55 protein-coding genes and 2 pseudogenes (1 of these 57 only partly in view) are annotated in these 54,790 nt (G+C 68.0%); 22 read left to right on the top strand and 35 right to left on the bottom strand.

The window, feature by feature from the left end:
* Positions 1-607, top strand: the 3' portion of a protein-coding gene (locus tag HMPREF9336_RS04470; RefSeq protein WP_007469431.1) for a DUF1906 domain-containing protein. Its footprint begins 188 nt before the window's first position; 607 of the gene's 795 nt are visible here — the last part of the coding sequence; its start codon lies off the left edge, out of view; its stop codon occupies positions 605-607.
* A 21-nt stretch (positions 608-628) separates the two neighbouring features.
* On the opposite strand, the gene HMPREF9336_RS04465 is transcribed toward HMPREF9336_RS04470, so the two are convergent.
* The 3 genes from HMPREF9336_RS04465 to HMPREF9336_RS04455 form a co-directional block, all read right to left on the bottom strand.
* Entirely contained in the window at positions 629-1,615 is a 987-nt protein-coding gene (locus HMPREF9336_RS04465) for a Dyp-type peroxidase (protein ID WP_007469429.1), read from the bottom strand.
* The gene (locus HMPREF9336_RS04460; protein ID WP_007469427.1) at positions 1,612-3,939 is read right to left on the bottom strand and encodes an FdhF/YdeP family oxidoreductase; all 2,328 of its coding nucleotides are present in this window, start codon (positions 3,937-3,939) and stop codon (positions 1,612-1,614) included. The genes HMPREF9336_RS04465 and HMPREF9336_RS04460 overlap by 4 nt, the downstream gene beginning before the upstream one ends.
* A gap of 295 nt (positions 3,940-4,234) precedes the next feature.
* The gene (locus HMPREF9336_RS04455; protein WP_007469425.1) at positions 4,235-4,708 is read right to left on the bottom strand and encodes a hypothetical protein; all 474 of its coding nucleotides are present in this window, start codon (positions 4,706-4,708) and stop codon (positions 4,235-4,237) included.
* 206 nt (positions 4,709-4,914) lie between these two features.
* Between HMPREF9336_RS04455 and HMPREF9336_RS04450 the strand changes: the two genes are divergently transcribed.
* The 6 genes and pseudogenes from HMPREF9336_RS04450 to HMPREF9336_RS04425 all read left to right on the top strand — a co-directional run bounded on the left by HMPREF9336_RS04450 (position 4,915) and on the right by HMPREF9336_RS04425 (position 12,542).
* On the top strand, positions 4,915-5,997 hold the full coding sequence (locus HMPREF9336_RS04450) for an acetate/propionate family kinase (protein ID WP_007469423.1): 1,083 nt from the start codon (positions 4,915-4,917) through the stop codon (positions 5,995-5,997).
* A gap of 131 nt (positions 5,998-6,128) precedes the next feature.
* Positions 6,129-6,746 (top strand): CBS domain-containing protein, encoded by a 618-nt coding sequence (locus tag HMPREF9336_RS04445; protein ID WP_007469422.1) that lies wholly within the window; start codon positions 6,129-6,131, stop codon positions 6,744-6,746.
* 37 nt (positions 6,747-6,783) lie between these two features.
* Positions 6,784-7,695, top strand: coding sequence for a universal stress protein (locus tag HMPREF9336_RS04440; RefSeq protein ID WP_021030096.1), 912 nt, complete (start codon positions 6,784-6,786; stop codon positions 7,693-7,695).
* Positions 7,695-10,142 (top strand): annotated as a pseudogene (locus HMPREF9336_RS04435) (phosphoketolase family protein). Before HMPREF9336_RS04440 ends, HMPREF9336_RS04435 begins: the two are co-directional and overlap by 1 nt.
* On the top strand, positions 10,139-10,795 hold the full coding sequence (locus HMPREF9336_RS04430; protein WP_007469416.1) for a response regulator transcription factor: 657 nt from the start codon (positions 10,139-10,141) through the stop codon (positions 10,793-10,795). Before HMPREF9336_RS04435 ends, HMPREF9336_RS04430 begins: the two are co-directional and overlap by 4 nt.
* Positions 10,796-10,832: 37 nt before the next feature.
* Positions 10,833-12,542 carry a sensor histidine kinase gene (locus HMPREF9336_RS04425; RefSeq protein WP_007469414.1) on the top strand — a complete coding sequence of 570 codons (1,710 nt, stop codon included), beginning with the start codon at positions 10,833-10,835 and terminating at the stop codon, positions 12,540-12,542.
* Positions 12,543-12,612: 70 nt separating this feature from the next.
* Here the strand turns inward: HMPREF9336_RS04425 and HMPREF9336_RS04420 are convergent, their stop codons facing one another.
* Positions 12,613-14,055: a bifunctional aminoglycoside phosphotransferase/ATP-binding protein gene (locus tag HMPREF9336_RS04420; RefSeq protein WP_040585027.1), complete on the bottom strand. Its 1,443-nt coding sequence runs from the start codon at positions 14,053-14,055 to the stop codon at positions 12,613-12,615.
* Positions 14,056-14,295: 240 nt separating this feature from the next.
* On the opposite strand from HMPREF9336_RS04420, the gene HMPREF9336_RS04415 reads away from it, so the two are divergent.
* Together HMPREF9336_RS04415 and HMPREF9336_RS04410 are read left to right on the top strand one after the other, a co-directional pair.
* Positions 14,296-15,324: an Acg family FMN-binding oxidoreductase gene (locus HMPREF9336_RS04415; protein WP_007469410.1), complete on the top strand. Its 1,029-nt coding sequence runs from the start codon at positions 14,296-14,298 to the stop codon at positions 15,322-15,324.
* A gap of 218 nt (positions 15,325-15,542) precedes the next feature.
* Positions 15,543-16,346, top strand: coding sequence for an ABC transporter ATP-binding protein (locus HMPREF9336_RS04410; RefSeq protein WP_007469408.1), 804 nt, complete (start codon positions 15,543-15,545; stop codon positions 16,344-16,346).
* A gap of 240 nt (positions 16,347-16,586) precedes the next feature.
* On the opposite strand, the gene HMPREF9336_RS18310 is transcribed toward HMPREF9336_RS04410, so the two are convergent.
* The 4 genes from HMPREF9336_RS18310 to HMPREF9336_RS04395 form a co-directional block, all read right to left on the bottom strand.
* Positions 16,587-17,333 (bottom strand): hypothetical protein, encoded by a 747-nt coding sequence (locus HMPREF9336_RS18310; protein WP_156920288.1) that lies wholly within the window; start codon positions 17,331-17,333, stop codon positions 16,587-16,589.
* Positions 17,334-17,779: 446 nt separating this feature from the next.
* Positions 17,780-19,252 (bottom strand): lysozyme family protein, encoded by a 1,473-nt coding sequence (locus HMPREF9336_RS04405; RefSeq protein WP_021030091.1) that lies wholly within the window; start codon positions 19,250-19,252, stop codon positions 17,780-17,782.
* Positions 19,252-19,542: a hypothetical protein gene (locus HMPREF9336_RS04400; protein ID WP_084206614.1), complete on the bottom strand. Its 291-nt coding sequence runs from the start codon at positions 19,540-19,542 to the stop codon at positions 19,252-19,254. The genes HMPREF9336_RS04405 and HMPREF9336_RS04400 overlap by 1 nt, the downstream gene beginning before the upstream one ends.
* Positions 19,539-19,799 (bottom strand): hypothetical protein, encoded by a 261-nt coding sequence (locus tag HMPREF9336_RS04395; RefSeq protein ID WP_040584623.1) that lies wholly within the window; start codon positions 19,797-19,799, stop codon positions 19,539-19,541. The genes HMPREF9336_RS04400 and HMPREF9336_RS04395 overlap by 4 nt, the downstream gene beginning before the upstream one ends.
* 497 nt (positions 19,800-20,296) lie before the next feature.
* On the opposite strand from HMPREF9336_RS04395, the gene HMPREF9336_RS04390 reads away from it, so the two are divergent.
* Both HMPREF9336_RS04390 and HMPREF9336_RS04385 read left to right on the top strand, forming a co-directional pair.
* On the top strand, positions 20,297-21,796 hold the full coding sequence (locus tag HMPREF9336_RS04390; RefSeq protein ID WP_021030088.1) for a SulP family inorganic anion transporter: 1,500 nt from the start codon (positions 20,297-20,299) through the stop codon (positions 21,794-21,796).
* Positions 21,793-22,212, top strand: a complete 420-nt coding sequence (locus HMPREF9336_RS04385) for a VOC family protein (RefSeq protein WP_007469395.1) — start codon at positions 21,793-21,795, stop codon at positions 22,210-22,212. Before HMPREF9336_RS04390 ends, HMPREF9336_RS04385 begins: the two co-directional genes overlap by 4 nt.
* 254 nt (positions 22,213-22,466) lie before the next feature.
* Here HMPREF9336_RS04385 and HMPREF9336_RS04380 read toward each other — a convergent pair whose 3' ends face one another.
* The 3 genes from HMPREF9336_RS04380 to HMPREF9336_RS04370 are packed head-to-tail and all read right to left on the bottom strand — an operon-like array spanning position 22,467 to position 24,850.
* Complete coding sequence (locus HMPREF9336_RS04380) at positions 22,467-23,234, bottom strand: hypothetical protein (protein WP_021030087.1); 768 nt, start codon at positions 23,232-23,234, stop codon at positions 22,467-22,469.
* A gap of 3 nt (positions 23,235-23,237) precedes the next feature.
* A complete protein-coding gene (locus tag HMPREF9336_RS04375; RefSeq protein ID WP_007469391.1) occupies positions 23,238-23,948 on the bottom strand; it encodes a fluoroquinolone export ABC transporter permease subunit in 711 nt (236 codons plus the stop codon).
* A complete protein-coding gene (locus HMPREF9336_RS04370; protein WP_007469389.1) occupies positions 23,945-24,850 on the bottom strand; it encodes an ABC transporter ATP-binding protein in 906 nt (301 codons plus the stop codon). Before HMPREF9336_RS04370 ends, HMPREF9336_RS04375 begins: the two co-directional genes overlap by 4 nt.
* A 174-nt stretch (positions 24,851-25,024) precedes the next feature.
* Here HMPREF9336_RS04370 and HMPREF9336_RS04365 point away from each other — a divergent pair, with 174 nt between their 5' ends.
* Both HMPREF9336_RS04365 and HMPREF9336_RS17800 read left to right on the top strand, forming a co-directional pair.
* Positions 25,025-26,602 (top strand): sodium bicarbonate transporter family protein, encoded by a 1,578-nt coding sequence (locus HMPREF9336_RS04365; protein ID WP_007469388.1) that lies wholly within the window; start codon positions 25,025-25,027, stop codon positions 26,600-26,602.
* Positions 26,603-26,731: 129 nt separating this feature from the next.
* Positions 26,732-26,893, top strand: a complete 162-nt coding sequence (locus HMPREF9336_RS17800) for a transposase (RefSeq protein WP_007469386.1) — start codon at positions 26,732-26,734, stop codon at positions 26,891-26,893.
* A 24-nt stretch (positions 26,894-26,917) separates the two neighbouring features.
* Here HMPREF9336_RS17800 and dnaB read toward each other — a convergent pair whose 3' ends face one another.
* A complete protein-coding gene (gene dnaB, locus HMPREF9336_RS04360) occupies positions 26,918-28,315 on the bottom strand; it encodes a replicative DNA helicase (RefSeq protein WP_007469384.1) in 1,398 nt (465 codons plus the stop codon).
* A 491-nt stretch (positions 28,316-28,806) separates the two neighbouring features.
* On the opposite strand from dnaB, the gene HMPREF9336_RS04355 reads away from it, so the two are divergent.
* The gene (locus HMPREF9336_RS04355; protein ID WP_169727297.1) at positions 28,807-29,664 is read left to right on the top strand and encodes a GNAT family N-acetyltransferase; all 858 of its coding nucleotides are present in this window, start codon (positions 28,807-28,809) and stop codon (positions 29,662-29,664) included.
* Positions 29,665-29,878: 214 nt separating this feature from the next.
* Positions 29,879-30,280: a hypothetical protein gene (locus HMPREF9336_RS04350; protein WP_040584621.1), complete on the top strand. Its 402-nt coding sequence runs from the start codon at positions 29,879-29,881 to the stop codon at positions 30,278-30,280.
* Between the two features lie 8 nt (positions 30,281-30,288).
* Here the strand turns inward: HMPREF9336_RS04350 and rplI are convergent, their stop codons facing one another.
* The 9 genes from rplI to HMPREF9336_RS04305 all read right to left on the bottom strand — a co-directional run bounded on the left by rplI (position 30,289) and on the right by HMPREF9336_RS04305 (position 35,729).
* Positions 30,289-30,744, bottom strand: a complete 456-nt coding sequence (gene rplI, locus HMPREF9336_RS04345; RefSeq protein WP_007469378.1) for a 50S ribosomal protein L9 — start codon at positions 30,742-30,744, stop codon at positions 30,289-30,291.
* Positions 30,745-30,828: 84 nt separating this feature from the next.
* Complete coding sequence (locus HMPREF9336_RS04340) at positions 30,829-31,326, bottom strand: single-stranded DNA-binding protein (protein ID WP_007469376.1); 498 nt, start codon at positions 31,324-31,326, stop codon at positions 30,829-30,831.
* A gap of 17 nt (positions 31,327-31,343) precedes the next feature.
* Complete coding sequence (gene rpsF / locus HMPREF9336_RS04335) at positions 31,344-31,631, bottom strand: 30S ribosomal protein S6 (protein WP_007469374.1); 288 nt, start codon at positions 31,629-31,631, stop codon at positions 31,344-31,346.
* Positions 31,632-31,730: 99 nt separating this feature from the next.
* The gene (locus tag HMPREF9336_RS04330; protein WP_007469371.1) at positions 31,731-33,227 is read right to left on the bottom strand and encodes a glycosyltransferase family 87 protein; all 1,497 of its coding nucleotides are present in this window, start codon (positions 33,225-33,227) and stop codon (positions 31,731-31,733) included.
* Between the two features lie 22 nt (positions 33,228-33,249).
* On the bottom strand, positions 33,250-33,582 hold the full coding sequence (locus HMPREF9336_RS04325; protein WP_007469369.1) for an Mtp family mycobacterial-type pilin: 333 nt from the start codon (positions 33,580-33,582) through the stop codon (positions 33,250-33,252).
* Between the two features lie 166 nt (positions 33,583-33,748).
* The gene (locus HMPREF9336_RS17375) at positions 33,749-34,084 is read right to left on the bottom strand and encodes an Mtp family mycobacterial-type pilin (RefSeq protein ID WP_007469367.1); all 336 of its coding nucleotides are present in this window, start codon (positions 34,082-34,084) and stop codon (positions 33,749-33,751) included.
* A gap of 89 nt (positions 34,085-34,173) precedes the next feature.
* Positions 34,174-34,584: a DUF5318 family protein gene (locus HMPREF9336_RS04315; RefSeq protein WP_007469365.1), complete on the bottom strand. Its 411-nt coding sequence runs from the start codon at positions 34,582-34,584 to the stop codon at positions 34,174-34,176.
* A gap of 82 nt (positions 34,585-34,666) precedes the next feature.
* Entirely contained in the window at positions 34,667-35,212 is a 546-nt protein-coding gene (locus HMPREF9336_RS04310; RefSeq protein ID WP_007469363.1) for a CD225/dispanin family protein, read from the bottom strand.
* A 142-nt stretch (positions 35,213-35,354) separates the two neighbouring features.
* The gene (locus tag HMPREF9336_RS04305; RefSeq protein ID WP_007469361.1) at positions 35,355-35,729 is read right to left on the bottom strand and encodes an Mtp family mycobacterial-type pilin; all 375 of its coding nucleotides are present in this window, start codon (positions 35,727-35,729) and stop codon (positions 35,355-35,357) included.
* A 221-nt stretch (positions 35,730-35,950) separates the two neighbouring features.
* Here HMPREF9336_RS04305 and HMPREF9336_RS04300 point away from each other — a divergent pair, with 221 nt between their 5' ends.
* Together HMPREF9336_RS04300 and HMPREF9336_RS04295 are read left to right on the top strand one after the other, a co-directional pair.
* Positions 35,951-36,523, top strand: a complete 573-nt coding sequence (locus tag HMPREF9336_RS04300; protein ID WP_007469359.1) for a PadR family transcriptional regulator — start codon at positions 35,951-35,953, stop codon at positions 36,521-36,523.
* Complete coding sequence (locus HMPREF9336_RS04295) at positions 36,520-37,614, top strand: inositol-3-phosphate synthase (protein ID WP_007469357.1); 1,095 nt, start codon at positions 36,520-36,522, stop codon at positions 37,612-37,614. Before HMPREF9336_RS04300 ends, HMPREF9336_RS04295 begins: the two co-directional genes overlap by 4 nt.
* Positions 37,615-37,856: 242 nt before the next feature.
* Here HMPREF9336_RS04295 and HMPREF9336_RS04290 read toward each other — a convergent pair whose 3' ends face one another.
* The 3 genes from HMPREF9336_RS04290 to HMPREF9336_RS04280 form a co-directional block, all read right to left on the bottom strand.
* Entirely contained in the window at positions 37,857-38,501 is a 645-nt protein-coding gene (locus HMPREF9336_RS04290) for an alpha-ketoglutarate-dependent dioxygenase AlkB family protein (RefSeq protein WP_040585020.1), read from the bottom strand.
* Positions 38,502-38,590: 89 nt separating this feature from the next.
* Positions 38,591-39,343, bottom strand: a complete 753-nt coding sequence (locus tag HMPREF9336_RS04285) for an SDR family oxidoreductase (protein ID WP_007469354.1) — start codon at positions 39,341-39,343, stop codon at positions 38,591-38,593.
* Between the two features lie 454 nt (positions 39,344-39,797).
* Positions 39,798-40,118, bottom strand: coding sequence for an Mtp family mycobacterial-type pilin (locus tag HMPREF9336_RS04280; RefSeq protein WP_007469352.1), 321 nt, complete (start codon positions 40,116-40,118; stop codon positions 39,798-39,800).
* Between the two features lie 164 nt (positions 40,119-40,282).
* Here HMPREF9336_RS04280 and HMPREF9336_RS04275 point away from each other — a divergent pair, with 164 nt between their 5' ends.
* Positions 40,283-40,810 (top strand): hypothetical protein, encoded by a 528-nt coding sequence (locus tag HMPREF9336_RS04275; protein ID WP_007469350.1) that lies wholly within the window; start codon positions 40,283-40,285, stop codon positions 40,808-40,810.
* A 59-nt stretch (positions 40,811-40,869) separates the two neighbouring features.
* On the opposite strand, the gene gad is transcribed toward HMPREF9336_RS04275, so the two are convergent.
* The 3 genes from gad to HMPREF9336_RS04260 are packed head-to-tail and all read right to left on the bottom strand — an operon-like array spanning position 40,870 to position 43,924.
* Entirely contained in the window at positions 40,870-42,219 is a 1,350-nt protein-coding gene (gene gad, locus HMPREF9336_RS04270; protein WP_007469348.1) for a glutamate decarboxylase, read from the bottom strand.
* A gap of 40 nt (positions 42,220-42,259) precedes the next feature.
* A complete protein-coding gene (locus HMPREF9336_RS04265; protein WP_007469346.1) occupies positions 42,260-42,901 on the bottom strand; it encodes an MBL fold metallo-hydrolase in 642 nt (213 codons plus the stop codon).
* Positions 42,902-42,910: 9 nt separating this feature from the next.
* Positions 42,911-43,924, bottom strand: coding sequence for an alpha/beta fold hydrolase (locus tag HMPREF9336_RS04260; RefSeq protein WP_007469344.1), 1,014 nt, complete (start codon positions 43,922-43,924; stop codon positions 42,911-42,913).
* 290 nt (positions 43,925-44,214) lie between these two features.
* Between HMPREF9336_RS04260 and HMPREF9336_RS04255 the strand changes: the two genes are divergently transcribed.
* The 4 genes from HMPREF9336_RS04255 to HMPREF9336_RS04240 are packed head-to-tail and all read left to right on the top strand — an operon-like array spanning position 44,215 to position 47,390.
* Positions 44,215-45,210 carry a permease gene (locus HMPREF9336_RS04255; protein WP_007469342.1) on the top strand — a complete coding sequence of 332 codons (996 nt, stop codon included), beginning with the start codon at positions 44,215-44,217 and terminating at the stop codon, positions 45,208-45,210.
* Positions 45,207-45,896 carry a TIGR03943 family putative permease subunit gene (locus HMPREF9336_RS04250; protein WP_007469340.1) on the top strand — a complete coding sequence of 230 codons (690 nt, stop codon included), beginning with the start codon at positions 45,207-45,209 and terminating at the stop codon, positions 45,894-45,896. Before HMPREF9336_RS04255 ends, HMPREF9336_RS04250 begins: the two co-directional genes overlap by 4 nt.
* Before the next feature lie 55 nt (positions 45,897-45,951).
* On the top strand, positions 45,952-46,644 hold the full coding sequence (locus HMPREF9336_RS04245; RefSeq protein WP_021030079.1) for a hypothetical protein: 693 nt from the start codon (positions 45,952-45,954) through the stop codon (positions 46,642-46,644).
* A 5-nt stretch (positions 46,645-46,649) separates the two neighbouring features.
* On the top strand, positions 46,650-47,390 hold the full coding sequence (locus tag HMPREF9336_RS04240; RefSeq protein WP_007469336.1) for an RsiV family protein: 741 nt from the start codon (positions 46,650-46,652) through the stop codon (positions 47,388-47,390).
* 3 nt (positions 47,391-47,393) lie between these two features.
* Here HMPREF9336_RS04240 and HMPREF9336_RS04235 read toward each other — a convergent pair whose 3' ends face one another.
* The 8 genes and pseudogenes from HMPREF9336_RS04235 to HMPREF9336_RS04200 form a co-directional block, all read right to left on the bottom strand.
* Positions 47,394-48,080, bottom strand: a complete 687-nt coding sequence (locus HMPREF9336_RS04235; RefSeq protein ID WP_007469334.1) for a class I SAM-dependent methyltransferase — start codon at positions 48,078-48,080, stop codon at positions 47,394-47,396.
* A 110-nt stretch (positions 48,081-48,190) separates the two neighbouring features.
* Entirely contained in the window at positions 48,191-49,708 is a 1,518-nt protein-coding gene (locus HMPREF9336_RS04230) for an alpha/beta hydrolase (protein ID WP_021030078.1), read from the bottom strand.
* Positions 49,705-50,634, bottom strand: coding sequence for an ABC transporter ATP-binding protein (locus HMPREF9336_RS04225; protein WP_021030077.1), 930 nt, complete (start codon positions 50,632-50,634; stop codon positions 49,705-49,707). Before HMPREF9336_RS04225 ends, HMPREF9336_RS04230 begins: the two co-directional genes overlap by 4 nt.
* A complete protein-coding gene (gene modB / locus HMPREF9336_RS04220; RefSeq protein WP_040584617.1) occupies positions 50,631-51,440 on the bottom strand; it encodes a molybdate ABC transporter permease subunit in 810 nt (269 codons plus the stop codon). The genes HMPREF9336_RS04225 and modB overlap by 4 nt, the downstream gene beginning before the upstream one ends.
* A pseudogene (gene modA / locus HMPREF9336_RS04215) lies at positions 51,427-52,187 on the bottom strand (molybdate ABC transporter substrate-binding protein). Before modA ends, modB begins: the two are co-directional and overlap by 14 nt.
* Before the next feature lie 129 nt (positions 52,188-52,316).
* Positions 52,317-53,327 carry a TPR repeat domain-containing protein gene (locus HMPREF9336_RS04210; RefSeq protein ID WP_021030075.1) on the bottom strand — a complete coding sequence of 337 codons (1,011 nt, stop codon included), beginning with the start codon at positions 53,325-53,327 and terminating at the stop codon, positions 52,317-52,319.
* Positions 53,328-53,897: 570 nt separating this feature from the next.
* Positions 53,898-54,368, bottom strand: a complete 471-nt coding sequence (locus HMPREF9336_RS04205; protein WP_021030074.1) for a hypothetical protein — start codon at positions 54,366-54,368, stop codon at positions 53,898-53,900.
* 19 nt (positions 54,369-54,387) lie between these two features.
* On the bottom strand, positions 54,388-54,790 hold a 403-nt coding region (locus tag HMPREF9336_RS04200), incomplete at its 5' end, for a hypothetical protein (protein WP_021030073.1).

Raw genomic sequence — 54,790 nt, 5'->3', positions numbered from 1 at the left:
GGCGGGCTACCAAGGCGCGCTCGTCTACGTGTCCGAGCTTCGACCGACCGCGAACTTCGACTTCAAACCCGTCACCCGCGAGTACGCGGACGCGCTGCGCGCGGCGGGGCTGCATGTCGTCAGCTGCTACCAGTACGGCAAACCCGCAGAGCCCACCCCATCGGACTTCACCCGAGGCTACGACGGCGGCGTCGCCGACGCGCAGACCGCGCTGCGGCTGCACAAAGCCGCAGGCGGGCCGGATACCGCGCCGATCTTCTTCGCCGTGGACGAGGACATCGACCAGCACACTTGGAAAACCGTCGCGGTCCACTGGTTCCAAGGCATAGGCTCGGTGCTCGGCTTCGACCGCACCGGTGTCTACGGCCACGCGCGGACCTGCGGCTGGGCGATCGCCGACAACGTCGTCGGGCACTCGACGACCGAGGGCCACAGGTGGGCTTGGCAGACCCGAGCGTGGTCCGGCGGGGCGCGCGAGCCCGCCGCGGTGCTGTATCAGAGCGCGGTCAACACCGCGTCGAGCCCTGGGCCCCTCGTCGACGGCGTGCACGTGGACGTGGACGACGTGCTCGCCGCCGACTTCGGGCAGTGGGATCTGCGGCGGTAGCAGAGGCGGGCGCGCGCTGGATCAGCGCCCGAGGCTCGCGCGGGCCCCCGCCGGGGCCTTGGGCGGATCCTCGAGGAAGCTCTGGGTGGGGACGAAGAACAAGGAGCCGGTCACCGCAGTGGAGAAATCGAGCACGTGGTCGTAGTTCCCCGGCGGGGAGCCGACGAACATGTTCGCGAGCATCGTCTCGATGACGCCGGGGTCGTTCGTGTAGCCGATGAAATAGGTGCCGAACTCCCCGCTCTGGAAGCTGCCGAACGGCATGTTGACCCGCACGATCTTCTGCTCGACTCCGCGCTCGTCCGTCACCGAGTTGAGGACGATGTGCGCGTTCGACCGCTTGCGCTCGTCCGGTATCTCGATGTCGTCCAGCTTGCCCCGGCCGATGATCTGCTCCTGCTCCTCGACAGGGACGCGGCCCCAGGCTTCCAGATCGTGCAGGTACTTCTGGACGACGACATAGCTCGCGCCCGCGAAGTCCGGATCCTGCTCGGCGGTGACGCTGATCGCGGCGGTCGCCGCCGTGCCGCTCGGGTTCTCGGTGCCCTCGACGAAGCCGAGCAGATCCCGCTCCTCGAAGGAGCGGAACGCGCGCACCTCGTCCACCACCCGCACCGCGCCGCCCAACTGTTTGAGCGTCTGCGCCGCCATCTCGAAGGACAAGAACGTCCGCTGAGCGCGAATGTGCAGCAGCAGATCGCCGGGAGTGGACACCGACGCGTGCCTTGCCCCGGCGAACTCCGGGAGCACGTGCAGCTTCGCGGGCTTCGGCCCCGAGTACAAACGGTCCCAGGCGAGCGAGCCGATGCCCGCCACGCACGACAGCCCGCCGTCCGGGCGGCGCGCCCGCACCGCGCGTTGGATGTTCGCCAACCGGGACAGCACGTCGCGCACGACCTCCTCGCCGCCGTCCTCGACCGAGAGGACCAGGAAGATCGCGGACTCCTCCGCAAGGGTCTGCACCGGCTGCGCCGCCGCGGCCTCGGAAGCCGCGCCGTCCGGACTCACCCGGCCGCCGGGGCCGAGGACTTGGTGACTCGGACCGCGACATGCTTCATCAACGGCTGGTCGCTCTGCCCGCTCTGCTCCGCCAAACCGCACAGGACGTTCAGCTCCGGCATGTAGCCGATCACGTTGCCGCGCGGAATCTTGTAGGCCACGGCCTGGTAGCCGGTCACCTTCCGCGTCCTGCCATCGCGGGAGAAGCTCTCGATGTCGATGCGGGCGAACTCCTCGAAGCCGCGCTCGGCCATGTCCTCGGCGTTCATAAACAGGACCGTGCGCGAATTCTTGACGCCACGGTACCGGTCGTTGTTCGAGTAGATCGTGGTGTTCCACTGGTCGTGGGAGCGCTGCGTCGCCAGCATCAGCTGCCCTGTGGGGAGTTCGATGTCCGGCAGGGCCGCAGCGTGGAACTCGGCCTTCCCGGTCTTGGTCCGAAAGACCCGGTCCCGCGCGGGCTGCGCGATGCGGAACCCCAACGGCTCGCGCACGCGCCGGTTGAAGCCGTCGAACCCCTCGATCGCCTCCGCCATCACGTCGCGGATGCGGTCGTAGTCCTCCGCGAACCACGCCCACGGGGTCTTCGACTCCGGCAGCGTGGCGCTCGCCATGCCCGCGAGGATCGCGACTTCGGAGCGCAGGTGCGGGCTCGCGGGTTTGCGCTTGCCCTGCGAGAGGTTGACGTAGCTCATAGCGTCTTCCGCAGTCACCTGCTGGTTGCCGTTGATCCCAAGATCCTGCTCCGTCCTGCCGAAACAGGGCAGGATGAGCGCCGCGCGGCCGTGGACGAGATGGCTCCGGTTGAGCTTCGTGCTCACCTGCACCGTGAGCTCGGCTCTCCGCAGGGCGCGGAACGCCAGCTCGGTGTCCGGGACGGCGAGCACGAAGTTGCCGCCCAACGCGACGAACACTTTGACCGTCCCGTCGAGCAGCCCTTTGAGCGTGTCCACCGTGTCCAAACCCCGCTCACGAGGCGAGACGACGCCCGCGACCGCGTCGAACCGGGCGAGCCATTCTTCGGCGGGCCGGTTGTCGATGCCGCAGGTGCGGTTGCCCTGCACATTGCTGTGCCCTCGGACCGGGGACGGCCCCGAGCCGAGCTTGCCGATATGGCCCCGCAACATCAGGACGTTCACGATCTCGCGGATCGTGTCCACCGAATTCTCATGCTGCGTGACGCCGAGGCACCACGAGACGATGGCGCGCTCGGCGCGCAGATACCGGTCCGCCAGCTCGCGCAGCGTCTCCTCCGCGACGCCCGACCCCCGAACCAGCTCCGCCCAGCTGGTCCGCGCCACAGCCGCGCGGTACTCCTCGAACCCAGCGGTGTGCTCCGCGATGAAGTCCCGGTCGAGCACGTCGGGGTCGGCCTCCGCGCGCTCGAACGCGACCTTGGCGATCGAGCGCAGCACCGCCATGTCGCCGCCGATCCGGACCTGGACGTCCAGATCGCCGATCTTCGTGGCCCGCAGGAGCGCCATGTCGAGGAAGTCGTGCGGGACGATCGTGTCGCGCGCGGCGGCTTCGATCATCGGATTGATATGGATGATCTGCGCGCCGCGTTTGGAAGCCTCCCCGAGGGAGGTGAGCATGCGCGGCGCGTTCGAGGCCGCGTTCACGCCTATGATGAGGAACAGGTCGGCGTGCTCCCAGTCCGGGAGGTCGCACAGGCCTTTGCCCGTCCCAAGGGCGGCTTCGAGCGCGCGCCCGGAGGCCTCGTGGCACATGTTCGAACAGTCGGGGAGGTTGTTCGTCCCGAACTCCCGCGCCCACCACTGATAGAGAAAAGTGGCCTCGTTGCTCAACCGGCCCGACGTGTAAAAACTCGCCTGGTGCGGGCTGTCCAGACCCCGGAGAGCGTCGCCCACCAGGCGGAACGCCTCGTCCCATGAGATCGGAACATACTTATCCGACCCCTCGTCGTAGACGAGAGGCTCGGTGAGCCTGCCCGCCTCCTCCAGCTCGTAGTCGGTCCACGCAGACAACTCGGCGACCGTGTGCCTTTCGAAGAACGAGGCGTCCACGCGCTTCGGCGTCATCTCCCACGTCGTGTGCTTGACCCCGTTCTCGCACAGATCCAGCATCAGCCCGTGGCGGTCGTCCGGCCAGGCGCAGCCCGGACAATCGAAGCCCTTCCCCTCATGATTCATCCGCAGCATCCCGGCGGTTCCCGCGACCGGCCTCCGGTTCTTGATCAGCACGCCCCCCACGCTGAACGCGGCGCCCCAGCCCGCGGCCGGATGCGTGTAATCGCGTTGAGAGAGCTCGCCGTCCTGCCGAGGACCTCGGCCATTGTTGAAATCGTCTGCTATCTCGCTGCCCTGGGCCATAGAGCACCTCTCATCGCGCGGATTAAGAACCCGACGCACACGCCCGATCGCAGAAGCTGCGAGAGCGGGGAGCGTCTGGCCAGGGACCACTCTACCTCGCGCGGCGCTGCGCCGCCCGCCGACGAAAGGCGGCCCGAGCGCCCGTTCCTCAGATCGGCTGGAGCGCTCAGCTCCGTGGACGGGATCTGTCGTTGCAGTTCGCCCATGGAAGCCGGATCGCTGACGCGCGCGCCAACCCCGGTTTTCGACATCGGCCGCCTCCGCCGACGATCTCCGCCTCGGACCGCCGAGCACGTCACGCCGCGTGGGAGACATGGGACGGCCTGCCCCTGTCGTTCTCTGCGCGCTCGGCCTGGTCGCGCCTGCGCGGAGCCCAGCCGACATACACCAGGTACAGTCCGGCGAGCTCGGCGGCGGCCAAGCCCGCGAACCAAGCCGGCCCCCCGATGACGGTCTTGGCGAACGCCAGATAGCTCGTGGGGAAGACCATCAGGGCCAGTCCTTTCAGCGCGGTCAGCGCGCCCAGCGCCGACACCATCACAGCCGCCGCACCGCGCCAATACGGATGCAATGCGAGGACGATGACACCGCAGAGCAAGACGAACGCGCCGGTCACCCACGCCCACCATAGGCTTTGGCCGGGACTGGCCAACAGCCCCCGCAAATCCGAGGCGCGCGACCCCGCTGCGGCCATGACGATGACAAGGTACGGGCCGAGCACGCGGGCAAACGCGCGCGTCGTGGTCTCGAGCTGCTGTGAAACGATCATCAGAGTGCCTCCATTCGACGGATGTTATGGACGGCGGCGGCCCTGCCGCCGTCGCCAGAGCCTTTACGAGGCTCCCGCTGCTCATCGAACGCCTGGCGACCGCGCCGGGACAGGGCCGAAAGACCCCTGTGCGCGGGACTTCGGTCGGCGCGCGTCGCGCGCGGTCGGCCCTTGCCGAGAGGCGCTCGGGGGCGGAGCCTGGTGCTATGCGCGTGCTCGTCGTCAATCCCGGCTCCTCCAGCGTGAAATTGTCCGTCGTCGAGAACGGGGAGCAGCTCGCCGAAGCCGCGTTGCGCGGCGAGGCGGTCGGCCAGGCGCGGGACCGGATGCTCGAACTCGCGGACACATGGGGTCCGGAGCTGGTCGGGGTCCGCTTCGTGCACGGCGGCGAACAGCACGAGCCGGCCGTCTACAACGAAAGGACGCGAGACCGACTGGCGGCGCTGACCTGGCTGGCCCCGCTGCACCAGCCGCTCTCGCTCCAGCTCGCCGATTTCGCCGCGCGGCGGCTGGCCGCGCCGGTCGTGGCGTGCTTCGACACCGCGTTCCACGCCCAGATGCCTGAGGCCGCCGCGCGCTACGCCCTTCCTCGCGAGTGGACGGCGGCGTTTGGGCTGCGCCGCTACGGGTTCCATGGCCTGTCCTGCGCGCACGCGCTGCGCAGAGCGGCGGAGCTGCTCGGCGCGCAGCAGGAGGATCTAGGGCTGGTGTGCTGCCATATCGGCGCGGGGGTCTCCGCGACGGCTGTCGAGGGCGGCCGAGGCGTCGACACGTCCATGGGCCTCACGCCGTTGGAGGGCGCGGTCATGGCCACCCGATCCGGCAGCGTCGACCCCGGATTGCTGCTGCGGCTGCTCGACACGAAGGCGGTGGACGTGCGGGAGATGGGCGAGGTGCTTGAGCGCGGCAGCGGCCTCGCGGGGATGACCGGCACGAGCGGGGACATCCGCGAGGTGCTCGCGCTGCGAACGGCGGGCGATCCGGACGCGACGCTGGCGGTGGACGTGTACCTGCACCGGCTGCGCCGCGAGATCGCGGCCCAGTCCGCCGCGCTGCGGCGGCTCGACGCGGTCGTGCTCACGGGCGGGGTGGCCGAGCACCAGCCCGCCCTGATGGGAGAGCTTGTCGGCGGTTTGGGAGCGCTCGGCCTCCGCGCCGACCCCGAGCTGCTGCGCGGGAGCGGCGATCGGACCGTCAGTCCCCCCGGAGCCTCTCCGCGAGTGCTGATGCTCGCCGCGCGCGAGGAGCTGGAAATCGCCAGGGAGGCGGAGCAGGCCGTTCCTCGGTGAGCGCCGGGAGCCGCCGATGCCCCAAGTCCCCGCAGGAAAGGACTTTCGGCCATATCCCGACAGGCACGGCGAGCAATAGCGTCAGAGGCATCAGGAAAAGCCGCCCAACCACGAACCGCCGGGAGAGCGCCATGCGAGCACAAGACATCATGACCACGCCGGTCGTCACCGTCACGCAGGACACGTCGATCCATGCGGCGACGGCCCTCCTCGCGCGGCGGGGATTCACAAGCGTGCCCGTGCTCGACAAGGACGAGCGTCTGGTCGGCATGGTCGGCGAGCGCGAGCTGATGCGCGCGCAAGCGTCGTTGAGCACAAGCCCGGTCGTCTCGACCGTGGAGTCGGCGATGCGCCGCCAATCCACCGGCCTGAGCCCGTGGAGCCCGCCCGCCGAAATGGCGGCCATGATGGCCGACGACGGCGCGCGGAGCGTCCCCGTCCTGCAAGACGCGCATGTCGTCGGCATCGTCACCCGCCGCGACCTGCTCAAAGCACTTGCCCGCGACGAGCAGGAGATCCTCGGCGACATCCGCGACCGGCTCGCCTGCTACGCCCAAGCCGAGCGCTGGGTCGTCGAGGTGCGCGACGGGAAAGTGTCGGTCGAAGGCGACATCAGCGATGTCGAGGACCCGGTCGTCGTCGCCGGGCTCATCGACTCGGTGCCCGGCGTGACCGGCGTGAGCCTGGTCAACACCGTGAGCGGCAGCCTTGAGAACACGAAAACCGGCGGCGGCCTGCCGCTGGACTGAACCCCAGCCCGGCCAATCCAAGAAGGAGAACAAGACCATGAACACCACGCACGAAGAGCCCATGATCCACGTCGGAGTCGACGGCTCCGTCGCGTCGGTCTGCGCCGTCCGCTGGGCAGCGCAGGAGGCCCGGCGGCGCAACGTGCCGCTGCGCCTGGTCCACTCGGTGGACTACACCGGCATCGCGTTCGGCTACAACCTCGGCTTCTCCCAAAGCTTCTTCGACGCCATGGAGAACGACACCAAAGCGTTCCTGGCCGAGGCCGGGCGGGAGGCCCGCGCGGTCTACCCGAACATCGAGATCCACGTGAAACAGTTGACCGGGCCCCCGGCCTCGGCGCTGATCGAGGCGTCGAAGCACGCGCTGCTCACCGTCGTCGGGGCGAGGGGGACCGGCGGCTTCGCCGAACTCCTCGCAGGCTCGGTGGCCATCGACCTCGCCGCGCGGGCGCACAGCCCGGTGGCCGTCGTGCGCGCGGGGGACGGCGCGGCCCGCTCGGCGGGCCCGGTGGTCGTGGGCGTCGACGGCTCGCCGACGAGCGAAGAAGCCGTGGCGTGGGCCTTCGAGGAGGCCTCGTTCCGCCATGCCGACCTCGTCGCGATGCACGCCTGGGCGGAGCTGCCTTCCCCGACCATCTACACCTACGGGACCGAGTATCTCGCAGACTGGGACGACGCCAAGAACCGGCATGAGGAAATCCTCGCCGAGCGGCTCGCGGGCTGGCAGGAGAAGTATCCAGACGTGCGGGTGCACCGGGAGGTCGTCAGCTGGTCCCCGAAAGAGACCCTCGTCCGGCATTCGCAGAAGGCGCAGCTGATCGTCGTCGGCGGCAGAGGGAGGGGCGAGTTCGTCGGCGCGCTCCTCGGCTCGACCGGGCGCGCGCTCGTCCACCACGCGGCCTGCCCCGTCCTCATCGTCCGCCCGCGCACCGCCCAGAAGGAGCAGTGATGACCGCCGTCGCCAGCGGCCCGTCCGAGACGCACGGCTCCGCGCCGGAGCCGCTCGCCGACGAGCGGCTCCGGCAGGTGGACGCGCACTGGCGCGCCGCCAACTATCTGACCGTCGGCCAGATCTACCTCATGGACAACCCGCTCCTACGCGAGCCGCTCACGCCCGCGCAGATCAAACCGCGCCTTTTAGGCCACTGGGGCACCTCGCCGGGGCTCAACTTCGTCTACACGCACTTGAACAGGGCGATCTGCGACCACGGCACGAACCTCATGTACGTGATCGGCCCCGGCCACGGCGGTCCCGCGCTCTTCGCCAACGCCTGGCTGGAGGGCAGCTACAGCGAGGTGCGCCCGGATGTCCCCAGGGACGCGGCTGGGATGCGCACGCTGTTCCGCGAGTTCTCCTTCCCCGGCGGGACGCCGAGCCACGTGGCCCCCCGAGGTGCCAGGCTCCATCCACGAGGGCGGGGAACTCGGCTACTCCCTCGCCCACGCGTACGGGGCCGCGCTCGACAACCCCGACCTCGTCGTCGCCTGCGTGGTCGGCGACGGCGAGGCCGAGACCGGGCCGCTCGCGGCGAGCTGGCACGCGAACAAGTTCCTCGACCCCGGACACGACGGCGCGGTCCTGCCGATCCTGCACCTGAACGGCTACAAGATCGCGAACCCGACGGTGCTCTCGCGGATCCGCCCCAGAGAGCTCGAAGCCCTGCTGCGCGGCTACGGCCACGACCCGATCCACGTGGAGGGGAGCGATCCGGCCTCGATGCACCAGCAGATGGCCGCCGCAGTGGACGAGGCGCTGCGCAAGATCCAGACCATCCAGTTCCTCGCGCGGTTCGGCAAGCTGCCCACGCGCGGCGGCGACCGCCCCGCCTGGCCGATGATCGTGCTGCGCACCCCGAAGGGCTGGACCGGCCCCGCCGAAGTGGACGGCCTCCCTGTGGAGGGCACGTGGCGCGCGCACCAAGTGCCCCTCGCCCGCGTGCGGGAAGACGCCGGGCATCGGCGGCAGCTCGAAGCGTGGCTGCGCTCGTACCGCCCCGAGGAGCTCTTCGACGAGCACGGCCGCCCCGCCGCCGAAGTGACCGCGCTCATCCCCTCCGGGCGGAGCAGCGCATGGGGGCGAACCGGCACGCCAACGGCGGGCGGCTCCTGCGCCCGCTGGACCTCCCCGCGCCCGAGGAGTTCTCCGTCGAAATCGACCGCCCTGGCGCGACTGCCGCCGAGCCGACCCGCCAGCTCGGAAAATACCTCCGGGCAGTGATCGAGCGCAACGCGCACGCGCGCAATTTCCGGCTGTTCGGGCCGGACGAGACCGCCTCCAACCGCCTCGACGACGTGTACGCCGTCACCGACAAACAGTGGGAGGCGGCGATCCTGCCGACAGACGAGCACCTCGACCGCGACGGCAGGGTGCTCGAAATCCTCTCCGAGCATCTGTGCCAAGGATGGTTGGAGGGCTACCTGCTCACCGGGCGGCACGGGCTCTTCTCCTGCTACGAGGCATTCGCGCACATCGTGGACTCGATGGCGAACCAGCACGCCAAGTGGCTGAAGACGGCCAAGGAGCTGCCCTGGCGGGCCCCGATCGCCTCGCTCAACTACCTGATCACCTCGCATGTGTGGCGCCAGGACCACAACGGGTTCTCCCACCAGGACCCCGGCTTCATCGACCACGTTGCGAACAAACGCGCCGACGTGGCCCGGATCTACCTCCCGCCGGACGCGAACACGCTGTTGTCGGTGGCGGCGCACTGCCTGGCCAGCCGCGACTACATCAACGTGATCGTCGCGGGCAAGAACAACTCGCCGGTGTGGCTCACCGCCGAGGAGGCCGCCGCGCACTGCGCGCGCGGGGCCGGGGTCTTCGAATGGGCCTCGAACGAGGCCGACGGCGAGCTTGACGCGGTGCTCGCCTGCGCGGGCGACGTCCCCACCGTCGAAGTGCTCGCCGCCGCCGCGATCCTGCGCGACTGGCTGCCGTCCCTGAAGGTCCGCGTGGTGAACGTGGTGGACCTGTTCCGGCTGCAATCCCCGGACCAGCACCCGCACGGCATGTCCGACGCGGAGTACGACGCGCTCTTCCCGGTCGGCAAGCCCGTCGTCTTCGCCTACCACGGCTACCCCTCGCTCATCCACCGCCTCGCGTATCGGCGATCCGGGCACCGCGACCTGCATGTGCGCGGCTATCTCGAAGAAGGCGCCACAACCACGCCCTTCGACATGCTGGTGCGCAACAAGATGGACCGCTTCCAGCTGGTCGTCGACATCGTGGACCGCGTGGACCGGTTGCAGGAGCCGCATTTCGAGGGGATCGCCGCCGAGCTGCGCCAGAGCATGCTCGACGAGCAGCAGCGCCACCGGAAATGGATCCTCGCGTACGGCGAAGACCTGCCCGAAGTGCGAAACTGGACGTGGACGCTGAAAGGAGACGGCACATGATCACCGTGTTCCTCGTGGACGACCACGAGGTGGTGCGCCGGGGAGTCGCCGAGATGCTGGAGGAGGACGACGGGCTGACCGTGGTCGGCCAAGCCGCCACCGTCGCCGAGGCGCTGGCCCGGATCCCCGCCGCGCGCCCGGACGTGGCGGTGCTCGACATGCGCCTGCCCGACGGCAACGGCATCGAGCTCTGCCGCGAGCTGCGCTCCAAACTGCCGGGGCTGCACTGCCTCATGCTCACCTCCTACACCGACGAGCACGCCATGTTGGACGCCATTCTTGCCGGGGCTGGCGGATACGTCATCAAGGACATCAAAGGCATGGAGCTAGTCGCCGCCGTGCGGGCTGTGGGCTCGGGCAAGTCGCTGCTCGACAACCGGGCTGCGGCCGCGCTCATGCACCGGCTGCGGACGAAGGCGCAAGGGCATTCGCCGCTCGACGCGCTCAGCGCGCAAGAGCGCACGCTGCTCGACCTGATCGGCGAAGGGCTGACCAACCGGCAGATCGCAGGGCGAATGTTCCTCGCGGAGAAAACCGTCAAGAACTACGTGTCGCGGCTCTTGGCCAAGCTCGACGTCGAGCGGCGCACCCAAGCCGCCGTCTTGGTCACGAGCCTGCACGCGAGGGAGGGCCGCAGCCCCTCGGCGGGATAGCCGCGCGCTGCGGCCGGAGCCCGCCCATAATGATGACGTGACCGAACGCCGGGCGGGCGAAGGACTCGCCCAAACGCAACTGCGCGAACTGCTCGTCGAGATCCAAGAGCGGATCGAAGAGATCGTCGCAGACTCGCAGACCCGCATGGCCGGGCTTCTCGACGCGGTGGTCGCGGTGAGCTCCGGGCTCGAACTCGACGTGACGCTGCACAAGATCGTGCGAGCCGCGATCGACCTCGTCAACGCGCGCTACGGCGCCCTCGGGGTGCTCGGTCGGGACGGGACGCTCTCCCAGTTCGTGCACGTGGGGATCGACGAAGCCACAAGGGAGCTGATCGGGCCGCTGCCCACCGGGCGCGGGGTGCTCGGCGTGGTGATCGACGAGGCCAAACCGCTGCGCCTGGCGGACATCAGCGAGCACCCCGCGTCCATCGGGTTCCCGCCGAACCACCCGCCGATGCGCACTTTCCTCGGGGTTCCGGTGGAAGTGCGCGGGCAAGTGTTCGGCCGACTGTACCTCGCCGAGAAGCACGGCGGACACCAGTTCACCGAGGACGACGAAGTCGTGGTGCGCACGTTGGCGAGCGCGGCGGGCATCGCGATCGAGAACGCCCGCCTCTACGCGCAAGCGCGCAAGCGCCAACAGTGGCTGCAGGCGACCGCCGAGATCACAGCGGAGCTGCTGCGCGGAACCGACCTGCCCCAGGCACTGCGCTTGATCGCGGTGCGGTCCGCGAGCCTGGTGGGAGCCGATTACGCCCTGATCGCCCTCCCCGACGACCTCCTCGCGGGACCCGAGGAGGTCCAAGAGCTCAGGTTCGTCGCCTGTTCGGGGTTGGACGAGCGGACCATGATCGGTATGACGGTCCCCGTCGAAGGGTCCACCTCTGGGACGGTGTTCCAAAACCGCGCGCCGCGCAGCGTGTCGGCGCTCGCCCTCGATCTGAGCGAGCAGACGGGGATCGCGTTCGGGCCGGCTTTGGTGCTGCCGTTGCGCAGCGCCGAGTCGGTCACAGGCGTGCTGCTTTTGATCCGCTCGGCGGGGGCCGCGCCGTTCGGCGAGGACCAGCTGGACGCCGTCGCCTCGTTCGCCGACCAGGCCGCCCTCGCGCTGGAGCAGGCGGAGATCCGTTCGGCCAAACACGAGCTGGATGTGCTCGCCGAGCGGGACCGGATCGCTCGCGACCTGCACGACCACGTCATCCAGCAGCTTTTCGCCATCGGCCTGAGCATGCAGAGCACCCAGCGGCGGTCCCAGAGGATCCCGGAGGTGGCGGGGCGGTTGACCGAGCACGTCGACCAGCTCCACGACATCATCCAAGACATCCGCACAGCGATCTTCGACCTGCACGCCGCCAACCGGGGCGAGACCTCGTTGCGGTCGTCGGTGCGCGCCGTGGTCGCGAAGCTCACCGACGACAGCGGTCTACGTGTCACCGTGCACATGACCGGACCGTTGGATGTGGTGCCCGAGAGCATCGCCCGCGACGGCGAAGCGGTCCTGCGCGAAGCGGTGAGCAACGCGGTCCGCCACGCCAGCGCCTCAGAGCTGTCGGTCGCCGTCTCGGTCGACGACCACTTTGTGATCGAGGTGGTCGACAACGGCGTGGGGATTCCCGAAGCGGTCGCCCACAGCGGGTTGCGCAACCTCGCCGAACGGGCGTTGGCCCACGGCGGACAGTTCGAGGCGGCCAGCGTCGCGACCGGCGGCACCCGCCTATTTTGGCGCGTCCGCCTGCCGCAGTAAGCAGGCTCCGGTCGGCTTCGTGGGCGGTTCTGCTCGCGGCGCTCATGCCGCGCGCCTTCCGGGATGGCGCTCACCGCAGGTGGCGGGCAGCTTGGACCCACGCCTCAAGCGCGGCCCGCAGCGCCGCGCCGGGCTCTGCGGCGGTGTCCACCTCCGACGAGGTCGGCCAGGGCCGCATGTCCGCCGCCATGTCCCGCGCGATCTCGGCCGTCGCGTCCGATCGGCTCTGCCTCCGCGCGGCGATACGCCGCCACGCCACATCCTGAGGGGCGACGCAGCGCAGCTCCACCAGCGCGGCGCTGCTCTCCTCGGCGAGACGCGCCGCCAGCTCCCGTTGCTCAGCTTGGACCCAGGATGCATCGAGGACCACCGAAGCCCCGCCCGCCAAAGCGCCCCGAGCGCGGTCGAGCATGGTCCGGTACACCTTCGCGGCGGCCTCCGGCGCGTACAGGCCCCGCCCGTACTGCCCGGCCTCGCCCGCGATCTCCCCCGACTCCTTCAGCTCGTGGCGCACCTCGTCGCTGGAGACCACAGCGGCTCCGACCTCCCCCGCCAGCGCGGCGGCGAGGGTCGACTTCCCAGTTCCGGGCAGCCCGCCGATCAGGACTAGACGCGCCGCGCCCCGCTCCAAATGGTCCGCCGCCAGCCGCAGATGGCGCAATGCCTCGGCACGCGACTGCGCGTGCCCTTGCCCGAGGCGCACATAGTCCACTTTCGCGCGAACCAGCGCCCGATACGCGATGTAGTGGTGCAGCAGCGACCGGGGGGCGTCGTCCTCGGCTTCGGCGAGGTACTGCTCGAGGAAGCTTTGGCCGAGGTCGGGGCGGCCCAGATATTCGAGGTCCATGGCGAGAAACGCGGCGTCGTCGGCCCCGTCCACGAACCGCAGCCGGTCGTCGAAGTCCAGACAGTCCAGCGCCCGAGGCCCCTCGGGCAGGAGGAAGACGTCGTCCGCGATCAGATCGCCGTGCCCGTCGACGATCCGCCCCCTGGCGATCCGCTCGGCGAACAGTTCCTTGCGCCCCCGCAGATAGCGCAAGGCCAGCTGTTGGATGTGGTCGAGCAGCCCATCGTGCTGGGCTGCTGCCGAGAAGAGGGAGATCTCGGCGAGATTGGCCTGCCATCGGCCCCGGATCGCCTTCACGGAGGCTTGCGCCGCCACCTGCGGGCCGCGCTGGGCCCAGCGGTGAAAGCCCGCGAGCGCCAAGGCAAGCTCGGCCAAGCCCTGCCCGACCGGGGCGCCTTGGCCGACCAGCGTCGAGAGGCGGGCCGTCTCGGGCATGCGCCGCATGACGACGACCGGCTCCGCCGGCCCGCCGACCGGGTCGGTGAGGTGCGCGACCCCGAGGTAGACGTCGGGCGAGAGGCGTCGGTTCAGCTCGGCCTCCCGCGCGCAGGCGAACTCCCGCGCCTCGTGGGTGCTGAAGTCGAGGAAAGCGGTCGTCACCGGCTTTTTGAACTTGTACGCCCGCTCGCCCGCCAAGAGCACCACGCCAGAGTGGGTCTCGCGCATCGCCGCGTACGGCTCCGGCGCGGCGGGAGCCGTCACGCCGTCCTCCGGACGTTCTTCCAACGCAATGTGTGCCATCTCCCGGTCCTCGCTCTCTGTCGCTCCCTCCCTTTGCATCCTGCTCCGTCCCCGAGCGCGGCAGAAGGGGCGAAAGTCCTTCGAGCCAGACGCCTTCGGCCCTAGTTCTCGGCGCGGGCGGGCGGCAGTCTTGAGCCATCGCCGAACCCACGAGGAGGAAGCCGCATGAGCCGCACATTCCCCGACGACCGCACCGTCGCCGCCGTCATCTCGCTCGCCGACCGGGCGCCCTCCCTGCACAACTCGCAGCCGTGGCTGTGGCGCGTCGGCAGGGAGAGCGTGCACCTGTACGCGGACCCCGCACGGCAGCTGCGCGAAGCCGACCCCGACGGCCGCGAACTGCTCATCAGCTGCGGAGCGGCGCTGCACCACGCGAGGCTCGCCTTCGCGGCGCTCGGCTGGCGGGCCGAGACGCGTCGGCTGCCCAACCCCGCCGAACCGGCGCACTTGGCCGCGATCGAGCTGCACCGCCACGACCCCTCCGCCACAGAGGTCATGCTCTGCGCCGCCATCTCCGCCCGCAACTCGGACCGCCGTCGGTTGTCCCCGAGATCAGTTCCCGGACACGTGGTCGAGGCCATGGAGCGCGCGGCAGCGGCAGAGGGGGCGCTGCTCGCCGCCGCCGACAGCATCGCGCGCCGAACGCTGAGCACCGCCGCCGTCGAAGCCGCGGGCCACCACAGCGCCAGTCTCGAATACCGCCGCGAGATCGAACGGTGGACCGGCAAGCACCTGTCGTCCGACGGCGTGCTCGCCGTCAGCACGCCGCCCGTCGCCTCCGGGCCGAACGACATGCCCGACCGCCGTTTCACCGCGCCAGGCCTGTGGCAATCGGCCGCCGCCGACCACTGCTCGGACGACGAGATCAGAGGCTCGGGAGACGTGATCCTCACCCTCAGCACCGCGTTGGACGACCGCGCGGCGCAGCTGCGCGCGGGCGAGGCGACCAGCGCCGCGCTGCTCGCCGCCGCCCAGCGCGGACTCTCGACCTGTCTGCTCACCGAAGCGCTGGAGATCCCCGCGACGCGCTCGCGGATCCGCCGAGAGGTGACCGGCCAGCGCTACCCCCAAGCGATCATCCGCGTCGGATGGCCGCCCGAAGACGGCTCCGCGCTCGCCTCCGCGCCGCGCCGCGCCGCCCACGAGGTCCTGGCCCCGCTCTCCACCGCCCAGCGCTACGAGACACGCCCATGACCGCCGGTCGCCGCCGACCGGAGTGATCACCGCCGTCTGCCACCACAGGCGACGGCCCCGCCGCGTCGGACAACGCCCCGGTGCGCGCCATCTCACAGCGCCGAGGACAGGCGGCGGCAGACCCGCCACGTACCATAAAGGCATCCGGGGCCTTCGCTCCGCTCGGCACGATGCGCCGCGCCTTTTGTCACGACTCCCTACCTCTGGAACCACGCGAGATGAGCCATACCGTCCTTGACTTGCAGAACGTCACCTTCCGCCGCGAAGGCGCACAGATCCTCCACGACATCAGCGTGACCATCCGGGCCGGGGAGCATTGGGCGCTCCTCGGCCCGAACGGCGCGGGCAAAAGCACCGTGCTCAGCTTTTGCGGCGCGCTCGTCCACCCCACCTCCGGCACCGTGGACGTGCTCGGCAGCAGGCTCGGGAGAGTCGAACTCCAAGCGTTGCGGCGCAACATCGGGCACGTCAACCCACGCCACCCGTTGCGCTCGCCGTTGACAGTCGCCGAAGTCGTGCTCACCGGGATCACCGGCACCATCGAAACGCCCATGCGGTGGAAACCGACAGAAGAACAGTCCCAACACGCCGAAGCCCTCCTCGAACAGGTCGGCATGGCCGAGCGCCGCGCGGCGCGCTGGCCGGTGCTCTCGCAGGGGGAACGAGGCCGGGCCTTGATCGCGCGGGCCCTCATCGCCCGACCGGCCCTTTTGCTCCTCGACGAGCCCGCCACCGGCCTCGACGTCGCCGCGCGCGAACAGCTACTCGAAACGATCGACCGGCTCGTCGAGACCGAACCGGAGATGGCCTCGGTCCTCGTCACCCACCACCTCGAAGAACTTCCCGAGACCACCACCCACGCCCTGGTCATCTCGCAGGGGCGCATCACAGCCTGCGGCCCGGTCGACTCCGCCGTGACCAGCGAGACCATCTCCCAAGCCTTCGGCCATCCGATCGTCGTGGAGCGAAGCGCCGGGAGGTTCAGCGCCCGAGCGGCGCGAACGACCCCGGCCGGGCGATAAGCCGCAGGCGCTTTTCTCCCTGAGCAGACAGACTCATCGGCCTGCGCCGCGAGTCCTCCCGCATCGCATTTCGCGAAGCGTTGACCTGTGGCCACAGAAGTCACCTCATGCGATGACACCTGGCTTCAGTCTCAAACCCGTGGCATTTCTTCAGATTTCGAACCCTCAAGAACGTTCCCCTTGCAAGGACACTGAAGGGGAAAACTGGAAAATTATCCCGAGGCAACGACGCGCTTCAGCTCAATCCCCAGTCACGAAACCACTGGGAGCGCTAGCGTCCTCCGATAAGAGCCAGCGCTTACCGTCAGCCTGAAGGTAGAGGTTCGCTGCGCCGAACGCTTTATTCGGATCGGTCGGCACAAGGACAGCTGCAGTCTTCGGCGTGAAGTCGAAAACCCACGTAGCGCCATCGGAAGTCACTTGGCGCCACCGGTTTTCCGCAAATTTGTAGACGTTTGGCTTGGTAATGAGACCAATTTCCCCTGGCGGGGATTCATGATCCCAGCTTTCATAGCCCACTTCAAGCGCATCGGCCGGACTCCACCACATACCGTTGATAACGGGCACAGCGTGAGGGTTAGGGGCGTCCTCAATATCCGAAGTTTCAGTCTGCCAGGCGGTGGTGTCAATAACGGCGACAGACCAAGCGCGAAAGCTAGCGTCTAGATGCTGGACCATTGCGTAGGCGAAAAATTTACCATCGTCCCTAAAAGATGCGTACGCGGTAACGCCCGGCAAGGGGGTTTGCCCAAGCGGCCGCACGGAGCCATCGCTTTGAACGACGTAGAGATCGTACGGTCCGCCAGAGACGAGTTCCGGCTGCGCGAGCTTCTGCAGTATAACCATGCCTTGGCTTGCTCCGAGAAGCTCTATAGTGGGAGATTTCCGCTCGGTTCTTCGCGGGGAATTATCATTTTCCGAATCGGGCAGCTTCACCACCCTGAGGATCTCTGGCGCCGGGTTTCCTCGACGAAGGTCTAAAGTCATTATCCGATCAGGATACTCCCACCACAATACTGTAGAGCCGCCTCCCGGCAAGGTTCTACCGCAAGCGCAGCGTATAACTTTCATTTCGCGGGTTTGCAGGTCAACTACAGCTATACCGACTTCTTTACCATTCGGGGCTTCCTTGAACGGAGCGAAAGCAAATCTTCGGTCTGAGGTGAGGGAGAAACCGCCGAATCTATCAGCGCTGAAGGCGATCCTTTGAGCACTGCCCCCGCCGAACATAAGGACGACATCACGCCCGCTTCGATAAGTGAGGATAGAGCCGTCGGGGAGCTTGGGGGAATCCGCCGACAATGGCGGCAGTTGCGCATGAGGCACGGGATACAACGGCGACGCGCCGCCGACGGGGCGTTGATCTTCAGGAGAGCACGCGGACACGAGGCTCATGAAAACAAGAGCTAAGAAGAACGGGGGTCGCAGAGTTCTCATCTTGGCCTCGCCTGTGTTTCAATGTATGGGTACTCGCTCGCGGCTTGTTCTTCCGTTTCCCCTCTTGCCAGAGCGGCCTGGCGAAACCCATCAACGAGCGCGTTGTAGGCTTCTGCTCGCACCCCATAATGAGCCCTGGCGGCAATCTGACCGTTGCTGTCGGTGCCGTTGACGCGAGCAGTCACCTCTGTGAAAGCGGCAGAAGGATCGCCGCTAGACGCGACATCGCTCAGATCTCTCTGCGTCCAAAACCAGGCGGCGGCCGCCATACTTTCTTCTGGATTGTTTATCAGCTCCTCAGGATGCCCTAGCGGATCAGCGTTCGGGTAGCCGTGACTGCGGAGCCATTCGCCCAGCTGGCCGTAAGTAGCCGAATGCGTGATTTGTATATACCCTCGGCCGTGGTATTGCCAGTCGTCGCCCAAGAAACTTCGATAGTACGCCTCATCCCCGCCCTCCTCGACAGGTTGAAGATTACTTTCCTCGTATAAAGTCGCCAAGAACGCGCATTGCGCTTTCGGGTCCGTTATTCCGTTCTTCTCCATAGCGCCTTTGGCCAGATTGTAGAATTCTTGAAATTTCGGATCATCGGCATCCTTATGTAAGGCTTTCGCAACCGCTTCCGCAGATAGGATCGGACTTGACGCCCCATCGCCCGCGCCGAGGGCCGCAAGGAGCATGTTGTAGCCGTCCTCGATGACTTTCTTCACAGCTGCGTCAGCGTCGTCCAGGGCTTTGCATGTGACGGCGAAGGCGTTGATGACGTTGTTCTGGATGTCGTTGCGGATGTCGTTGGCGTTCCAGGTGTCGCCGGGAGGTCCGTGGTGCCAGTAAGGGTGCTGGTTAGTGCTGAAACCGATCCAGCCACCGCCCTTCGTGTTGGCCTTCATAGCCTCGTGAGCGGTGCGCAGCCGGTCCTTGAATTCTTCGACGTTGTTGCGCAACGCCTGATTGATAAGCTTGTCAACAGCGTTCTTCGCCGCCTGACATTTCTCCTTCAGCGCCACCTCGAGGTGCTCGGCGACTTGCGCGATATCCTGCGCATGTCCGGCGAGGTCTTTCTGGTCCCGCTCCATGAGCCGCTGGTTGCGCTTATAGTTCTCCAACACAGAGTCTTGCGCAGGATCATTCCAATGCTGGTTCAGATTCTCAGTTTCTCGGATAAGATCGAACTGGAGCTGCGCGTTCGCGCCCGCTGTTTTGAGCGTCTGAGCCGTGTCGCGGAAAGCCTTCAAATCGATGTCTTCTTCGGCGAGGTACGCCTTCGCGTAATATTGCCAGTCCGACTGGCGCTTGAGCTGGGAGAAGTCGAGCGGGGCGAAGTCTCCCCTGCAAGCGGCGAGCTGATCCCACCACATCAAAAGAGGGTAGTAATACCACCCGAAAGCTTCTTCCGCCGACACAGACTGACCGCCCGCGTTGACTATGCTGCCAGGGCCGAGGAGTATCTCCCTGCCTTTGTCCGCCATCAGAAGTTCAACTCCAGGCTAGCAGCGTTGTCTTCGTCTGCGCCCGTGTAGATGTCTACCGCGTCGTGAAGGTTCCCTCCGAACTGCTCACAGTGCCCGCCCCATCCGCGCCAAGTGTCGGCGATCTTCTCGAACCCCTGACGCACGCCTGCCGCCTGTTCCGCATAACGCGACCCGAAATGTTCCGGGGACAGCGAGCATGTACGGATGCGCGCGGCCTCGTCGTGCAAACCTCCGCTCGCCTGCAACCATGTATGCCCAAGCTGGCGAACCCCGTCTGGGCTACTCATGTTCGCCACTGCCACCCCTCCTCATCTTCCTCATCTTCGTAGTGACCGAACTTCCGACCGTCCACGTCCCACATCGATCGAGCTCGTCCCTCCGGAGTGGCGGCAGCCTCCCGTTCCGCCCGCTCAGCGCGCTCGTCCGCCATCCGTCGTTCCTCGTCCCGGATCGCTTGGAAACCCTGGTCGACCGCCTCCATGCTGGCCTTCATCTTTTTCTGGAAATCCAGTTGCATCGAATACAGCTGATCAGCCACGGACACACTTGCATGATCGCACACCATGCACCTCCAAGCAACGGACTTCGACCTCTCCCAGCAGCGTCGCCATAGCGACACGTTGGCCGCTATGAAACCCTGATCTCGCTCGTTGATGCCATATTTCTTGATTGACGGTTTGCGCCACGTGGAAAGGGCGCAGTTGCGACGGGCACGATGGGATGCAGCTTATGGCGATCGGCGACCAGGGGAGCCTGACCCGGTTTCCCGGACGGGGTTGGTGCCTCCGCACCACGCTCGCGGCGAGGGGGCGGGGACAGGTCAAGGAGGCCGATGTCGAAGAAGTACCTGCCGGAGTTGCGTGAGCGAGTGATGCGCCTGATGAACGAGGCGCATCACTGGTGAGGTAGACTCCTCATCAGGGTCTGGGGCTTTGGTTCCTCAGCATTTTGGTCGGGCTCGGGTCGGCCGCTCGTGCTCGTTTTTGTATGTCTTCTGCGCGTGGCGTGGGAGCGGGTTCGAGCATTTCTATTGGAGTCTTGATGTCTTCGACGGATTCTTCGTCGTTTGTTTTTCCCACGGTCCGTTCTGTTTTCCGGTCGCCCGCCTTGTTGCGCGTAGAGGTGCTCGCTGGCCTAGTGGTGGCCATCGCGCTGATCCCTGAGGCGATTTCGTTCTCGATCATCGCGGGGGTGCCGCCGCAGGTTGGGCTGTTCGCGTCGTTCACGATGGCGGTGACGATCGCGTTCACCGGGGGGCGTCCGGCGATGATCTCGGCGGCCACGGGCGCGGTCGCCCTTGTAGTCGCGCCGGTCAGCCGCGAGCACGGGATGGATTATCTGGTGGCTACTGTGCTGTTGGCTGGGGTGTTCCAGGTGGTGTTGAGCCTCGCGGGTTTGACGAAGCTGATGCGGTTCGTGCCGCGCAGTGTGATGGTCGGTTTTGTGAATGCCCTGGCGATTTTGATCTTTCTGGCGCAGTTGCCGCAGTTGGTCCATGTGCCGTGGGCCGTGTACGCGATGGTCGCGGTCGGGGTCGGGGCGATGCTGGTGCTGCCCCGGTTCACCCAGCTCGTGCCCGCGCCGCTGGTCGTCATCGTCGTCTTGACCGGCGTGTGCGCGGGGTTCTCGATTCGGGTGCCGACGGTCGGGGACCAGGGGGCGCTGCCGAGCGGCTTGCCCGTCCCAGGATTGCCGCACGTCCCGTTGACGCTCGCGACCTTACAGATCATCGCCCCGTACGCCTTGGCGACGGCGCTGGTGGGCCTGTTGGAGTCGATGATGACCGCGAAACTGGTGGACGACATCACCGACACCCATTCCGACAAGGTCCGCGAAGGCTGGGGCCAAGGCGTCGCGAACCTCGTCACAGGCATGTTCGGCGGGATGGGCGGCTGCGCGATGATCGGGCAGACCATGATCAACGTCAGAGTCTCCGGCGCCCGCACCCGCGTCTCCACCTTCCTCGCCGGGGCCTTCCTGCTGGTCCTCGTCGTCGCGTTGCGGGATGTGGTCGGCCAGATCCCGATGGCCGCGCTGGTCGCAGTGATGATCATCGTGTCGGTCAAGACGCTGGACTGGCACAGCGTGAACCCGAAGGTCCTGCGCCGCATGCCGATCCCCGAGACCTTCGTGATGGTGTCCACCGTCGCGGTCACCGTCGCCACCGGCGACCTCGCCTACGGCGTGATCGTGGGCGTGCTGGTCGCGATGGTGATGTTCGCCCGCCGTGTCGCCCACCTCACCGAAGTCGTCGATGTCGCCCACCCCGACGAGGACACCCGGGTCTACGCGGTGCGCGGCGAGCTGTTCTTCGCCTCCAGCAACGACCTGGCCACCCAGTTCGACTACACCGGCGACCCCCACAACATCGTCATCGATATGAGCGAGGCCCATATCTGGGACCTCTCCTCGGTCGCGGCGCTCGACGCCATCACGGCCAAATACCAGGCGAAAGGCAAGAACGTGCGGATCGTCGGGCTCAACCAGCCCTCCCAAGAACGCCACGCCAGCCTGAGCCCGCTCGTGGGAGGCGGCGAATGAACCAGCCCCCTGGACGAACCTCCTCGGCGTGGCCGGTCCTGCACTACGACGACACGGACGCGGCCTTGCGGTTCCTCACGGACGGGCTCGGATTCCGCGAGATCCTCGTCTTCCGAGACGAGGACGGCGCCGTCGCGGGCGCGGAGCTCGCCTGGCCGGGAGGCGGGCGGCTCGTGCTCGGCTCCACCGCGCACAAAGACAGCGTCCACGGGCACTTGCCCGCAGGATGCAACGCCGTCTACCTCGTCACCGACGACGTGGACGGCGTGCACAGGCGAGCCCAGGCCGCAGGGGCCACGATCCTCCGGCCCCCGCATAACACCGCCTTCGGGCCGGGCAGAGAAGCCTACGCCTGCGCCATCGGCGACCCCGAAGGAAACATCTGGACCATCGGCGACTACTCCGGACCACCGTAGGACAGAGGGCGGATCGCATCGATCAGTCCAAGCCGCCAGCCAACGCCCTCCACGTTGCTCCTACGAGCCCGAAGCCATAAAGCTCTGCGGCCCGCCCACGAGGGACAAACCCGCCAGCTGCTTCCTGGATCTCACGGACGGACTCCTCGGCGAAAGCTCTGCCGCGCCGCGAGGACTTCGCTTCGCGTCGAGGGGAGACGTGCTGTCTTGCGCAGGCTCAGGCTCCTCCCGCAGCAACATCGGCCCTCTCGGGATCAGCGTTTGGCGAGAAAGCGGCGGAGAAGGAGCCATGCGACGGCTATGTTGTAAAGAGCCCCGACAATGAGGTAGGGCCACCATACGCCGTGGGCGCTGGCCGTCCAGTATGCCTTGGCCTCCCAGTACGGAGGCAGGATGCCGAAGGCGAGGTTCCAGCCGGAATGGACGAACCAGGGCAGGCATGGCAAGCCCGCGATGAGCATGCCGAGCGCCCGGAGCATGGCCAGCCCTTGAATTTTATTATTCGCCGTCGTAATGATGAGCAATAGCGTGACGACTGCCGACAGGCCCGCGAGCACGCCGATGGGAATGAGTGGGAGTATGAGTCCTGGCTCCAAGATTCCGCTCAAAGACATAGTGGCGACCACATAGACGGCGGTGATCACGACGACGGTTGCGGCGCGGTAACCGAAGAATACAGCGAGCGGCACCGGTGTGACTCGCAGCGCGGTGAGGGTGCCCGCGTCGACTTCGTCAAGAACAAGGAAAGCGGCCAACCCGCCGGGCACGATAACGCTGGTCAGCAGCAAGAACGCGGTGAGCACCAAAGGATAGTAGGGAACAAGGTCGAAGCCGTGCTTTTGGTCGAGCATTCGGGTGAACAACGGCGTGAACAGCGCCACCCCGCTCGTCCACAAGAGTGGCGCTACGACCAGCATGACCAAGAGCGGGTCGCGGTAGGTGCCGCGCAGATCGTTGCGGGCAAGCGCGGCCAGAACCTTCGAGCGCGGCAACCGAGGCGGTCGGAGACGGGGACTGGCCATGGGTTATTCACCGGGCCGTTCGACGACGTGGCGGACGAACAGGCGCTGGGCGAGCACGCATAGTCCCGCGACACAGGCGAGCGGATAAGCAAGCGCATACGCCCATTCCCAGACGGTCAAGTCTCGTTGGCCGAACGCGGCGCCAAGTAGCATCAACGGGCCCTCGGTGGGCACGAGGCAGAGCACCGGATGTGGCCACAGGCCGCTGTAGTGCACAATAGGCGGGATCAGCATGCACGCCAAGGGTATGACGCTCGCCATGAACCAGTCGGTGACTGAGGAGAACGGCAGCGCGGTGATGAACCCGGTGAGCAGCATCAGCAATGTGCCGAGGACGACGCCTGCCGTCATCGGCACGAGCCGGTAGCCCGTGCCATGCACAATGGTCGCCACCGTGATCGCCACCCCAAGCGAGATCGAAAGCAACGTCGCCAGCTTCGCCGCGAGGTACTCTGCGAACCGTAGAGGCGTGCAAAGAAGCGCCCCCAGCGTGCGCTCCTGCTTCTCGAAGAACACGGAGCCCCCGATGAAGAAGAATCCGATGATCGCGACATCTCCGATCAAGACGTACGGCTCGGCGATCGGCCGCAGAACCGCTGGCATCGGGAGGAGCACGGCCAGCCAGATCAAACCGGAGAAGATCCCTGCGAGCAGGAATTTCTGACGCGCTTGCAACGTGAGCTCAAGCCGCACAACGCTGACCAACCTCGTCATGCGAGCCGCTTTCCGGTGACCTCTGCGAAGACATCCTCCAAGCTGGCCTCGGCGCTGTGGATGGTCTCGATGCGCCTGCTGCGCGCCAGCTCGTGGAACTGCGGGTCGTCCGCGAGCCCGTCGATCCCGAATTCAGCGGTCGCCAACGCGCCGTCGTCGCCCCGGTATACGACGCGGACCACGCGGCGGCTCCGGGCCACGCGCAGCTCGGCTGGCGCGTCCAGAGCTGCGATGCGGCCGTCGACGACGAACGCCACCCGGTCGCAGAGCTCCTCTGCCGTGTTCATGTCGTGGGTGGTCAAAAAGACGGTTCGCCCCCGTGCCTTCAGCTCCAAGATCATGTTTTTGACCACGCGAGCATTCACCGGGTCCAACCCCGAGGTCGGCTCGTCCAAGAACAAGAGTTCCGGGTCGTTCAAGAGCGCACGCGCGAATGTCAGTCGCATTTGCATGCCTTTGGAGTACTTGCCCACCCGGATATCGGCGGCTCCGCGCAGCCCGACCGCGTCGAGCAGCTCTGCGGGCTGACGGGTTTTGCCCGCGTACAGGGACGCGAAGAACTGCAGGTTCTCCGCGCCTGTGAGCTTGTGGTAGTGATTAGGCAGTTCGAACGACACGCCGATGCGCTGGTAGTACTGCGAACCCCACTGCCGCGGCTCCCTCCCCCATACCGTCGCCTGTCCCTCATGTCCGTGCAACAGCCCGATGAGCAGTTTCTGCGTCGTGGACTTCCCCGCCCCGCTGGGGCCGAGAAACCCGAAGATCTCCCCTCGTCCCACAGAGAAGTCCATATCCCGGATCACGGGCTCCTGGCTCTTCGGATATGTGAAAGTCAGCCCCCGCACGCAGATCACTTCCGCGTTCACACGCGGATGTAAGGGGTCGCCTTGGGCAATGGCCATACTGTGGTGCGGCCTTTCAAACGGTGCGGCGCACGGGTCCCGACGCCGCAGCAACAGTCAACTCCATCTCCGACCAGGCTTCCCGGAACACCGCCGAACAGTGTACTGAACGCCCGACCAGACTCCCGACCCGGCAGAGCGCAGCACTTCGCCGCGCTTGGCTAGGCTGGGTGCGTGTCAACCAAACGAAGCAATGCGCAGCGCGCCCCACAAGCGCACGAGGTCGGTTCCCTGGACTACACCGGCCGGTTGGGCGGCGGCCTTCGGGAGGACGTGCGGCGAAAACTGCCTTCCTACGTCAGCGATTTCAAGGACGGGCTGCATTCGAAAGTCCCGGCGTCCGTGAGTTTTCTTTTTTTCGCCTGCCTCGCGAACGCTATCGCGTTCGGCGGCCTCACCAGCGTCATGACCCACGGAGAAGTCGGCGTCGTGGAGATGATCGTGGTGACCGCCATCGGCGGAATCCTGTTCGCCCTTTTGTCCGCCCAACCCCTGACCTTGTTGGGCGGCACCGGCCCCATCGTCATCTTCACCGGCCTGCTCTACACGATGTGCCAGCATTTCGGCCTTCCATTTCTGCCGGTCTACGCGTGGGTGGGAGTCTGGTCGGGCATCCTCATGCTCGTCCTCGCGGTGACCGACGCCAGCGCGCTCATGAAGTTCTTCACCCGCTTCGTCGACGAGATCTTCGCCGTCCTCGTCGCTGTCATCTTCATCGTCGAAGCGGCGCGTTCGGTGGTGTCGCCCTTCACCGTGTCCCCGCGCAACGACGCGACCGCCCTGATGACCGTGGTCCTGGCACTGGGGACCTTCCTGTTGGCCCGTGCCTTCAAGACTTTCCTGCAGACCAGCTATCTCCAGCGCGGGTTCCGTGAATTCGTGGCAGATTTCGGGCCTGCCATCGCCATCGCGCTGATGACACTCTTCGCCTTGGCGTTGCCCGAGGTGGAGGTGCAGGACGTGGCCATCCCCGACCATTTCGGCACCACCACCGGCCGGTCCTGGCTCGTCGACATGTTCTCCGTGCCCGTCTGGCTGGTCGTGGCCTGCCTCGGGCCGGCCATCCTGGTCACTGTTCTGCTGTTCCTCGACCAGAATATTACGACCCGTCTGGTCAACAGCCCGTCGCACGCCCTCCGAAAAGGAGACGGCTACCACCTGGACCTGGCTGTCGTCGGCGTCATCACCGCAGTTTGCTCGGTGTTCGGCTTGCCCTGGATCGTGGCGGCCACCGTCCATTCCCTCAACCATGTCAAGAGTTTGGCGACCACACAAAAAGACGACGACTCCGGCGCCGAACGCATCCTGGCCGTCCGAGAGAATCGAGTCTCCCCGCTCGCCATCCATATCCTGATCGGTGCCTCTGTTTTCATGTTGCCGCTGATCAAAAAGATTCCGATGGAAGTGCTGTTTGGCCTGTTCCTGTTCATGGGTTTCGCCACCCTCAACGGGACGGACTTCTATGCGCGGCTGAAACTATGGCTGACCGACCGCAACCTGTACCCTGACACCCACTACGTCCGCCACGTCCCGTGGAAGGTCATCCGCCTCTTCACCTTGGTCCAGCTTCTCTGCCTGGTGGTGTTGTGGATCCTCAAAAGCAGCCCGGCGGGGATCTTGTTCCCCTTGTTCATCGCGATGCTGGTGCCGCTGCGCCTCCTGCTCAACCGGTGGTTCCAGCCACAACATCTGGCGCTGCTCGACGCCGAGGAGGAAACCGACGACGCCAGCATGGGGGACTTCCGGCCCTAAACCCGAGCTTTCTGTAGGGTCTCACGCCGCGTGACATCTCACAAGGCTTTGAACTGCGACTCTGACGTGTTCCCCTCCGGGCGGACGCCAAGCCTGCCAGGATGATGTCTGGCAGAGAGAGGAGTCCGTATGCCTGTCGCGCATCCCGAGGAGTTCCGCCGCAGGGCGGTCGAGCTGGCCAGGACGAGCGGGCAGCCGCTCGCCAGGATCGCCAAAGATTTGGGGATCAACGACGGAACTCTGCGCAACTGGCTCACGGGAATTGCACAAGTGCAATGTGGGTGCAATTAACTTTGAGACCCTACAAACAGGGCCTCAGCCCCTGGCCATGTCCACGAACCGGGACACGTGCAGCTGGTGGGCGACGGTGATAGTGCAGGTGGGGCCGTTGCGGTGTTTGCCGAGGATGAGGTCGGCCTCGCCGCCTCTGGGATCGTCCGGCTCGAACGCGTCGGGGCGGTGCACGAGGATCACCATGTCGGCGTCTTGCTCCAACGAGCCCGACTCGCGCAGGTCCGAGACCTGGGGCCGCTTGTCGGTGCGCTGCTCGGGGCCTCGGTTGAGCTGGCTGAGCGCGATGACGGGCACTTCGAGCTCTTTGGCGAGCAGCTTGAGCTGGCGGGAGAACTCGGAGACCTCCTGCTGGCGGGATTCGACCTTCTTGCCCGAGGTCATGAGCTGGAGGTAGTCCACGACGACGAGTTTGAGGTCGTGGCGTTGCTTGAGCCGCCGCGCCTTGGCCCGGATCTCCATCATGGTGAGGTTCGGCGAGTCGTCGATGAAGATCGGAGCCTCGCTGATCTCGCTCATCCGCCGGGCCAGGCGCGCCCAGTCGTCGTCTTTGAGCTTCCCCGAGCGCATGTCCGCGAGGCGGATCCGCGCCTCCGCGGAGAGGAGCTTCATGACGATTTCCATCTTGCTCATCTCAAGGGAGAACAAGGCGCTGGTCAGGCCGGCCTGCACCGAGCAGGCGCGCAGGAAGTCCAGCGCGAGGGTGGACTTCCCGACGCCCGGACGGGCCGCGACGATGACCATCTGGCCGGGGTGGAAGCCGTTGGTGACCCGGTCGAGGTCGACGAACCCGGTGGGCACGCCGAGCGAGATCCCGCCTCGGGTGGCGATGGAGTCGAGTTCGTCCATGGTGGACTGCAGCAGCCCTTCCAGCGGCACGACCTCGTCCGAGCGCTTGCGCTGGGTCACCTCGAAGATCTCGGCCTGCGCCCGGTCGACCACCTCGGCGACGTCCTGGCCCTCCGCTCCGCCGTAGCCGTACTGCACGATGCGGGTGCCGGCCTCAACGAGCTTGCGCATGACCGCCTTCTCGACGACGATCTCGGCGTAATACCGCGCGTTCGCGGCGGTGGGGACCCCGGAGATCAGCGTGTGCAGGTAGGGCGCCCCGCCGACTCGTCCGAGCTGGCCTCTGCGCTCTAGCTCGGATGCGACGAGCACCGCGTCCGCTGGCTCTCCCTTGCTGAACAGCTCGGTGATGGCCTCGAAGATCAACTGGTGCGCGGGCCGGTAGAAATCCGCCCCTTGGAGGATCTCCACCACGTCGGCGACCGCGTCCTTGGACAAGAGCATTCCGCCGAGGACGGACTGCTCGGCCGCCCCGTCCTGCGGCGGTTGGCGGCCCGGATCCTCCCACTGGTCCCTGCCCGGCTCCTCCGAACGCACGAGCCCGAAACGCTCCACCGACCCGCCTACCGGCATCCGCAGTCCTCGCTTTCGTTCTCGTGCTCGAGCAGTCTCCCGTATGTGTACCCGAGAGGACTGACAATGTCCGTCAGCGGCTTTGGCGGCGACCGTCCGCCTCGCGGAGCCGGCCGCGCTGGGGGGCGACGACCAAGACACGCTAGGGCCCGAAGGCGCATCGGTCAAGGCCCGTTGTCCACAGGCCCTGTGGACAACTGCGCATTGCTCGGGACAAGTTGTTCACCAGTGCCCCGCGCCTGTGGATGAAATGTGGAAAAAGTTATCCTGAATCTGATTTTCCGCAGCTCAGATGGTGTGAAGAAAATATTTTGGCTGTGGATAAAAAATCTCTCGGCGTGTCTTGGGAATGGCCGCTCCGGCGTGTTGTGGCGCCGAGGACAACCAGAGGTCACCAAAGCGGCAGGCAGATGGCGCCGGGAGTTTCCCGTCCGCCCCTCCGAGCCCGACGGGGATTGACGCCTCCGCGTCCGGGGAGCATGATCCTGTCCGTGGTCGTTCGGGCGCATGGCAGTGTGGCGGAGTTCTGGGACGCGGCCCGAAGCCTCTACGAGGCGGACCCCGTGCGCCACACGTTCACGCTCAGCGCCTTGGCCGCCTATTCGTCCCGGGGCGGCTTCCCGCGCCTGTTGTTGACGGTCTGGTCCGGCGATCCCCCCGGCTCCCCGCTCGGGGCGATGCTGCAGATCAACCAGGACGACCCGCTTCGGCTCTCCGCGCTGCCGACCGAGCAGATCCGCCCCGTCGTCGCGGCGTTCGCCGCCGCCGACCCCGACCTCGCAGCCGTGGACGGGCCCGAAGCCGTCGCCGACGCGTTCGCGCGGGCCTGGTGCGCCGAGGTCGGCGCGACCGCGAGCCCGCCGCGCCACAACATGCTGCACGAGCTCGGCGAGCTGGTGCGCCCGGCCGTCCGGGGCGGGGCGCGGGTGGCGGGGCTGGCCGACCTCGACCTGCTCGTCGGGTGGACGCTCGACTACGAGGCCGAGGACTACGGCAGGCAGAGCGCGCCCGCGACCATGGCCCGCATCCTGCGCTCGCAGCTGCTCGGGTCGGATTCGGCCACTGTGATCTGGGAGGACGAGGGGGAGCCTGTCGCGTTCGCGAGCGCGCGCCGCCCAGTCGTCGGCGTCGCCCGCGTCGGACCGGTGTTCACGCCGAAGGAGCGGCGGGGCAACGGCTACGGCATCGCCGTCGCGGGCGCGGCCACCGCGTGGGCGCGCGAGGAGGCCGGGGCCGAGCGCGTCGTCTTGTTCACGGACGAGTCCAGCCCGAAGCCGAATTCGATCTACGCGAAGCTCGGCTACCGTCCGGTCGAGCGGTTCAGCGAGATCAGGTTCCAACGGCCGTGACCGTCCGCGAGCATGCCGACCTCGCCGGCCTCGGACTCCGCCGAGCATAAGCTCGGCCACCGTCCGGTCGAGGAATTCCGCAAGATAGCTTTCGACTCGTGAAGCCTGCCGAGTGCCTGCGGGTCTGAGCCCGCCACTGCGATGTTGTTCGGTATTGAAATCCTGTCGCACCCCCAGACTCGTGCGGCAAACCGCCTACCGGTACTGTGACGGTATGCACAACCATCAGATCGAGGCACGCCCTACCACCGTCGACACTTGCCGTCCCAGCGCCGGGCGACGACGGGCAAGCGCGGCTCTCGGCCTGCTGCTCGCCGGGGCCGGCGCGCTCGCCATGGCCGCGCCCGCCTCGGCCACCGGGACGTACTTCGCCACCTGCACCGGGTACGACACCCAGACGCAGCCCGCCCCCGGTTGGAGCTACGGGTCCGGGACGCCGACCATGACGATGACGACCACCACGATCCAGGTGCCCCGGTCGAGCAGCGGCTCGGGCCCGACCGCCGCCGCCGCGGAGGCGGCGGCGCGGGGCGCCATGGGAGGCGCGTTCGGCGTGAGCTGCTCGGTCAACGGCTCCGAGAACCCCAACCCCGACTCCCCCGACTCCGGGGACTGACCCGCAGCTCAGCTGGCGGCGGTGATAGCGATCTTCACCTTCGAGACCAAACCGGCCCCAAGATCGACCTCCACCTCGTACTGGCCGAGAGAACGAATCTGATGCGCCGCGACCTGCACCGCCTCAGCCGCGACCGTCGCGCCAGCAGCGCCCGAGATCGCAGCGGCCACCTGCGCCGAAGTCACGGAGCCGAAGAGCTTCCCGGTGTTGCCGGCGCGGGCGGGCACGGCCACCGTGCCGACCTCGGCGAGCTTCGCTTTGAGCTCCTCAGCGCGGGCCTTCGCCCTCGCGTCGCGCTGCGCCTCGGCGGCCTTGATGGTCTCGGCCTGCTTCTGCGCGGACGCGGTGCCGGTGATCGCCAGCTTGCGGGGCAGCAGGAAGTTCCGGGCGTAGCCCTCTTTCACCTCGACAAGGTCGCCGGGGGCTCCGAGGCCGGTCACTTTCTTCGTCAAGATCAACTGCATGTCATGCTCCTCGATGTTTGGTCGCTGTGCCCCGCCTCGGTCGCCGACCGGCTGGGCTCTGTCGCAATCGTCGACAGGGTTGGCTTAGAACGGCGGCTCGTCGTCGCCGGAACGGGAAGAAGAAGAGGACTGGTAGTCGTCGCCGGCTGGCGCGGAGGCCCAGGGGTCGTCGTTGCCGTAACCGCCGGAGCGGGCGCCGCCACCGCCGCCGCCTCCTCGGGAGGCCCGGTTCACTTTCGCGGTGGAGTAGCGCAGCGACGGCCCGATCTCGTCGACCTCGAGCTCGACGACGGTCCGCTTCTCGCCTTCGCGGGTTTCGTACGAGCGCTGTTTGAGCCTGCCCGTCACAATGACCCGCGAGCCTCGGGTGAGGGACTCGGCCACGTTCTCGGCTGCCTCGCGCCAGATGTTGCAGCGCAAGAACAGCGCTTCGCCGTCCTTCCACTCGTTGCTCTGACGGTCGAAGGTCCTCGGCGTCGACGCGACGGTGAAGTTCGCGACGGCCGCGCCGGTCGGGGTGAACCGCAGCTCCGGGTCGGCCGTCAAGTTGCCGACCACCGTGATGACGGTCTCGCCTGCCATATCGCCCTCCTGGGGAGTTACTTGTCTTTGCGGAGCACTTTGGCGCGCAGGACGGTCTCGTTGATGCGCAACTGCCGGTCCAGCTCGGACACAGTCGAGGACTGCGCCTTCAGGTCCACAACGGCGTAGATGCCCTCGCCTTTCTTGGCGATCTCGTACGCGAGCCGACGACGGCCCCACACGTCGACCTTCTCGACGGCTCCGCCCTCTTCGCGGACCACGCCGAGCAGCTTGTCCACTGCCGGGGCGACGGTGCGCTCATCGATGTTCGGGTCGAGGATGAGCATAAGTTCGTATTGACGCATGAAACCCCATCACCTCCTACGGACTAGACGAACCCGGCCGGACAAAAGGAAACAGGGGATGGCCGGGTCAGGAGAATCTCATGTGTTCGGTCGGCCAGTCTAGACCAGGGCGGGCCCTTCTGCCAACTCCGGAGAAGCCGCCAACCCCGAGGGAGCGCCCTCGGCCTCGGCTCGCGCGCGACCCGAGCGGCGAAGGGATTGGACCAGCGCCGCGCAGATCGCGATCAACGCCCCGTCGCGCATCACGAGCAGCACCAGATACAGCCGTTCCGCCGTGGGGTCCCCGCTGTTGGTGAAGCTCTGATAGAACCACCACTCCCGCATGAACCAGTTCAGCGCCTCCAAGACCATCCAGCTGAGCAGCGCCCAGACCCTGGGGAGGGCGAGCACCGCGAGCGGCACCAGCCAGAGCGAGTACTGCGAGCTCCACACCTTGCTCGTGAGCAGGAAGGCGGCGACGGTCAGGAACGTCAGCTGCTCGAGCGTCGGCGCGGCTCGCGAGCCCCGACGGCCGAGCACGGCGATCCCGGCGCAGCAGAGCGCGAACGCGCCGAGGGAGAGAAGGTTCGCCTTGCCCGCAGGCAGCAGCCCGACCGAGCCGTGCTCCAGCAGGACGCGCGCGTAGTCGAAGACCACGTAGATGAGCGAGCCCTCCTGGGCGAAGCGCTCCTTGTTGAACGTGAAGAACTCGGCCCAGCCGTCCGGGTACCACAGCGCCACCGGCAGGTTCACCGCCAGCAGCGTCGCGCTCGCGGCCGCGAGCGCCTTGCCCCAGGCCGCCAGCCTCCGCTCCCGCCAAGCGACCAGCAGGAGCGGGAAGAAGAGCAGGACCGGGAAGAGCTTGATCGCCGCCCCGACCCCCACGAGCAGGCCCGTCAGCAGCGGCCTGCTTTTTCGCCACGCGAGCAGGGCGCACATCAAGAACGCGATGCCCAGCGCGTCGAAGTTCGTGAAGGCCTGCACGAACACCACCGGGCTGAGCGCCACGAGCCACACGTCCCAGATCCGGTCGCCCGCGAGCTTCGCGCTCGCCCACACCGCGGCGAGCCAGGCCGCCGCGATGGCCAAGGCGCAGACCGAGAAAAACACCAGCGCGGGCGCGAGCGGCGGGAGAACCCCGTGCGCGGCCCCCGCCGTCCACGCGTGCGCCGCGCCCGCCGCCGCGTATTGGAAGGAGCCGAGCAGCACCGGGTATTCCATCCAGTGCCCGTCCGGCCGGCGGTCGCGGTAGGGCACGGAGCCCTTGTCGAACCCTTCCGAGCCGTAGAGCGGCACGATGTCGGTGTAACAGGCCCTTGCGTACTCGTTGTGGTCGCCCCACAGCACTTCGAACTGGCCGGGCTTGGTCTCATGCTGCTCGAGGCAGGGGGTTTTCGAGCCGAACCCGAGGATCAGCCCGACCACGGCGAGGAAGAGCAGCACCCGCAGCGGGGTGAAGAACGACTGCCTGCCGACCGTGCCGTGCTCGCCGAACGGCCCTCCTGCCCAACGGGAGAGTTGGAAGAAGCCGCCGCTCTCCCAGGTCGGGAGGACGCGGCCGGACAACGACGCGTCGTCGACCTGGGCCGAAGGGCCGATGGCGGGAGTTGCGGTCACCCCGCCACTCTATAAGCCGCGATCACCCGTGACGGCCGCCGTGGTTGTCGCCGTACTCTTCGCTCCAGTCGTAGTCGGGCGGGTACTGCCCGTCCGGGTGCTGGCGGGGCAAGCCGGTGCCGAGGTCAGGATCTGGAACACCGGGGTCCAGGCCCGCGTCGTCGTCGTCCAGGTCGACATCGTGACAACGGTTCGGCTGCTCGTTGACGCCCCATTCCTCGTTCCACTCCTCGCCAGGACACCAATGCCTGTCGTTCTGGCCTGCCGGGAGAGGAGCGGCGAGCGCCGAAGACGGGGCGGCGAGCGCGGCCCCCGAAAGGGCGGTCGCGAAGAGCGCCGCGACGATGGTTTTCATGGAATGCGTCCCGCTTTCATAGAAGGTATCGCTGCCGATCAGGCGCAACGATTGCGCCCTTCACCATGTTACAGCCGATCATGGCGCGGCGCCACAGCCGATCATGGCGCGGCGCCACAGCCGATCATGGCGCGATGCCGCGATCCCCACGCGCGCGCCGGGGCCGTCAATTGTGCTGTCCCCATTTCCGCGAATCGCCGTACGGGCTGGTGTTGTAGGGGTAGTGCTCGCCCCAGTTGTAGTTCGGCGGGTACTGCCCCGGCGGGTAGCCGGACGGGGGGTTGGGGTCGACGGTGGCGCCCCCGTGCAGATCGGTGTCGGCTTCGCCCGGTTTCACGAAGCCGTGGCAGTGCTCGGCGTCCCAGTTGACGCCCCAGTCCAGCCGCCACGGCTGGCCTGGGCACCATTGCCCGTCCTCGGGCGCGGCGAGGGCGGGGGCGCAGAGCGCGGCCAGCGCGGCGCAGGACGCGACGAGGCAAGCGGAGCCGAGGGCCGAACGCACGATTCCCATCCCCTCCCAACGCGTGCCGACGCGGCGCGGCTCCATACTCGATTCGAGTTGGGCTCCGCGCGGATCTCGAATGCGCGACGCTACCGCGAGGCGCCTCGTTTGCTCTTCGCCCTCGCCTTCGGGACGCCGATGACGTAGGAGCGGATGAGGAAGTTCCACGAGCAGCCCCGGCAGACCTCGACGACGTGCACTGTGAACTCGCCCCGCGCCAAGGAGAGCTGCGCGATCTCGTGCTCGCCCCGAGCGGAGCCCGAAGCCGGGCCGAGCGCGTCCCCGTACACCCAGGACACGTGGGTCAGCCGCTCCTTGCCGCAGACCGGGCAGAGCGTCGCGCTCGGCTGGCCGTGGAATTTCGCGGCCAGCAGCAGGAAGCGGTCCGCGTCGCAAATCTCCTCCCGAGCCACCATGCCCGCCTGATAGTCGGCAAGCCGGGCGCGCCGTTGGAGGCCGTACTCCACGACGTGCTGTTGGGGCTGGACGGGCGAACGCATCTCTCCAGGGTAGGGGAAAACCCCCGATCGCGTCGGAGCCCTTCGCCATCGGGGGTCCTCCCTCATGGTCGCCCGGCCTTGCTCACATCCTCGGAGGGGGCGGCGCGGGCGAGAAGGGCCGCTCAGGAGGAGCGGGCTGCGCGGGCGGCAAGGGCCGCTCGGGAGGAGCGGGCTGCGCCGGGCCGTCAGCGCCCCAGCGGCCGTGGTCGCCTCGGTCCCAGCCGTCATGGCCCCAATCGCCCCGGTCGTGGTCGCCATGGCCCCAATCGCCGTGGCCCCAGCCGCCGTGGTGGTGCCCCCAGCCGCCGCCGTGGCGGTGGCAGAACCAGAAGGCCGCGATCCGGAGCGCGACGAGCAAGAAGATGAGGACCAGGCCGACCAGCAGCGAGATCTTCCCGAGCAGTTTGGCCTTGGCCGCCGCCCGTTCGGCTCCTTCCGTGTCGCCCGCCGACCACAGCGGGTACACCTTCCAGGCGTTCGCGAACGCGCTGAACGCGAGCGGCCAGAAGAAGACCACCGAAGCCACTGCCCAACCGATGTTCGATTGCGGCAAATTCGTGGTCACATGGGTGATCGTCCCCGCCGAGGGTTTTTCCTGCGGTTCGGGGGATTCGGGCGGTTCAGTCATGGCAGGTCTCCTTACGAGTAGCGATGCGGTGTCTCCGCTCATACGCGGAGAACACCAGGCTAGGCTCGAAAACTTAGGCGCGCACTAAGATTCGGCAGTGCGCTTGGCGCCAGGATCCTGGGCGATTCCTGTCCGTCGAACCTCAGGTGCGAGGGGAGCCGCCCGCGCTGCCCGCCTGATTGCCGCCGACGGAGCCAGTCGTGGTGCCGTTCGTGTTCGCCGACGCGCCGCCGCCCTCTTGATTGCCCCCATGGGTCCGGGCGTTGCCGGTGCTGACTCCGGCCTGGTCGACATGGTTGCTCTCGCGGTCGTGCAGGTCGTCGCCGAACATGGCCCCGTTCCCGCCGTCCAAGCCGTGGTTGTTCAGGGACGGCGTGCCGTGGCAGGTCTCGAAGTCGACATTGACGCCCCATTCCAGGCGCCACGGCTCCCCCGGGCACCATTCCTCCGCGCTGGCAGGGGACGGCGGGAAGAGCGCTGCTGCGGCCGCGAGTCCTGCGGCGAGTTTGATCTGCATGAAAGCCCCCTATGTTTCCAATATGTTTCACAGAATCTGTCAGATGGGAGCTTCGCCCTCGTCGCTGTCCGGCAGCTGAGCAAAGGTGCGCGCTTCGCCATGTTTCAGGTGAACTTCTGATGACAAGCCCGATTGACAGCTATATCGGCGCGATATAGCATCGGGATGGGTCAAACCGACGGAACGAGACAGACGAAACGAGACAACGGAAGGGTTCGGGCATGCTGGAGATGGCGATCCTCGGATTGCTCCATGACTCCCCCATGCACGGCTACGACCTGCGCAAGCAGCTCAAGGACCTGCTGGGCCCGTTCCGCGCCTTCTCGTACGGGTCGCTGTACCCGGCGTTGCGGCACCTCGAAACGGAGCGTTTGATCTACTCGGCGGACGGCGGACCGCCGCCCGCAGCCCGCAGCACCAGGGCGAACGCAGCCCCGGTGGGCACCAAACGGGCCAAGCGGGTTTACGAGATCACCCCGGAAGGGCGGGAGCGCTTCATCGAGCTGGTGAGCGACACCGGACCCCGGAACTACACAGACGACGGCTTCGGCCTGCGGTTGGCGTTTTTCCGCTTCACCGCACCGGAGGTGCGCATGCGCATCCTCGAAGGCCGTCGCAGGCAGGTGGAGCAGCGACGCGACACCTTGCGCGAGACCTTGGCGAAAGCCAGCGCCGGCCTGCGCCGGTACAGTGCTCAGCTGCAACAGCTGGCGCTGGAGTCCACTGAACGCGAAGTGGGATGGCTCAACGAGCTCATCGCCGCTGAGATCCGAGGAGAAAGCCACCAATCATGACTGACAACGTGAACGAAGTCCGCGTCGCCATCGTCGGTGTCGGCAACTGCGCCGCATCGCTGGTCCAAGGCGTGCAGTACTACAAGGACGCCGACGAGAGCGCGACCGTTCCCGGTCTGATGCACGTGCGCTTCGGCCCTTACCACGTGCGCGACGTGAAATTCGTGACCGCGTTCGACGTGGACGCGAAGAAGGTCGGCTTCGACCTCTCCGAGGCGATCTTCGCCAGCCAGAACAACACCATCAAGATCGCCGACGTGCCCCCGCTGGACGTGCCGGTCCTGCGCGGCCCCACCCTCGACGGCCTCGGCAAGTACTACCAGCTGACCATCGAAGAGGCTCCGGGCGAGGCGGTGGACGTGGTCGCCGCGCTCAAGGCCGCGAAAGTCGACGTGCTGGTCTCCTACCTGCCGGTGGGCTCCGAGGACGCGGACCGCTTCTACGCCCAGTGCGCCATCGACGCGGGCGTCGCGTTCGTCAACGCCCTGCCGGTCTTCATCGCCTCCGACCCCGAATGGGCCGCGAAGTTCGAGAAGGCGGGCGTGCCGATCGTCGGCGACGACATCAAGAGCCAGGTCGGAGCCACCATCACCCACCGCGTGATGGCCAAGCTCTTCGAGGACCGGGGCGTCGTGCTCGACCGCACCTACCAGCTCAACGTCGGCGGCAACATGGACTTCAAGAACATGCTCGAACGCGAGCGCTTGGAGTCCAAGAAGGTCTCCAAGACCCAGGCCGTCACCAGCAACCTGCAGGGCTCGCTGGCGGGCAAGATCTACGACCGCAACGTCCACATCGGCCCATCCGACTACGTCGAGTGGCTCGACGACCGCAAGTGGGCCTACGTGCGTCTTGAAGGCCGCGCCTTCGGCGACGTGCCGCTCAACCTGGAGTACAAGCTGGAGGTCTGGGACTCCCCGAACTCTGCGGGCATCATCATCGACGCGGTGCGCGCGGCGAAGATCGCCCTCGACCGAGGCATCGGCGGACCGGTCTACCCGGCCAGCGCGTACCTCATGAAGTCCCCCCCGCGCCAGCTGCCCGACGACATCGCCCGCGCCCAGCTGGAGACCTTCATCTCCGGCGAATAAGACGCGTAACGGTTGTGGCCCCGCCTGGTTCCAGGCGGGGCCACAACCGTTTTCAGGCAACTCACCCGAACAACGCGCACTCGGCCCAACGCCCAGCCGGAGACCCCCGCGCCAGACAGCCGCGCCCCCAGCGGCGACAACCCCCGGCCGGAGACCCGCATCCCCGACGAGTCAACACAAAACGGTTGTGGCCCCTGTCCGGACTCGGACAGGGGCCACAACCGTTTCGGGCAAACGCTCCGTCAGTCGCGCAATCCCGTGACGCGCACGGTGATGTTGATCCGGCCTCGGTCGAGGCCGCAACCGGCGGGCGCGGTGTTCGGGAACAGTTTCGGCACGCCGTGGTAGGCGAACCGGGCGGGCCCGCCGAACACGAACGCGTCCCCGGACCCCAGACGGACATCCGTGTAGGGCTGGCCTCGGCCCTCGACGTTGCCGAAGCGGAACACGCAGCTGTCGCCGACGCTGAACGAGACGACCGGATCAGCGGCGCGCTCCTCTTTGTCTTGGTGCATGCCCATGCGCGCGTCCGGGCGATAGTAATTGGCCAGCGCCGCGTCCGGGCGGTACGCCGTCGCCGCGCCGCAGGCTTCCTCGACCGCACCCCTCGCGAGGTCGCCGAGCCAATCCGGAAACGGCAGCACGCGCCGCCCGTTCACGTCATCGGCAGTCCGCGTGTAGCGGTAGGGGAGCCAATGCCAGCCGAGGCAGACCGTCTCGACCGACATGCGGCCCCCGTTCGGGAGCGAAGCAGCCCTCGGCGGGACCGGCCCGCAGGACCACTCGGCGAAAGCGGCGGCGAGCCGGGCCTGCTCGGAGAGCGGCAGCCAGTCCGGGAGATGGACGGCTCCGGGCGCGATCTCCCGCAGTCCTGCGCGGGGGCGCAGGACTGCTTCCGGGCCGAAGAGCGCCGCGTCGGAGCCGCCCTGTGCACTCCCGCGCCGGACTGCCGACGCGGGAGTGCGCCGCAGGCGGTTCAGCCTTTCGTCGCGAAGCCGCCGTTGGGGTAGAACACCTGTCCGGTGTACCACTTGCCGGGCCCGGCGAGGAAGACGACGCTGGATGCCACGTCCGTGATTTCGGTCAACCGTCCGAGCGGCGTGGTCGACTTGAGCCACTCGACGCGGCCGTCGTTCTCCTGCGGGTACAAGAACGGCGTGTCCATCGGCCCGGGGGCGATGGCGTTCACGCTGATCTGGCGAGAGCCCAGCTCTTTCGAGGCCGCCTTGGTGAACTCCACGACCGGAGACTTCGAGCCGCCGTAAATGGCGTATCCGTCGGTGTAGAAGGCGAGCAGGGAGGTGATAATCGTGGTGATGCTACCACCGTCGTTGAGCTTTTCCGCCGCCTCTTTGATGAAGAAGAAAGCCGCCTTCGAGTTCTTGTCGAAAATCTCGTCGTAATCCGCCTCGGTGATCTCAAGGATGGGCTTGCGGATCACCTGGCCGACGGTGTTGACGGCGATGTCGAGGCTGCCGAACTCGCTGAGCGCGGCATTGTAGAAAGCGGTGATATTCTCAGGCTTGGTCAGATCGCCTTGGAACTTGACCGTCTTGGCCCCCGTCGCCTGGATGGCGGCCACCGTCTCGTCGGCCGCGGCCTCCGACGAAGCGCTGTTGTAGTGGACCGCGACGCCAGCAGCGCCTGCCCGTGCCAGCTCCTTCGAGATGAGCCCGCCCAGGTTCTTCGCCCCTGCGGCCACAATCGCGTATTTTCCTTCGAGCGACAACGCGCCACCTCCACTCTTATCAATGCTTCGGCAAACGAAAGCATGCGATTCTTCTCGTGAAAAAGAACCCCGCAACAAGAACTGTCCCCAGCCGTGCAGCAAGGCTCTGTTTAAGAGACTACACACACTTCGCCGAGGCGGGCAAGCGGAAAATCGCCGACACGACTTCGGCGAAACCGCGAATCGCGCGCACTGCCGACAATGGCCGCCCGGCAATGTCGCGAATACCGATTCGCGCCCACTTCCCACCAGCAATAACAAGCGTTGATTATTTTTCAACAATTTATGATTGTGGTGTTCCGCGCGAGGGAGGCCCATAAAAATTTTAGATTCTCCCCGAGAAGAAGACGCCGGAGCCTCGCAACACGGCGCCGAGGAGCGCGGCCCCTCATCACGCGCGCGCATGTGGCCCGGAACCGACCGGCTCCGGGCCACGGCCACAGGACGCGCACGCTCACCAGTGGTGGGCCCAGCCGTCGTCCCGGTCCCGCCAGTCCCGATCCCTGTCCCACCGGTCGTCCCACCGGTCGTATCTGTCGTACCGATGCCAGTACCGGTCGTAGCGGAAGCGGTCGTCGTGGCAACGGTTCCAGTCCCAGTTCCGGCCCCACCGGTTGTCCCAACGCCAACCGGGGCACCAGCGGTAGTGGTCCGGGGCGGGGCGGATCGTGTCCGAATGCGGGACCGTCGGAGAAGCCTGCGCCGCCGCAGGCGTCATCAATGCCCCCAATGGCGCGGCAACGGCGAAAAATAGCGCGGCGACTTTGTTCCTCATCTCCGACTCCTTTGTGAGAGGTAAAAACCTCCTTGAGAGGAGGTACAAACGAACATAAAGGACCGAGAGTGTGGTTTTGATCACTACCAGCTGTGAGTCGGCTGGCAAATCGGGCTGCGGATATTCGCTGGCGGGCGCGGGGATTCGCGCTCTATCCTCGCCGCATGCGCCAGAGCGATCCCGAGCCCGTCGCCTGCCGACGTTGCGGCGGGGCCATGACGGGCGACGAGGCGCGCCGGGCCGCCCAGGTCTTCGAGCTCATGCACTATGCGTGCTTCCATTTCGAGTTCGAACATAGCTTGGGAGCAGACGCGGCCGTCGGGGCCGAGGACGTGTGGTGCCAGTCCCCTGGCTGTCCCGCGCAGCCGGGGGACTGGCGGGAACGGCTCGGGCTGCTCTGGTGGAGCGGGCGTGGCCGCTGGGGGCAGGGGTACCTCGACGACCGGCAGGAGGGACAGCTCGAACGGCTCTCGGCGGCGCGGTGGATACCGAGGTCCGAGCTGGCCGACCAGCTCATGGGCGGCACGCCCGAGCAAGTCGGGGCGTTCTTCGTCGCGTTGCGCGAAGCCGCTGGCGCGCTGCCCGACGGCGCTGTGGAGACGGAGGACGAGCGGGCCGAACGACTGGCGCGCAGCGACGCGTGCTTCGACCAGTTGCGGCGCCTGCTACAACTGGCCGAGGAGCAGAGCTAGCTCCTCGTACGCGCAGGGCTGGCCGTTCGCGCTCATGCGCGCAGGGCTGGCCGTTCGCGCTAATGCGCGAAGTGCCTCCTCGGCTTCGCCTCCCCGCGCCCAAGCTCCTCCATCGCGGTCGTGATGCTGGTGATCAGTGCCTGGGCGAGCGAGCCGCTGAACCCTTCGCGCACGACGATCCGCAGCACCGAGAGCCCTTCCGCGCCCTGGGGCATCGGGTAGGCGGGCACTTGCCAGCCGCTGGCGCGCAGCGCGTGCGAAAGCTCGTAGACGTCAAAGCCCAGCCCGTCCTCCAAAGCGAACGCCACCACAGGGATCGCGGAGCCGTCGGCGATCACCCGCACGCCCGGCAGCTCGCCGAGATCGTCGGCGACCTGCCGCGCGGTGCGCTGCAGCGAGGTCATCACCCGCGTGTAGCCCTCCCGCCCCAGCCGCAGGAAGTTGTAGTACTGCCCGATCACCTGGTTGCCGGGGCGGGAGAAGTTCAAGGTGAACGTCGGCATGTCCCCGCCGAGGTAGGAGACGCGGAAGACCAGCTCCTCGGGCAGCTGCTCCGCGTCCCGCCACACCACGAACCCGACTCCGGGGTAGGTGAGCCCGTACTTATGCCCGGAGACGTTGATCGACACGACTCTGGGCACCCGGAAGTCCCACGGCAGCTGGGGATGCAGGAACGGCGCGACGAAGCCGCCCGAGGCCGCGTCCACGTGGATCTTCACATCCGGGCCGCCCGAGGCCGCGAGCGCGTCGAGGGCTTCGGCGATCTCCGCGACCGGCTCGAACTCCCCGGTGAAGGTGGTGCCGAGGATCGCGACGACGCCGATGGTGTTCTCGTCCACGGCGGCTTTGACCTGCTCCGGGGTGATCGTGTAGCGATCAGGGGCCATCGGCAGATATCGGGGCTCCACGTCGAAGTAGCGGCAGAACTTCTCCCACACGACCTGCACGTTCGAGCCGAGCACCAGGTTCGGCCTCGTCGTGTCCTTCCCCGCCGCCTGCCGCGCGAGGCGCCAGCGCCATTTCAGCGCCAGACCGCCGAGCATCACGGCCTCGCTCGACCCGATGGTGGACACGCCGGTCGCGCTCGACGCGTCGCCAGGGTCGAGCCCCGGCGCGTGGAAGAGGTCCGCGACGATGGCCACGCACCGCGCCTCGATGGCGGCGGTCGCCGGGTACTCGTCCTTGTCGATCATGTTCTTGTCGAAGGCTTCGGCCATCAGCCCCCGCGCCTGCGGCTCCATCCACGTGCTCACGAACGTCGCGAGGTTCAGCCGGGAGGAGCCGTCGAGCATGAGCTCGTCGTGGATGTGCCGCGCCACCTCGTCGGCGTCGATCTTGGTGTCGCCGAGGCGGGCGGGCGAGTGGAACTGCAAGTCGAGCCAGCTGGTGTACGCGGGTTCCGAACTCATGATCCCACTCTATGCGCCCGCGCGCGGCGAGGGCGGTTTTCTAAGCGACTTCTAAGCCGTCCTCGCGGGGCAGGATCCGCAACTCCGCCCCGCTCGGCCCGTATTCGGCGTAGCGGTCGGTGTACAGCTGCGGGAAGCGCTCGGTCTCGGCGTGGACCGGCACGGCGAGCCGGGCGTTCACCGCGCGCAGGAAGTCGATCCCGTTCGCGACGGTCATCCACGGCCCGCCGGTGGGCACCGCGAGGACCTGCGGGCTCTTGTCCGGCACGTGCAGCGCGTCCCCCGGATGGTAGAAGAGGTCGGGCTCGGACTCGTCGCCGAAGATGAACCCGAGGTTGTCCACCACCGGCACGTCCGGGACGAGGACGGCGTGCTTGCCGCCGACCACGCGGACGTCGAGCGCGCCGGCCGCGAACGAGTCGCCAGGGGCGACTTTCCGCCACCGGCCGCCGAGGACCGCCTGAGTCTGCGCGTCCGTGACGAGGACGGCCTGCGGGTTGAGCTCGAGGAGCGGGCCGAGCCGGGACTGGTCGACATGGTCGGCGTGCTGATGGGTGACCAGGATGGCGTCGAGGCCGGAGATCCCCTCGAACCCGTGCGAGAAGGAGCCCGGGTCGATCAGCACTTTCGTCCCCGCGTGCTCGACGAGGACGCAGGACTGGCCGAAATGGGCGAGGCGCATGGCCTCAGCCTACTCGCAGGAGCTCGGCGGCGGCTGGTCTCCGGCGAATCTCGCGCCGAGCCAGTCGAGCACTTCCTGGTCGTCCTCGACGGTGGCGTGGTCCTGGCCAGGACGGACCGTCTCCTGCACGCGCAGCCCGAGCTTGCAGCCCCGCCGCACGGCCTCCTGCACCCATTCGGGCCGGATCAGCTCGTCTTTGCCGCCCTGCACGACCAAGAGCGGCCCGTCCCCCGCCGTCTTGGGCAGCGAGACTTCCTCCAACCACGCGCGCAGCTTGGCCTGCGCCTCCGGGGCGGCGGGCACGACTTCGGACGGGACGATCTGCGCGGTGATCGCGGCGCGCTTCTTCAGATCCTCCGGCGCGCACGAGAGCAACGCCTCGTGGTTTTCCAGCGCGGAGCCGGAGAGGAAATCCTCCCACTTGCCCTCCGGATGTTTCGCGAGGTACCCGGCGACCAGCGCGGGGAACACCGCCTGCTGGCCCTTGTTCAGCTGGCCCGCCAGCGCGCCGTCGAGCAGCTCGGTCCCGGTCACAGCGGGGTCCAGCGCGACGGCCCCCACGAACTGGAACGCCTTCCCGTACTCCTTCGCGCGCTCCAGGGCGGCCCACGCCGCCTGGCCGCCCTGGGAGTAGCCCCAGGCCGCCCATTTGTTGGAGTGCTGCGGGACCAGCTGGCGCGCGGCGGCGACCGCGTCGATCAGGTTGTACGCGGCGGTCTTCGGGTCCAAGAAGGGGTGCGTGCCCGGCGCGGACAGCCCTTGGTAGTCGCTCATCACCACCAAATAGCCCGCTTTGACCAGAGGGATGATCTTCTGCGAGGTGCTGGTGAGGTCGGGGCGCTCGGCGGGGCCACAATCACCGACGACCCCGGTCAGGCCGTGGCCGACGGTGATGATCGGCCAGCCCTCCTTCGGCGCGGGTCCGGCGGGGGTGAGGACGACCCCGGCGACTTCGGTCGCGGAGCCGTCGATCCCCGAGGTGGAGCGGTAGCGGATGAGCGTGGCGTCCGCGCCCTTGGGCAAAAGGCTCCGCCACGCGGGGGCCTCGTACGAGGAGAGCTTCGTGCCCGGCGGGAAGCTCGCGAGTGGGGGGCGTCGACGTGGTGGTGGCCGCGACCGGGGCGGGCGGCGCGGGAGCGGGGGGCGGCGGGGCCGGCTTGCTCTCGCCGCACGCGGCGAGAGCGCTGCTCGCGACCAGGGCAAAAGGGGCCGACCAGGCCACGAATCGGCTCACTGACCGACGCCACGCTTCTCGCACGTCCAACAGTGTAGAGCCTCTGCGCGGGGACGGACGAGTTGCTACCCTGGCGGTCGTGCGCGCCCAAGCCGGCTCCGTCCGGCCCTCCTCGATCTGGGTGTTCACCGTCGTCCTCCTCGTCTTCATCGTGTTCGCCGAGCAGGTTTCGGACGCGTTCGCGGCCCATCCCGTGCTCTCGGCGGCGGCCACTGTCTTCTCCGGGATCTTCGTGCAGGCGGTCCCGTTCGTGGCTCTCGGCGTGCTGGTGAGCGCGTTGATCGCGGCGTTCTTCCCCGGCGACGGGCTGCGCAGGCTCCTGCCTCGGGGCGAAAAGGCGCGGGTGCTGGCCTCGGGGTTGGCCGGGGTCGGACTGCCCGCGTGCGAATGCGCGTCGGCTCCGATCGCGAGCCGGCTGCTCGCCTCGGGCGCGGGGCGCGGGGCGGCCATCGCCTTCCTGCTCGCCGCCCCGGCGATCAACCCAGTGGTGATCGCGGCGACGCTCGTGGCGTTCCCAGACCGGCCGCAGATGGCGTTGGCCCGGTTCTGCGCTTCGCTCCTTGTGGCCTGGCTGGTGGGGCTCGCCTTCTTGCGACGCGCCTCGGACCAGGATCCCCTGCCCGAGCCCGCGCACGAGGCTGGGCACGCGCACGGCGGAGGCTCGCGGTTGGACCGGTTCCTCGCCGCCGCCAAGGCCGACCTGCTTTCCTCCGGATCGTTCCTCGTGCTCGGAGCCGGGTTCGCGGCGCTCGCCCACGTCCTGATCCCGCCAGCCTGGCTCGCGGCGCTCGGCGGGAACCTCCTCTCCTCGGTTGCGGCGATGACCGTGCTCGCGGTCGTCCTCTCGGTCTGCTCAGAGGCGGACGCATTCGTCGCCGCGAGCTTCACCGCGCTGCCGTCCACCGCGCAGCTGGTGTTCCTGGTCGTGAGCCCGATGGTGGACCTCAAGCTCGTCGGGATGCATGTGGGGATGTTCGGCGCGAGGCTCGCGCTGCGCCTGGACGCGGTCGTCCTCGCGGTCGCGGTGGCGGTGGCGACGACCGGGGGCCTGCTCGTGTTCGGGGCCGGACGATGAGGCGCGAGACGCAATACCTGATCTTGCTGCTGGCGGGCGGGGCCGTGCTCAAGATCTCGCTGAACGGCATGTACGCGCGGTACGTGAAGCCCGAATTGGGGCCGTGGCTCGCCGTGTCCGGGGCCGCGACCGTGCTGTTGGCCGCAGCGCTCATCGCGCGCAGTTTCCGGGGCGGGGCCGACGAGCAGGAGCACGGCCACCGGCATCAGACGCGGATGGGCTGGCTCTTGATGGTCCCGGCGTTGGCGCTGCTCTTCGCGCCGCCGCCGATCCTGACCGTGGACCAGCGTCCCTCGCAGGCGCAGGCCGCGCCGGTCGAGTCCCAGGGCTATGCTCCGCTGCCGCCGGGACAGCCGCAGGTGAAGCTGCTGGATTTCGTCGGCCGCGCGCTGAACGCGCCGGGAACGCTCGACGGCAGGGAGGTCTCGCTCGTCGGCTTCGTCCGGACCCTGCCAGACGGGCTGTACCTCGCGCGGGTGTTCATCTGGTGCTGCGTCGCGGACGCTCGCGCGGCGGTGGTCAAACTCGACGCCCCGAACGCGCAGGGCCTCTCGGACAAGCAGTGGGTGCGCGTCGTCGCGACGTATGTGCCGGGCAGCGTCCATGCGGACCCGGACAGCATCCCGACCGTCCGCGTCGTCGACGTCGAGCCCATCCCCGAGCCGCAGGATCCCTACGAGCACTGACCGCAAGCCGGCCCTTCCAGAGAACGCACAGGCAGGGCGGGTACGGTGAAGCCCTATGCAGCACAAAGTGGTGACCGCATTGCTCGCGGCCTCAGCCGGACTGACCGGAGCCCCCGCGCACGCCGACCGCCAGGGCGTGTGCGAGGACTTGGACGGCCTGTGGTCGGACCGCAGCGAATTCGTGCAGATCACAGGCCGCGCGGCATGCGAGCTGACACCGGAGTCGGCGGGGAGCACGCTGCTGCAATTGCAGTACGAATACCCGTCCGACGTTGCGGACGACCCGTCCGGCGGCAAGCAGCTCACGACGTACCTCGCCTCGCGGATCAAGTTCTACCAAGCGCAGCTCGCCGGCGGCGACGGCGAGATCGCGGTCGGCGTCACCTACGAGGAGCAGTCGTCCGGCTCCTCCAGGACCGTGGTCTTCACCGAGTCGGCGTTCACGAAGGGCGTGCGCCAGCCGGTGACGCAGAAGCTCACGCAGACCTTCACCCTGTCGGCTTCCACCGGCTCGGCCGTGTCGGAGAGCAGCGCGCCCACCGCCGAGCCGGACGGTTCCGCGCCGACGACCACCGTCCCCACCGCACCGGGGACCACCATCCCGTCGCCCGCGCCGAGCGCTTCCGAGCCGAGCCCGAGCACCACGCCCGCCAAGCCGTCAGCGACGGCCCCCGGCGCCGCGCCGCTGAAGACGCCCGCGCCCGCCGTCCCGGCGAAGCCGTCCTCGGGCGCCCTGCCGCCCCGCTGATCGGCATGCGTCGGCTCTTCTGCGCGTTGCTCGCCTCGGTCGCGCTCGGCGGGTTCGCGGCGGCTCCTGCCTCCGCCGACCAGGCGGGCGTCTGCGAGGCCGTGGGCGGGACGTGGCGCGAGCACGGGCTCTACCCGCGCCAGACCGACGAGCCGCGCTGCGAGTTCCAGGAGAACCTGTCCGACGACCGGGCGATCAGCTACAGCAGCCCGATCCCCGACGACATGCTCGGCGACGAGTGGGTCCAGTCGCAGCTCGCCGCGTTCATCAAGAGCCGAGTCGCCGCGCTGCGCGCCTCGACCCCCTCCGCTCCGCAGACCCTGGCGGCGGGCGATATCGCCGAACACCAGAAATACCAGCATTCCGCCTCGGTGCAGAGCCTGGTGTTCCACGAGCTGGTCAACGTCACCTCCTCGGCGCATCCGACCGACGAGTTCCTGACGATGACCTTCGACCTCGCCGAGCACCGGCAGCTCAAGCTCGCGGACTTGTTCAAGGCGGGGACGAACATCCCGACCGCCATCACCCCGCTCGTGCTGCGCTACGCGCCAAAGGGCGGCGGCCTCGACCAGCTCTCCATCGGCGGCGGCTACAACGACGGCACCTACACCGCGTTCGCGCTCACCACGACCGAGCTGGTCGTCTACCTGCCCAGATCCCGCGTCGGGTCGATGGCCGCAGGGGCGTTCACCACACGGATCCCGCTCGGAGCCTTCGGCGACACGTTGCGGCCCGAATACCGCTGAGCGTTAGTCGCGGTGCGCGACCAGGAGCCAGCCCGGCAGTTGGGCGAGGCCGCTGGGGCCGATGACCACACCGCGCCACTCGAAGCCCTCGGGCAGCGCGCCGGGTTTGGGGGCGAGCAGATGCACGCGGGCGGCCCGGACCTCGTCCACGGCCAGATGCGCGCCCGCCGCATCGCGCAGCTCGGACTCGGTGAAGGCGCGGGGCCCGAACTCATGGCGCGGGAACGCCTCGGCGGCGAACACGAGGGCGTAGAAGCGCCCGCCGGGGCGCAGCGCGGCGCGCAGCCTGCGCATATAGGGCTCCCGGAGCGCGACCGGCATGGAGTGGAACACCGCGCTGTCCACAGCGGTGTCGAACCGCTCGTCGCAGCCGCCGAACTCGCTGAGGTCCGCCGCCGCGAACTGCGCGGACACGCCTCGCTCTGCGGCGAGGCGGCGGGCCCGCTCCACCGCGACGGCGGAGAGGTCCAACCCGACGACCTCGTGCCCGCGCTCGGCCAACCAGACCGACGTCACGCCGACGCCGCACCCGGCGTCGAGCACTGCGCCCCGGATCTCGCCGCGCTCTTCCAGCGCGACGAACTCGGGCTGCGGGGCCCCGATGTTCCACGGCGAAAGCTCCGCGTGCGCGTCGCCCTCGCCCTGGTAGATCTCATTCCAATCAGCGGTTTCAACATGAAAAAGTGGCATGACACGATGCTGCGCCCGAGGACGGCCCGTCCGCCACTGTTTGAGAGAAAACAAGCAACAACGCCCGAGCGGGAACTCCCACGCCCTGTCAAGCGTTTTAAACCGACGACTCACCCGTCGATCGGGCACACCGTGCCCTCGGCGGGCAGCCGCAACTCCGTCAGGTAGTCCTCCACGCCCCGGTTCAAACAGCCTCGAGCCGCGCTCTGCCCCAGGTACTGCGCGTGGCCGGGACGCTGCGTGCTGAGCAGGACCGCGCTGTCGACCTCGGCGACGAACGCCTGCGCCCAGCGGTGCGGGGTGTTCGGGTCGTGCAGGCCGCTCACCACGAGCAACGGCGGCGCGCCGGTCCCGGATATCAGGCCGGGACCGGCGGGATGGGCGGGCTCGGGCCAGCCCGCGCAGTCCAAGAGGCCGGGGAAGCTCTGGTTCGCGAACGAGGCCCCGAAGATCGGGCTGCGCTCGGGCCATTCCCGCGCGAACCGGGCCGCCTCGTCGGTCCGGACTCGCAGCGCGGGCGGCTGGTCGTCGCACCAGACGGTCCGCAGCGCGCTGGCCCCCTGCGGGCTCGGGGGCTTCGGCGGGGGCGGGCGCTGCCCGTCGAGCGCGCTGGCGAGGACATCGGCGAGCCTCGGCCACTGCTCGTAGCGGCGCAGCTTGCCGAACACGTCGCGCACGTCCACCGCGCGCGCGTCCCGCGCGATGAGCGCGGCGAGCCTCGGGCGCAGATCCCGCAGCCGCGCCGCGTCCGGGCCGCGCGCCGCCCATGCCGCGAACTGGTCGAACACCTCCTCCGAGGAGGACGCGACTCCCTCGAAGAACTCGGCCCGAGGCCGGGTGAAGTCCACCGGCGAGTCGAGCACCATCGCCCGCACCGCGCCAGGGTAGAGATGCGCGTACACCGCGCCGAGGAACGTGCCGTAGGAGAAGCCGAGATAGCTGATCTTCGGGGCCGCGAGCGCGCGCCGGATCGACTCCATGTCGCGGGCCGTGTCCACGGTGCTGTAGAACGCGAGGGCGGGGCCCAGGGCGGCGGCGCAGGCCTGGCTGACCGCGCGCTGCGCCGCCTCCGCGCGGGCGGGAGCGCCGGCCCCGCGCAGATCCGGCAACCCGGCGAGCGTGTCGATCGCCGTCGCGTCCACGCAGTTCAGCTGGCCGGAGCGGCCAACGCCCCTCGGGTCGAAGCCGATCACGTCGAACCGCTCCGCCACGGCGGCGGGCATCTCGCCAGCGAGGATCGGTCCGGTGGAGAGCCCCGGCGAGCCCGGCCCGCCCGGATTCATCAGGAGCGGCCCGAGCGGGTCGTGCGCGGCTTTGGCGCGGGTGCGGGAGATCGCGATGGCGATCTTCTTCCCGTCCGGGCGGTCGTAGTCCAGCGGCACCACGACCTCGGCGCAGGCAAGCTCGAAGCGTTCCCCCGGCCGCGCCACGCCGCCGTCGCACGGCCCCCACACCACGGGTGCGGGCTCGAACGGCGCAGGCGGCGGCGAGGACGGGGCTTGGGCGGAAGCCTGCTCGTGGCGGCGCTGGCCAGCCTGCTGTCCGGACGGAGCCGCGCACGCGGCCATCCCCAGCGCCGCCGCCGTCCCGAGCGCCGCCCACCGCAGGGCGCGTGCCGTCCGCCTCATCGCGCGACCCCCTCCCGCACCGCGATCCCGACCGCCATGCCCGGCTCCAGCCGCTGCGCGAGCTCGCGCCCGACCGGGGCCTCGACCACCGAATCCCCGATCCGGCACAGCGCCCGCAGCCCTTCCCCGTGCGAGACCACGCCGATGACCGTGCCCCGATGCTGCGCCGCCTCCGCGCCGCCCAGCAGCACAGTCGCCGCAGAGGGCGGGAACAGCGCGTCCCCGACGCGGTTGAGCCCCACCAGCCGGGCGGCGAACTCGGTGGCGGGGCGTTCGGCAAGCTCCTCGGGCCGCGCCGTCTGCGCCACCCGGCCCGACTCCAGCACCACCACCGAATCCGCCAGCGTCGCCACGTCGGCGTAGTCATGCGTCACCAAGAGGCAAGTCCGCCCCGCCACGAGCCGCCGCAGCAAGGCCCGCAGCTCCGCGGCCGCCGGTACGTCCAGCGCGGCGAATGGCTCGTCCAACAGCAACACGTCCGGCTCGGCGGCCAGCGCCTGCGCCAACGCGACACGCTGCGCCTGCCCGCCGGACAGCTCCCGCGCCCGCCGCCGGGCCAGCTCCCCGGCTCCGACCCGCTCCAGCCAATCGCGCGCCGCCGCCCTCGACCGCGCCGTGCCGCGCCCGGCGGCCCTCGGCGCGAACGCCACATTGTCCAGCACGTCCAAATGCTCGAACAACACCGCGCGCTGCGCCAGGAGCGCGACCCTGCGCCGCCACAACGGCAACCCGGCCACCTCGCGATCCCCGACGCGGACCTGCCCCCGGTCGGGCCGCACGAAGCCCGCCACCATCCCGAGCAGGCTCGACTTGCCCGCCCCGTTCGGCCCGATCAGCGCCGCGCACGTCCCAGCGGGCACGTCGAACGCCGCCTCGACCCCCCGGCCCCGGTGCGCCACGTCGATCCGCAGCCCCGTCGGACTCATGCGACCGGGTCCGGTCCGGGCCGACGACGGTCCGCCCACAAGGTGAGCAGCACAAGGCCGACCGCGACGATGAGGAACGCCAAAGACAGCGCCTGCGCCGAGGCAGGATCGACCTCCCGCTGCAAATACACCTCCAGCGGCAAAGTCCGGGTGACCCCTTGGAAACTGCCCGCGAACGTCAACGTCGCGCCGAACTCGCCAAGCGCCCGCGCGAACGCCAATGCCGTCGCCGCGATCAGCGCGGGGCGCATCCTCGGCAGCGTCACCCGCCACAGCACCTGCCACGGCCGCGCGCCCAGCCCCGCCGCCGCCCGCTCCGGAGCCTCGCCCGCCGCCGCGAGCGCGCTGGCGAACGCGAGCGCGAAGAACGGCAGGGCCACAAACGCCTGGGCCAGCACCACCGCAGTGGTGGAGAACGCGATCCGCACGCCCAACGCGTCCAGCTGCTCGCCGAGCACCCCGCGCCTGCCGAACGCCGAGAGCAGCGCCATGCCGCCCACCACCGGCGGCAACGCCAACGGCACCAGCAACACCCCGCGCAGCACGCCCCTCCCGCGCCCGGAGCCGCGCGCGAGGAACAACGCCAGCGGCGTGCCCAGCAACAGGACCAGCGCGGTGGCCGTGGTGGTCGTGATCAACGACAGCGTGAGCGCGTCCCGAGCCGCCGCCGAGGCCGCGAGCGAGGGCAGCTGGCCGAACGACACCCCACGGGGCAGGCACAGCACCGGCAAAGTGACCAACGCGAGGCCGAGCGCGGCGGGCACGAGCAGCGGCGCGGGCACGCCCCCGCGCTCACGGTGCGCCAAAGCCCGCCTTCGCCAACGCCTCCTGCCCCTGCGGGCCGAGCACAAAATCCACAAAAGCCTGCGCCGTCTGCCCCCGCCCCTGCCCCTGAGCCTGGCTCAGCACCGCGATGGGATACTCCGTCGCGAGCGAATCCCCCTCCGGGATCGGCACCGTCGCCGCCCGGTCCCCCGCCGCGCTCGCGTCCGTGCGGTACACCAGGCCCGCGTCCGCCTCCCCGGATAGCACCTTCGCCAGCACATCGCTCACCGAAGGCTCCTGGCTCCTCGCCGGGACCGCCACCCCAGCCTTCGCCTCCACCCGCCCCGCCAACGCCCCGCACGGCACCTGCGGGGCGCACACCACCACCGACAACGCCGGGTCCGCCAGATCCGCCAGCCTCGCAATATGCTTCGGATTGCCCGCAGCCGTCGCGATCACCAAATGGTTCGACGCGAACACCCTCGTCTCCCCCACCAGCTTCGCCTGCCGCGCCCGCGCCATGTTCGCCTCGTCCGCCGACGCGAACACATCCCCCGCGCCCCCTGGTCCAACTGCGCCAGCAACGTCGGCGACCCCGCGAACGTGAACGCCACCTTCGTCCCCGGATGCTGCGCCTCGAACCGCCCGCCCAGCTCCGTGAACACCTTCTGCAACGAAGCCGCCGCGAACACCGTGATCCCCTGCCCGCCCGGAGCCCCAGCGTGCGCGCACGAAGCCACAGCCGAGACCACGACAGCCGCCGCAGCCGCTCTCAACGCGTTCCGCATGCGGTCGAGTCTAGAGCCTGCCGGCGATCTCGGAATCGCTCATCCCGCCGTTGTCGATCAGACCACCGCTCGCAAGCGCACGCCGGAGGGCGGGCAGAGGCCAGCGCGGTCGAGCCGCAACAAACTCGGCTAGACCGTAGCCGCGTCGTACAACTTGCCCGCTTTGATCGCGTCCAACACCACCGTTCCCAGTCCGACGTTGCGCCAGTAGTTGGTCAGGTACTGGTCAAGCGTATCGGTGTTCACTCCTATGGCTTTCACCTGTTCTGGTGCGATCACGCGCTGCTCTTGGTCGATGAGCCCAAGGTCTTGGAACCGTGCAATCTCAGAACTCTGGCCTGGCAAGCCACCAGGCTGCGTCGAAAGCTCCTGAAAGATGCGGAACTGGGGCATGCTCGCGTCGTACACATCAGGTTTGGCTTTCGGGTTTGGCGTGCGCAGGTCGTGGTCGGCGCAGTCGGCCATCGCGGCAGCGCCTTGCAACGTCGCTGAGTACCCGAACTCGGGTCCGTATCGGGTGGGCGATGCCGCAAGGCCTTGTGCGTACTGTTCGTACCATGATTCCTGAGTTTTAAGAACCCCCTCTTTAAGGATCTGACTCGCGACACCATCACTGCCGAGCACCGTGAGGACGCGCCTGGTATTGCGAGCTGCGCGATCATCGTCTAGCCGTCGAAACCCGGTACTCGTGCCCAAGTCTTGGACCATAGACGCAAGATACGGCACCATCGCTCTGGCCAGAGCCCGCGCAAGTTGTGGGTTGGCATCCCCGAAGAGACGCTTGTCTTTCAAAAGATCGTCATGGTGCGCCGCCATATACGTAGCGACAGCGTGCGCGGTCTGTCCGCCGAGAGAAAAGTCATCGCCGCGAGCATCCGGGATCCAGGCCACGACTGCTGCCACAGCCTTCCCCCCGTCGTCCCAGTCTTGCCCCAGCAGGTGCCCGATCAGCGCGTCATCAGGGTGCTCCCCGTCTGCTCCTGCGATCAAATCACGGATCACTTTATGCGAGTTCGCGCCAACTGCTTCGGCCAGCTTTTGTGTGGCTTGATCGGGATAACGCGCAGATGGGCGATGCCCGCACCCAGCAACCGCCACCACCACGAATAAGATCCAGAAGAGGAACCGTTTACTAATCATTTCTTTCTATTATCCGTGACGTGATCGTAAGCGGAACTCGCGTTGGCCACATCGCTCACGACATTATCTCGCCCAGAGTTTTGCCAGTAGCTCGTTAGACACCTATCCAGCGTGTCGTAGCTCAACCCGAGCTGTTGGAGACGTTCAGGGGCAGGAGTCGTCCGCTCTCATCCACCATGCCAAGCGAACGCATCTCGTCAAGTGCGTGGCCTCCGGTGGGGAGAGCAGGGTCGGGCAGACCGCCTGGACTGTTGGACATGGCATCAAGGGCTTGAAGCTGCGGGATACTGGTGTTAAAGATCGGCAGCCCTGCAGCTGTCACAGGGGTGGGCTTCCCGGTGATCAGGTCGATCACGGGGTCTTTGCCCCATTTATCGAGTTGGTCCAGGAAGAAACTGACCGCCGCTGTCCCAGGAATCCGCTGGCGTCAGCTGTGGTGCTCCTTCGCTAGTCGACGTACGCCGACCGATCACGCAAAGTGAGACGCGCCCGATCTGCGGACGGTTCCCACCATCCTAAAACACGGACAGAATCCGTCAGATCGCGCGCGTCGGCCAGAATTGCGATGGTCTAGAGCTTGCTGGTGATCTCGGAGTCGCTCATCCCGCCGTTGCGCAGGCAATGCGCCACGTCCAGCAGTTGATCCTGGTACGGGTCGTTGAATGCGAGCAACATGGCGCGCAACCGCCAGGTGAGGTTGCGATGGCTCTCATACTCGCCCCGAGTCGGAGGCAGCTCGCCCGGCTTGACGGCCACACGACCCTCCAACCGGGCCAAAAGCTCGAAGCCGTCGATCTCGTGCGAGCGCAACTCGTTCCGCGCCGCGTCCCGCGCGGCGCGGAACTCATCGGTGCCGACACCAGCACCGCTGTTCGCCAACGCCCCGTACAGCGGGCCCCACACCGGCCCCTGCGTGTACGCGGACGTGCTCTGCACACCCTCACGGGCCAAAGCGGCCACCGCCGAGGCGGTCTTCTCCTTCGACACCCCGGCGACCGCCGCCGCCAACCCAGGGCTCGTCAACACCAAAGGATGCGTCATCTCACTCTCCTCTTGCTGGTCACCAGTTCAGGTTGTCGCCGCCGCGTTCTTCTTTGCGGTACTGGTCGAGTTCTTGTTTCCAGCGGGCGTTGGTGAGCTGCGCCCTGCCCGAGCGTTCCGCGGACTTGCGGTACCACTCGGCCTCCTTCGGGGGCAGGCCGACCGGGTCGTACAGGCCGTCCGGGTCCCGCTTCGCGGCGTCCTGCGCGTGCCGCAACGGGTCGTCCTGCTTGACCGCCAGCTCCTCGGAGCTGAGCGTCTTCGCGTCCTCGACAGCCGCCTGGGGCACGTCCGCCTCGTAGCCGGGGCGGCCCGGCCAATACGACTCCACCGGGCTCGGCATCGTCGCCAACGAGTGCACGTAGGCGCTGTCCGGCTCCTCGAGGAAGCACACCGCCGTCAACCGCCAGGACTTGTCCCCG

The organism is Segniliparus rugosus ATCC BAA-974, assembly GCF_000185725.2.
GTDB lineage: Bacteria > Actinomycetota > Actinomycetes > Mycobacteriales > Mycobacteriaceae > Segniliparus > Segniliparus rugosus.
Note: the sequence above shows the minus strand (reverse complement) of the source record. Positions and strands in the feature narration are given on the sequence as shown.

Excerpts from the sequence above, each read along its gene's own strand:
- HMPREF9336_RS04455 (WP_007469425.1), bottom strand. The coding sequence starts at position 4,708 with ATGATCGTTTCACAGCAGCTCGAGACCACGACGCGCGCGTTTGCCCGC.
- HMPREF9336_RS04445 (WP_007469422.1), top strand. The coding sequence starts at position 6,129 with ATGCGAGCACAAGACATCATGACCACGCCGGTCGTCACCGTCACGCAG.
- HMPREF9336_RS04235 (WP_007469334.1), bottom strand. The coding sequence starts at position 48,080 with ATGCCACTTTTTCATGTTGAAACCGCTGATTGGAATGAGATCTACCAG.
- HMPREF9336_RS04295 (WP_007469357.1), top strand. The coding sequence starts at position 36,520 with ATGACTGACAACGTGAACGAAGTCCGCGTCGCCATCGTCGGTGTCGGC.
- HMPREF9336_RS04310 (WP_007469363.1), bottom strand. The coding sequence starts at position 35,212 with ATGACTGAACCGCCCGAATCCCCCGAACCGCAGGAAAAACCCTCGGCG.
- HMPREF9336_RS04205 (WP_021030074.1), bottom strand. The coding sequence starts at position 54,368 with ATGACGCATCCTTTGGTGTTGACGAGCCCTGGGTTGGCGGCGGCGGTC.
- HMPREF9336_RS04420 (WP_040585027.1), bottom strand. The coding sequence starts at position 14,055 with ATGCGCGAGACCCACTCTGGCGTGGTGCTCTTGGCGGGCGAGCGGGCG.
- HMPREF9336_RS04325 (WP_007469369.1), bottom strand. The coding sequence starts at position 33,582 with ATGAAAACCATCGTCGCGGCGCTCTTCGCGACCGCCCTTTCGGGGGCC.
- HMPREF9336_RS04460 (WP_007469427.1), bottom strand. The coding sequence starts at position 3,939 with ATGGCCCAGGGCAGCGAGATAGCAGACGATTTCAACAATGGCCGAGGT.
- HMPREF9336_RS04250 (WP_007469340.1), top strand. The coding sequence starts at position 45,207 with ATGAGGCGCGAGACGCAATACCTGATCTTGCTGCTGGCGGGCGGGGCC.
- HMPREF9336_RS04340 (WP_007469376.1), bottom strand. The coding sequence starts at position 31,326 with ATGGCAGGCGAGACCGTCATCACGGTGGTCGGCAACTTGACGGCCGAC.
- gad (WP_007469348.1), bottom strand. The coding sequence starts at position 42,219 with ATGAGTTCGGAACCCGCGTACACCAGCTGGCTCGACTTGCAGTTCCAC.
- dnaB (WP_007469384.1), bottom strand. The coding sequence starts at position 28,315 with ATGCCGGTAGGCGGGTCGGTGGAGCGTTTCGGGCTCGTGCGTTCGGAG.
- HMPREF9336_RS04400 (WP_084206614.1), bottom strand. The coding sequence starts at position 19,542 with ATGAGTAGCCCAGACGGGGTTCGCCAGCTTGGGCATACATGGTTGCAG.
- HMPREF9336_RS18310 (WP_156920288.1), bottom strand. The coding sequence starts at position 17,333 with ATGACTTTAGACCTTCGTCGAGGAAACCCGGCGCCAGAGATCCTCAGG.
- HMPREF9336_RS04225 (WP_021030077.1), bottom strand. The coding sequence starts at position 50,634 with ATGAGTCCGACGGGGCTGCGGATCGACGTGGCGCACCGGGGCCGGGGG.
- HMPREF9336_RS04450 (WP_007469423.1), top strand. The coding sequence starts at position 4,915 with ATGCGCGTGCTCGTCGTCAATCCCGGCTCCTCCAGCGTGAAATTGTCC.
- HMPREF9336_RS17800 (WP_007469386.1), top strand. The coding sequence starts at position 26,732 with ATGCCTGTCGCGCATCCCGAGGAGTTCCGCCGCAGGGCGGTCGAGCTG.
- HMPREF9336_RS04440 (WP_021030096.1), top strand. The coding sequence starts at position 6,784 with ATGAACACCACGCACGAAGAGCCCATGATCCACGTCGGAGTCGACGGC.
- HMPREF9336_RS04210 (WP_021030075.1), bottom strand. The coding sequence starts at position 53,327 with ATGATTAGTAAACGGTTCCTCTTCTGGATCTTATTCGTGGTGGTGGCG.
- rpsF (WP_007469374.1), bottom strand. The coding sequence starts at position 31,631 with ATGCGTCAATACGAACTTATGCTCATCCTCGACCCGAACATCGATGAG.
- HMPREF9336_RS04305 (WP_007469361.1), bottom strand. The coding sequence starts at position 35,729 with ATGCAGATCAAACTCGCCGCAGGACTCGCGGCCGCAGCAGCGCTCTTC.
- HMPREF9336_RS04300 (WP_007469359.1), top strand. The coding sequence starts at position 35,951 with ATGCTGGAGATGGCGATCCTCGGATTGCTCCATGACTCCCCCATGCAC.
- HMPREF9336_RS04245 (WP_021030079.1), top strand. The coding sequence starts at position 45,952 with ATGCAGCACAAAGTGGTGACCGCATTGCTCGCGGCCTCAGCCGGACTG.
- HMPREF9336_RS04280 (WP_007469352.1), bottom strand. The coding sequence starts at position 40,118 with ATGAGGAACAAAGTCGCCGCGCTATTTTTCGCCGTTGCCGCGCCATTG.
- HMPREF9336_RS04380 (WP_021030087.1), bottom strand. The coding sequence starts at position 23,234 with ATGGCCAGTCCCCGTCTCCGACCGCCTCGGTTGCCGCGCTCGAAGGTT.
- HMPREF9336_RS04265 (WP_007469346.1), bottom strand. The coding sequence starts at position 42,901 with ATGCGCCTCGCCCATTTCGGCCAGTCCTGCGTCCTCGTCGAGCACGCG.
- HMPREF9336_RS04410 (WP_007469408.1), top strand. The coding sequence starts at position 15,543 with ATGAGCCATACCGTCCTTGACTTGCAGAACGTCACCTTCCGCCGCGAA.
- HMPREF9336_RS04350 (WP_040584621.1), top strand. The coding sequence starts at position 29,879 with ATGCACAACCATCAGATCGAGGCACGCCCTACCACCGTCGACACTTGC.
- rplI (WP_007469378.1), bottom strand. The coding sequence starts at position 30,744 with ATGCAGTTGATCTTGACGAAGAAAGTGACCGGCCTCGGAGCCCCCGGC.
- HMPREF9336_RS04430 (WP_007469416.1), top strand. The coding sequence starts at position 10,139 with ATGATCACCGTGTTCCTCGTGGACGACCACGAGGTGGTGCGCCGGGGA.
- HMPREF9336_RS04370 (WP_007469389.1), bottom strand. The coding sequence starts at position 24,850 with ATGGCCATTGCCCAAGGCGACCCCTTACATCCGCGTGTGAACGCGGAA.
- HMPREF9336_RS04230 (WP_021030078.1), bottom strand. The coding sequence starts at position 49,708 with ATGAGGCGGACGGCACGCGCCCTGCGGTGGGCGGCGCTCGGGACGGCG.
- HMPREF9336_RS04240 (WP_007469336.1), top strand. The coding sequence starts at position 46,650 with ATGCGTCGGCTCTTCTGCGCGTTGCTCGCCTCGGTCGCGCTCGGCGGG.
- HMPREF9336_RS04415 (WP_007469410.1), top strand. The coding sequence starts at position 14,296 with ATGAGCCGCACATTCCCCGACGACCGCACCGTCGCCGCCGTCATCTCG.
- HMPREF9336_RS04385 (WP_007469395.1), top strand. The coding sequence starts at position 21,793 with ATGAACCAGCCCCCTGGACGAACCTCCTCGGCGTGGCCGGTCCTGCAC.
- HMPREF9336_RS04315 (WP_007469365.1), bottom strand. The coding sequence starts at position 34,584 with ATGCGTTCGCCCGTCCAGCCCCAACAGCACGTCGTGGAGTACGGCCTC.
- HMPREF9336_RS04375 (WP_007469391.1), bottom strand. The coding sequence starts at position 23,948 with ATGACGAGGTTGGTCAGCGTTGTGCGGCTTGAGCTCACGTTGCAAGCG.
- HMPREF9336_RS04275 (WP_007469350.1), top strand. The coding sequence starts at position 40,283 with ATGCGCCAGAGCGATCCCGAGCCCGTCGCCTGCCGACGTTGCGGCGGG.
- HMPREF9336_RS04390 (WP_021030088.1), top strand. The coding sequence starts at position 20,297 with ATGTCTTCGACGGATTCTTCGTCGTTTGTTTTTCCCACGGTCCGTTCT.
- HMPREF9336_RS04405 (WP_021030091.1), bottom strand. The coding sequence starts at position 19,252 with ATGGCGGACAAAGGCAGGGAGATACTCCTCGGCCCTGGCAGCATAGTC.